Here is a 44,815-nt window from a genome sequence, read left to right as displayed (position 1 = left end):
CCGCCGCCACCCTGGTGCTGTACACCGACGGACTCGTGGAGGACCGCAGCCATCCGCTCGACCGGGGCCTGGAGGAGTTGTGCGCGGCAGTGCACAACGCGCCCCGCCTCGACCCGACCAAGATCCTGGACCACATCCTGGCCAGCGACGTCGGTCCGTCGCCACGACGCGACGACATCGCCCTGCTCTGCCTCACCCGGGACCCGGTCGAGCACTGACGGGTTATCGGCTGGGCTCAGGCTGCGACGGGCAGCCCGGCCAACCGCCATTCGAGCATGCCCTCATCGAGGCGGTGAGCGGCCCGGCCGTGCGCGGACAGGATCCGCACCGCCTCGTGGGCGAACACGCAGTATCGACCGCGGCAGTAGGCGATCACCTCGACGTCGGCGGCGATCTCGGCGACCCGGTCGGCGAGGTCGTCGATTGGGATACTGATCGCTCCGGGGATATGCCCGGCGGCGTACTCGGCGGCGGGTCGGACGTCGAGGACGACGACCTCGCCCTGCTCGGCTCGGCGGAGCAGTTCTTCGCGCCCGACCGGGACGGCGTCGTCGGGGCCGAGATAGGCGCGGCTGGCCGCGACCACGTCGGCGAGGTGCGTCGCGGCGACGTCACGCAGCATCTGGAAGAGCCCGGCGACGTCGTCGCCGGCGAGCCGGTAGTGGATCCGGGTACCGTCGCGGCGGGAGGCGACGAGACCTGCCTGGCGGAGGGTCTGCAGGTGGGCCGAGGCGGTCGTCAGCCCGAGCCCGGCGGCACGGGACAGCGCGTCGACGCTGCGCTCGCCCTGAGCGAGCAGGTCGAGTATCTCCAACCGTTTGCCGTTGCCGAGCGCCTTGCCTACCCGGGCAAGGTTGTCGAAGAGTGCCGCCTTGCGCGTCGGGTCGCCCATATCATCCTCCAGCTTTGCATGGAAGACTGTACCAGCCGTGAGCCAGCGACGACGAAGCCGATCTTGGACAGCGGATTCGGCCCTACACCGGCCCCGTCAGCCGTCTTCCGAGGCAGCGGTGCGCACGGCGCGCCGTGCAGACGATGCGGTCACGGCAGCAGCCCGCCCGGGCAGCAACCGCGCACCGGCAAGCGAGCCGGCCACGATCACCGCCAGCACCAGCAGCGCGCCCCGGGGGCTACCGGCGAAGGAGGCGACACCGTCCAGTCCGGACCGGCCGGAGCCCGGCTCGGGCATGGATTGTCGAACCGCAGCGGCCAGTTGGAGTGCCCCTCCGACCAGCGCCACGCCCACTGCCCCAGCGAGTTGGCGGCCCGTGTTGAGCACCCCGGCACCGGCGCCGAGCAGGTGCTCCGGCAGCCCTCGCATCGCCTCGGTACTGACGGGCGCCATCACCAAGCCGACCGCGAGCCCGGCGATTGCCAGCGGTCCCAGAAAGTCGAGCGCGCCGGCCGTCGCGTCACCGACGACCGCGAGCCAGCCGAGGCTGACGGCGAAGGCGACGAAGCCAGCGGTGATGATCCGTCGACCACCCCAACGGTCGGTCAAATGCCCCGCGAGGGGTGAGACCACTCCGGACACCACGGCCATCGGCAGGAACACCAGGCCGGTGCGGACCGGTCCGCTACCCAGCGTGCCCTGTAGATGCAGCGTCACCAGCAGCATCATCCCGAACATCACGGCGAACTGTGCCGCGGCCAGGGCCGCCGAGACCGTGAAGGAACGGTGCCGAAGCAGTGCGCCGGGCACCAGAGGTTCACGACGGTGCTGCTCCCATCGGACGAAGCCCGCGAAGAGCAGCAGGCCGGCGCCGAAGAGCACCGGCACGGCGGCGTCGGTGTCGTACCGACCGGCGGTCAGCAGCGCGTACGTGATCATGCCGACACTGGCCGCGATCAGTACCACGCCGCCGAGGTCGAGCCGATGGCGGCGACTGGGAGCGCGTTCCGGCACGAACCGGCGCACCAACGCGAGCGCTCCGAGACACAGCGGCACGTTGACCAGGAAGGCCGAGCGCCAGCCGAGTTCCGCCACGAGCAGCCCGCCGAGCACCGGGCCGACGATGGCAGCCAGCGCCATGGTGGCACCGACCATTCCGAACGCGGTGCCCCGGCGGTGGGCCGGAACCGCCACCGTGATCAGGCCGAGGGTCTGTGGAACGAGGAGGGCGCCGCCGACGGCCTGCACGCACCGGGACGCGACGAGCAGGGGTACCGATCCGACGACACCGCAGAGAACCGAACCGACGAGAAACACCAGCAGCCCGGCCACGAGCACCTTGCGGAAGCCGAGCATGTCGCCGATCCGGGCGCCGGGGATCAGGAGCGCCCCGTAGGCGAGGACGAAGGCGTTCACCACCCACAGCGCCTGGTCGAGACCGGCCCCCAACTCCCGCATCAGGGTCGGAAGCATGACCTGTACGACGGTGGTGTCGGTCATCACCACGAAGGTGGCGAGACAGAGCGCCAGTACCGTCGGAACGAAGCGGGTGGAGACTTCGGTAGCGGCGCGGTCCGGCATGTCGTCACCTTCGGATCCTGGGTGGTGGTCGGGGCTCAGACGGTGTCGAGCAGTCCGTGCATGACGTGCGGTGCCGCCTCGAGCTGGAAGTTCATCGACGGGTGGTGGCGCTTCACGGTGCCCTCCAGCGACAGCAGGCAGAGCAGTGGGAAGACGAACTGGGGTTCGGCGAACAGCCCGCGACGCCGTTGCAGGTCGAACAGCTCGACCGAGAAGGCGACGAGGCTGAACTCCTCGGCCGTCAGGCCGGCGCTGCCGATCACCAACCGGATCACGTCCCGGCGGAAACCGTCGATGTCGGCGCCGGACAGGTCACCCCGGGTGGTGGAGAGCAGTATGTCGGCGCAGGTCTCGCCGTCTCCTCTGATCATCCCGGCGAAGAACTCGGTGAACGTTCGACGGGCCGGTTCGGCCATTCGGAAGGCGAAGCCGGCGTCGACCACGGCGACGGTGCCGTCGGTACGGAAGTAGGTGTTGCCCTGGTGCAGGTCGACGTGGATGAAGCCGTTGATGAACAGCATCCGGTAGACGGCCTGCACCAGCGCACGTACCTCCTGCTCCCGCTGCCGAGGGGCAAGCTGATGAACGGTGGAGGTGTCGAGGCCGTCGAGGAACTCCATCGTGATCACACCCGGTCGGCAGTGTTCGGCGACCACCTGCGGCACGACCACGCCCGGTACGCGGCCGAGGTCCTCGCGTAGCTGGCGCAGGTTCTGCGCCTCGGCGACGAAGTCGAGCTGTGTCAGCAGTGAATCGGCGAGCTGGTCCACGATCTCCGCCAGCGGGATCCGGCGCAGCTTCGGCAGCCGTTGCAGCGACGCGGCCAGGGCCCGGATCGCCGCCAGGTCGCTGCGCATGGCCCGGCCGACGTCAGGCCGGAGCACCTTGACCGCGAGAATGCGGCCCTCGGTCTCGGCTCGGTAGACACACGCGACGGAGCCGCTGGCCACGGGGGGCCGGCGAACGGCTTCCTCGAGGAAGGCGGGCACCTGGCCGAAGCCGCTTCGGACAGTGCTCAGGGCCGCTCCGGCGCTCATCGGTCTGGCCCGGTCGTGCAGCCGGCCGAGAGCGGCGGCGAGATCGGGGCCGATCACGTCCACCCGGGTGGCGAGCAGCTGTCCGAGCTTCAGGTACGCGCCACCGAGTCGGTCGAGTAATCGGCTCAGTTCGACGCCGAGGGCATCCGGTCGGCGGGCGACTCGGGCGGCGGCCAGGCGCAGCGCTGCCGCACCTACCTCCGCGCCGACCCGGGCTGTCCGGACCGCCACGTGCGTAAGGGATCGTGGCAAGGTTGGTCACCTCCTGTCGAGCCGCTCCTCCGCCGCGTGCCGCAGCTGCATGGGCGGCTGGGTGAACACACCGTCCGGCAAAGCCACGGCGGGGCTGGTTCGGATGAACTCGGTCCGGTGGCCGGTGCGCGACCGGCACACCTCGATACGCCGAGGGGGTTCCTCTCCCCCGGCACCACCGTGCTCGGTGATCTCCCAGGTACGCAGCGGCTGCCCGTCGCGCCGCAACAGGCGCCGGGACACCAGTCCCCGGTCCAGGTCCACGAACTCGGTGACCTCGAGCGTCGGCAGGCTGGGCGGACCGAGATAGTGACGGGTGTCCGGTGCCACCGCGGCGGAGCCGTCGAGGTTCCGGTCCTCGGCGTGGGTGGTCTCGACCGGCCGCAGCGCCGGGTGTGACCATGCCATCAGGTCGAGGTAGCTGACGTCGGTCAAGGGTAGGCAGTCGAAGGTCAGCGGTTCGGCCACCGGCAGCGGCGCGGCCATGGTCGGCAGGAACGTGTGGACCTGACAACGACCCGCCAGCTTGTCCTCCTCGATCCGGACGTACGTGCCGGACAGCACGGCCGGCTGTAGGACGAAGAGCACGGTGGTGGCGCGCGTGGGACGCTCGCCGTCGAAGCCACGGGCGAGCAGGTACCGCATCGGGTTGCGGCCGATCGCCGTCTCCACGCTGAAGGTGTAGGCCGTGAGCCGGCCCGCCCGAAGGTTCGGACGGACCGGCCCCGCAACACGCACGTCGTCCATGTTCTCAGTGCTTAGGCGAGCACGCCGGCGAGGTACTCCGGGATCACCGCGCTGTCGATCGGGACGTGGTGCAGGAGCGCACCGATCTCGATGTCCGCCGCGATGAGCTCGCCGACCTGACGGTTCTCACCGTCGTACAGCGGGTACCTCATGGAGGTACGGGATACGTCGCCGATCGGCGGGACCATGGCGACCCGGGACTCGAGCCGCACGATCTGCTCGCCCGTGGTCACGGTCTGGCCGAGCTGCTCCACCTCGAACTGCGGGTAGATCGCGGTGACGCAGTCCTTGATCGGCATGGGGGTGGTGAAGTGGGACGGGCTGGGCTTGACCCGCGCACCCTCCGGCTTGGCCGGGGTGTTCATGACCTTGACCTGGCCGAAGATGTCGCTGTGGCCGGTCACCTGAAGGGACAGGAACTGGGCCGTGATGGTGCTGCTGGCCCAGTCCAGCTCCCGCCCCTGCGCGGCGTGCGGGTCGTGGCGACGGTAGATCGCCATGCCGTACAGGTCGACGACGTCCTCACCCAGGCCGTCGATGCGGACGTGGATCCGCTCACGGACGGTGAACGCCTCGAGGGCCGACGGGGTCAGCGTGTACGGGCGGATCGGGTACAGGTTGCCCGGTCCTCCCCACGCCGCCTCGTGCCCTTCGACGACCTTCGCCGGGGCGAGGCTCTCGCCGTCGATGCCGACGGCGACGCCCCTTTCCTGCAGCATCCTGATGATGTTCAGTGGTCGAGTCATGACCTTGTCCTTTCGCTCCTGCGATGTCTGGACGGGTTCGGCGGTACCGGCTAGTCGGCCAGTGACGCCATCAAGGCATCAAGCCTGTCGACGACGTGCGCGAAGTCGACCTTGCGCGCGGGGATCGCGGTCTTGGCCACCGTCTGGTCACCCAGCTCGGCCACGAGCACCTCGATCAGGCGGTCAAGGTTGTTGTGAGCGATGCTCACCGGAAAGTGCATGAGGGGTACGGCGTGCGCCGGGTCCGCCTTGGGCTCCCCGGACTCGAGTCGACCCTCCGAGCCGGACGACTGCCGCCAGGCCTGCTCGACGGAAAGGTCGTAGCGGTGGAAGGTCTGGTCGTAGTAGGGACGCCACCGCTCCCGCAACTCGTTGGCGGAGATCTTCTCCTCGAGGTAGTCGATGGCCGCGGGCACGAAGACCTCGCGGTACTGGCTGATCAGCGCGGTGATGTCCGGCGAGGCTGTCCCGATGGTGCTGCCGCTTGTCGTCATGGCGTTCTCCGATCCTGAGCTGAAGCGGTGACGGACGGGTCCTGGGGAAGGGCGTTCGGTCCGCCGCCGGTACCGGGGGCGCGCGCCGTCGCGTCGGGTCTCGGGGTGCGAGGACGAGACGACGGGAACCGGCAGTGGTCTCCGGCGGCCGCGTCGGTGGGGTGTCGGCGGCTGACGCGTCTTCCGCTATGAACAGCGAACCACTTTAGAAAGATATAGTCAATGGCCATGGATGGATTTTCTGGCCGGCTCGGCCAGCCACCCACACCCCACCGCTGAACAGCACAAAGGACGGCCAGCACCCGGACCACGGGCGCTGGCCGTCAGCAACGCGTCGACGGGTTGGCTACCGATGAGCTTGCCTTCAGCCGCTCGGTAACTGATCCGATCGGTACCTCAGTGGCCGCGGGCGCACATGCTGTAGCCGTCGCGGACGATGGCCGTGGCCATCGGCACGTAGGTCGCCGGATCCTCCGGAACGACCACGGCCAGCCCGTCGCAGTAGCGGTTGTACATGCAGAAGGCCGCGGAGATCAGGACCGTGTCATGGATCTCGATGTCGGTCGCCCCCTCGCCGCGGGCCGCCTCGACCATCCGCTCGGTGACCGCGTGCCCGCTCTCCTGCACGGCTCCGGCAATGGTCAGCAACGCCTTCAGTTTGGGGCTGATCGGGGCGCTGACGTGGTCCGCCAGCACCTTGTCCACCAGGGAGCGGCCCTCGGGATGCTGCTGGGCACTCATCTCGCTGTGGGTGTTGGTACAGAACCGGCACTCGTTGAGCACCGAGACGTACGCGGCGATCAACTCCCGCTCGGCCCGGCTGAGCGTGTGCTCGTCGCGGAGCAGGACTTCGGCCAGTTCGCTCAGCGGACGGCCGGTCTCCTGGCGGTACTGCATGAGGCCGGGGGTGCCGGGCATCAGGCCGGCGGGCAGGGTGACGTGGGGCATGGCGAACTCCCTCGCTGGACGCGTGAGTGGGCACCGGTGGGATCGGGCCATTCCCGCAACATGCGAATTCTTGCGGGGTTTCCCCTCCGGGTTCTACACAGGCCAGTCTCTTGCTTTAGAACAATATAGTCAAGAGATAGGCTCCGACCCAGCAACCGCCCGCCACAAGGCGATGGGCGGCGACGAGGAGGCACCATGCCCGAATCGACAGGGATGAACCAGAGCCAGTTGTCGCGGTCCGGCGGACCAGTTGGACGACGGGCTCTGCTGCGCGGCGCGACGCTCGCCGCGCCGGCGATGGCGCTGCTCCCGCCGGCGACCGCGACGGCGGCGACGGCCACCCCGCCGCGCTTCAATCCGCACGACTGGCGCTCGGTCCGAAACCAGTTCCTCCTCACCCGACAGCACGCCCACTTCGCCGCGTTCATGCTGGCGTCCCATCCGGCCTCCGTGCGGACCGCCATCACGGCCGTCCGCAACCAGCTCGACACCTACCCCGAGCGGTATCAGATGGGCCTGGCCGACATCGAGCTCGGTGCCCGCGCCCGCGCCGCCCTCGCCGACTACATCGGGGCCGCTCCGGCCGAGATCGCACTCACCGACAGCACCACGATGGGCATCGGTCTGGTCTACGCCGGCCTGCGGCTTCGCCCCGGTGACGAGGTGGTGACCACCACGCACGAGTTCTACTCGACGTACGAGGCGCTGCGGCTGCGCCGGGAATCCGACGGCGTGGTCGTCCGGGAAGTCGCACCCTACGACGACCCCGCCGCCGCGCGGGCGGAGGTGATGGTGGCGCGGCTGCTCGGTGCGGTCACTCCACGCACCCGGGTACTGGCCATGACCTGGGTGCACTCGAGCACCGGGGTCAAGCTTCCGGTGCGCCGCATCGCGGAGGCGATCGCCGAGTTGAACTCCCGCCGCAACGTCGAGGAACGAATCCTGGTCTGCCTCGACGCGGTGCACGGCTTCGCGGTGGAGGACATCGACGTGCCGGCGCTGGGGGTCGACTTCTTCATGACGGCGACGCACAAGTGGCTGTTCGGCCCGCGCGGGACCGGCTTCGTCTGGGGCCGTCCGGAGGCCTGGGCACGGCTGCGGACGACCATCCCGAGCTTCTCGATCCCGGCGTTCGTCGGCTGGCTGACCGGACAGCCACCGCTCGGTGCTCCCGGCGACCTGCACAGCCCTGGCGGCTACCACTCCTTCGAGCAGCGGTGGGCCCTGCCCGAGGCGGTGGCCTTCCACCGGGCGGTGGGGCGGGACCGGATCGCGGCGTACACGCACGCGCAGGCCCGCCAGCTCAAGGAGGGTCTGGCCCAGCTGTCCCACGTCCGGCTGGTCACCCCGCGCTCGCCGGAACTGTCCTCCGGGATCGTCTGCTGTGCCATCGACGGATTGAGCGCCGAGGAGGTGGTCACCCGGCTTCGGGACAGACATCGCATCCTCGCCGGTGCGACCCCCTACCGGCAGTCCTACGTCAGGTTCGGACCGAGCCTGGTGACCAGCCCGCAGGAGGTGACCCGGGTCGTCCGGGCGGTGGCCGCACTACGCTGAACCCCGCGGCGTGGACGCCGTCCTGACTGTCGGCAGGGCGGCGTCGCCGTTGCCGCACTCACCAGACGGGGTCGCTCGCACCGCCTCGTCGTACGCGTGCAGCTGTCCGAGCAGGGAGACCACCGCAGCACCGACCCCCTCGGTCTGGCCCACCCTGACCAGGATCTCGGTCAACGCCTCGATCCACCTGCTGTTGGACAGCGGGCCGGTGTCGGCCACGTCGAAACCTGCCTCGGTCAGGACGGCCACCGCCCGCCGCTTGGGCAGGCCCTCGTCGCCGGCCACCGGCACCAGCACCCGGCATCTCCGGTCCAACCCGGCGATCTGGCGCGGGGACAGGCAGTTGAGGGCCTTCACCACCGTCCGCGCCGGGAAGGCCGACGCCACGGACTCGGCTCCGGAGCAGCCGCCCACGAGCGTCGCCCGACGGCCCAGACCCGGATTGGACATGTCGATGACCGGCGTACCGGGCAGCACCGGCCCGAGATCGCGGGCGAGCTGCCGGTAGTCGGCGAAGACGGGAGTGGCGAGCAGGATCACGTCGGCGCCGGCGGCGACCCAGCGGGGGTCGCCGGCACGCGCGCCCGGCAGCGCGTCGGCGAGCCGGCGGGCACTGCTCTGCCGCCGGCTGGTGAGGCTGACCGGGAAGCCGCGGGCCGCGAAGAGACGGGCCAGGGCTGATCCCATCGCGCCGCAACCCACGATGCCGATCGTCGGCCTCGCGGCCGGTGCCGGCCGACGAACCAGCCGGTCCTGGTGCGTCCCGGATCCTCGCCTGGTCGACCCCGCCGCACCCTTGGCATGCGGGGCGGGAAGCCGCCGCGACTGGTCATCGGGAAACACTTTTCAACCCCCGCCGTCGACGCGTCGCTTCAGTTATCGATCGTATTCACTGACGATCTGACACTGTCAAGCAACGGCGCAGGCTGCGAGATGCCGCGCGTAGGCGAACCGATGGCCGTCAGTCGCAGGGCGGCATCTCCGGCAGCTCCGCGCCACCGGAGACGCCGCCTTCGGCGAGCATCGCGAACCGGCGCAGGATCCCTGGCCAGCCATTGGCGAACTTGTGGTACCGGTCGAACAGGGCCGGATCGAGCCTCTCCCAGCCGTGATGGGTCACCATGACCCGGGTCAGGGCCGGCCCGAGCCGCTGAAAACGGATCTCCACCTCGGTGAAGTCCGGCCCGGGTGTCACCTCCCAGGTGAAAGAGAGTGACTCCGGTGGCCGCCACGACGTGATCCGGCCCCAGTCGGACTGGCTGCCGTCGTCGCGTACCTCGTAGATGCGTCCGTCGAGGTGAGCCTCGACGATCACGTCGCGCACCGCACCCGGCGCGAGAACCCTGGTCTGGATCGGCCACCATTCGGCGAGCCGTCCGATGAAGGTGTCGAAGGTCCGCTCCTGCGCCGCCTCGACCAGCACGGCCTGACGTATCGGCTCAACAATGTTGACGGAGGACGACCTCACGGCATCGGCGGCAGCCATGCCGGCCAGTCTGCCAGAAATCCCTAGCTGGCAGCCGCCACGCCGCCGTCTTCGCGGCCGGTGTCCTCCACGATGTCGCGAGCCACCTCCATCCGCTGCCGCCACAGCGCCTCGAGAAACGCCCGCAGTTCTGCCAGGCCCGTCTCACTGGCCCGGTAGAGACGCCGTGTCCCCTCCCGCCGCTCGGTCACCAGCCGCGCCTCCTTCAACACCTGGAGGTGCTGCGAGACCGCCGCCCTGGTCACGTCGAACTGCTGAGCGATCTCACCGGCCGACATCTCCGTGGGCGAGACCAGGGTCAGGATGGCTCGGCGGCGTGGCTCCGCGATGGCGCGGAGCACCACGTCGACGTCCTGAGCGGGTCCTTGACTGGGCATCACGGGCACCCTAGCCGGCGAGTCACGCGCGCTGCCAGAGACCCATCCGGTTGCCCTCCACGTCGCTGAAGACAGCGAGGTGCCCCGTGCCGGGAATCTCGTAGGGCGACACCTCGGTCTTGCCGCCGAGGGACTCCGCCTTGGTCAGGGCGGCGTTGATGTCGTCGACGACCACGTAGACGAGCACCCCCGAGGTGCGGCCGTCACCGGCCTTCCCGATGCCACCGGGAATACCCTCGCCGCCAGTGTCGATCATCGCGTAGTTCATCTGCTCGACGTAGTTGAGTTTCCAGTCGAAGAGATCGGCGTAGAACTGGCGCGACTTGGCGCCGTCCTTGACGGCGATCTCGAACCAGGCGACTGGCTGTCCCATGACCACTCCTCACGGTTGCGGTTCGGCTACCCGGCAAAGTCTAGGTGCCGGCTTTCATTAGCGCCAGCTTTCGCAAGTAACAGCTATCAGAGGACACCTCACGCCCGCCGATGCCCACCCGTCGCTCGAATCTTGCTGGCCCACGCCATGGCACTTGACGCCCCGATCGAGGCGCTCCTATGGTCGAGTCCTAGTTCACTATATGTTTATCAATTGAAGTCGGTGGCGAGCCGCAACCGACACCCCAGGAGGTCATGCCCTGATGAGCGCCTTCCCACCGGACTGGTTCGACGCCGTCTACCGGGGCGAGGGTCCACTGGGCCTGCCACCCTGGGACGTCGGCACGCCCCAACCGGCCTTCGTCCGACTCTACGAACGCGGAGAGCTGCGGTCCGGTCGCGTCCTGGACGCCGGTTGCGGAACCGGCGACCTCGCCCTCTACCTTGCCGGCCACGTGGTCGAAGTGGTGGGTTGCGACCTGTCCCCGACCGCCGTCGAGCAGGCTCGCCGCAAGGCCGCCAGCCGCGCGCTGCCGGTACGGTTCGAAGTCGCCGACCTCACCGCGCTCACCCGGTTCGCCGGCTGGTTCGACGCCGTGGTGGACTGTGGCGCGCTGCACGTGCTCGACGCCCCTGCCCGGCACCGGTACCTGCGCTCGCTGCACGAGGTCAGCCTCCGGGACGCGACCCTGCACGTCCTCGCGCTCTCGGCCGACGCGCCGCGCTTCGGACCCGAGGGCCTCAGCCGGGAGGCGCTGGCCACCGAACTCACCGCGGCCGGGTGGCGGGTACGGCACACCGACAAGGAGACCCTGCTCGAACGCGTGCCCAACGAGGCCGTCGGGCGGGTCCTGGGGGCGACGCCGGGCGACCTCGTCGAGGTGCCGGCATGGCTGGTCACGGCGACCCGAGAGCCGGCGGCCGGAGGCTGACGGCGACCTTGCCCCGTTCACCGGCCAATCAGTCCCTCACCGACAGGAGTCGAAGGCGATGACCACTGCGCAGACACCGGCGAGCGACCGGTTCGACGTCTCTCCGCGTACCCCCGACGAGTGGCTCGCCCGCGCCCGTGAGGTGGCCCGGACGCTGGCCTTGGACGCGGCTGAGCGTGACCGGCACGGGCGGGCACCGCACGGAGAGGTCCAACTGCTGAAGGATTCCGGGCTGGTCACGCTGCTGGGGCCCCGGGAACACGGCGGTGGCGGCCAGTCCTGGACCACGGCGCTACGCGCCTGCCGGGAGGTGTCCCGGGCAGACGGCTCGATCGGCCAGTTGCTCGGCTACCACTACCTCTGGTCGTGGGCCGTCCGGTTCTTCGGCACCGAGACACAGATAGCCGAGGAGGAGCAGCTCTACACCCGCAACCGCCACTTCTACAGCGGGGCGATCAATCCACGGGACAAGGACCTGACGGTTACCGACGAGGGTGACACCATCCGGCTCGACGGGCGCAAGAGCTTCGCCTCCGGCAGCGGGGTCTCCGACCGGACCTGCCTTGCCGGAAGCCTGCCCGACGGCCGTCCCGTCTTCACCATCGTCGACTCCAAGTCGCCCGATCTGGTCTATCACCACGACTGGGACAACATGGGCCAGCGGCTGACCGAGTCCGGAAGCGTGACGATCAGCGGACTGCGACTGCCGTGGCACGCGGCGATCGGTTACGTCGACAAGACCGCGCACCCGATGCCGTACAACAGCCTCTCCCTGCTCACCCTTCAGCTGATCATGACGAACCTCTACCAGGGCATCGCCGAGGGCGCCGTGTCGGCTGCCGTCGAGTACACCCGTACCACCACCCGCCCCTGGCCGTACGGCGGGGACGACAAGGAGTCGGCGACCGACGAGTGGTACATCCTCGAGGCGTACGGCGATTTCCGGTCCCGGCTGTGGGCCACCGAGTCGTTGATCGACGCGGTGAACGCGCAGCTCGCCGCCCACCTGCACGGCCCTCGTGCGGCGGTCACCTGGCAGCAGCGCGGTGAGACGGCCGTGCGGATCTCCGCGGCCAAGCAACGCATCATCCAGGATGGCCTCGACGTCTGCTCCCGCATCTTCGACGTGATGGGCGCCCGGGCCACCGCCTCGCGGTACGGCTTCGACCGGTTCTGGCGCAACCTGCGCACCCACAGCCTGCACGATCCGGTGGCCTACAAACGGCGCGAGGTCGGCCGCTACGCGCTGCTCGGCGAGCTGCCCCAGCCGTCGTACTACACCTGATCCGCGCCGACCGGGGGTGCCGGCGCGGACCGCCGGCACCCCGTCCCACCGCCGCTCATGGCAGCAGCGGCAGGGTGATCCGCGCCACCGGCCGGTACGGCCCGCACCGGGCACCGTCGGCCACGTCGGACAGCAGTTCGGGCACCCAGCTCAACAACTCGCTGCGATGCAGGTCGTCTATCGCCTCGCGGGCGGTGTCCCGGTCCAGCTCCGCCTCGGCGTCGCCGGCCGCGGCCGTGTGCAGGGTGTCGAGCAACGCGCACACCACCGCGACGTGGTCGACCGCGACGATCGGCGCGGCCACCGGCGGCACCGGCCGCAACCGGTACGCGGCCAGGAAATCCTCCAGCGCCCGCCGGGGACCGGCACCCAGGGCGCGGCCCGACCGCGCGGAGGCGTACGGCGGCACCAGCGGCCGGGGGCCGACGAAGAGCCGGGCGTACTCGACGGCGAGTTCCTCCAGCGCCTGCTCGACCGGCAGCGAGCGCAGCCGGTCCTCCATCAGGTCCAGCCCGGTGGCACGCAGGCCGGCCTCGGCGGACAACCGCACCAGGGCGGCGTAGAACGGCGGGTCGACCTCGACGGCGAAGGTACGGGAGGCCAGCCGCCACGTCGCCGCGACGGCCCGCTGAACGGCGGTGTCCACGGGGGTGCTCATACCCGCCGCACCCGGACGACGGTGTCGTGGTAGGCCTGTTGACCGGAGACCGGGTCCGGGTAGATCGGCATGATGGTGTTCTGGGCCACCGACAGGGCACCGGCCCACCAGATCCTCCCCTGGTCGCCGTCGGTGCTGCGCCCGTAGCCGGGCTGGTGGGTCCGGTCGGCGCCGTTTGTGGCGAACGGCCCTCCCTGCCCGCGACCCGCGTTGTGCGCGATCGCGATGACCTGCGGGTGGACCCCGTGTGTGAGGTGGACTCGGGTGCGCAGGCTGCCGATCACTCCTCCGTCGCCCCCGGGCACCTGCCGGTCGTGCGGTCGATGCCCGGTGACCTCGATCCAGTCGCCCTGACGGAGTCCCAGCCGCTGCGCGGTGGTGGGATTGAGCCAGGCGGGATTGGTGTGCGCGATCTCCTGGAGCCACTTGGACTGGCTGGTCCGGTGCGCGTTGTGCACGTTCCACTTGAAGCTGATCATGATGAGTTCGTCTGCGGCGAAGTCCCGTTGATGCGCGGGGATGGGCTCATACACCGGCAGCGGCTGAATCGGCACACCCGCCTCGTCGCCGCGGTCGGCGATGAAGGCGCTGTGCACCTCGACCTTCCGCGACGGGGTCGGAAATCCGCGGCGGGGCACTCCGTCGATCATGATGCCGACGGCGAGCGGTTCGCCGGTCTGCGGGTCGCTGCCCTGGTGGATGATGCCGGTCTGCGGGTCGGTACGGGATCCGGCCAGTTCATCGGCGCTGAGCTGCCGCTCGTATGGACGGTAGGCGGGTTTCTTGGTCGGGTCCTGCCAGACGCCGTGTCGGCGCATGTGGTCCAGTCCACCGGGAACCGGGGCGAAGTACTCGGCCAGGTACTCCTCGACGGAACTCCACGGGTAGTACGTCTCCATTCCACCGCCGATACGGCGGGCCAGTTCGGGGAAGATCTCGCGGATGTCCTTGGACTCGCCCAGCGGGGGCACCACCGGCTGGCGCAGCCCGACGTAGTCCACCAGGCTCTGGGGTGGTCGGGAGTCGATGTCCCACCGTTCCAGGTAGGTGGTCCAGGGCAGCACGATATCGGCCAGGTCGGCGGTGTCTGAGTACATCACGTCGATGCACACGTGAAACGGGATCAGTTCGGTGTCGGTGAGCACCTCGCGGATCAGCCGGGTGTCCGGGAACGACCAGGCCTGGTCGCAGTTGTAGGTCATCAACGCCGAGGCCTTCTGCCGCCCCTCCTTGATCCACAGATAGACGATCTCGGCGACCTTCATCTGGTTCCGCTGCCAGGCGTTCGCCAGCGGCCAGCCCTTCGCCTCGGCGATCAGGCTGCGCCGGACCGGCTTGGGCGGGACCGGCTCCGGTTCCGGCAGCGCATCGGTGTCCCAGGTCGATCTCGGGTGCCAACACCAGCCACCGACCTGGCCCATGTTGCCGACCAGGGCATTGAGCACGGTGATCGCGCGGTCGTTGTAGAAGCCGTTGCGGTGCGCGGCGGAACCCCGGTTGCAGATGGTGGTGCAGCGGGGCGCGGCGGCCGCGAACTCCCGGGCGATGCGGCGAATGGCCGCCGCCGGTACCCCGCTCTCGGCCTGCGCGTACTCCGGAGTGTACCGGGCAAGGTGCCGAGCGTACTCGGCCGCGGGTAAGTTGGACCAGCGGTCGAACCAGTCCCGGTCCCACAACTCCTCAGCGCAGATGACGTTGCTCATGGCCAGGGCGATCAGCCCGTCGGTGCCCGGCTTGACACAGAACCACTCGTCGGAGAGGGCCGCGGTGTTGGACAGCCGGGCATCGAAGGTTACGATCTTGGCTCCGTTCGTCGACCGGGCCCGCATCATCCGGGTGGCGACCGGGATGTGGCCCTGGTGGGCCTCCGCCCAGTTGCTGCCGAAGTTCAGCACGTAGCGGCTGTTCTCGTAGTCACCGAGATCCCAGTCGGACTCGCCGATCGTGGCCAGGATGGCGGCCCGGCGGTTGAGCGAACAGAGCGCCCGGTGGTTGAAGAACGACGGGGTGCCGTAGGCGTTGAGAAACCGCCGCACCGCGTCGGCCGAGCGGTTGCGGCCCTGTTGAAAGAAGAACTCCTCGGGGCGGCCCTGCTCGCGCAGCGGGCGCAGACGATCGGCGATCTCGGTGTACGCCTCCTCCCAGCTGATCCGTCGCCAGCGTCCCTCGCCCCGCGCGCCGACGCGCCGCATCGGGTAGAGCAGCCGGTACGGGTCGTAGAGCACCGACGGTCCGGCCACCCCCTTGGCGCAGACCCCGCCTCGACTGTTCGGGTCCTCGGGATTGCCCTCCACGCCGACCAGCCGTCCATCGCGGACATGGCCGATGATGCCGCAGGCGGTGGTGCACATCTGGCACATCGAGGGGACCCGGCGTACCGGCTCCGGAGTGCCGGCGGCCGTACCCCCGTCGTGCGGTGCGGTGGCCGCGACGACCTCGACGCCGGCCAGGCCGGCAGTCGCACCGGCCGCCAGTCCACCCAGCACCAGCAGGTCCCGGCGGGTGAGGGCCCACCCGTGCGGGGAGTCCGGCGCCGTCTCGCCGTTCGGGTCCGCGACGTCCTTCAGCATGATGGTCAGCCTCCGACTGAGAACAGGAGAAAGCGGGCGGCGCAGGCGCCGACGACGACCGCGACGGCGGCCCCGGCGACGAAGGCCCGGCGGCGTTCGATCGCCAGCACGGCGGCGGGGACGACGAGACCCACCGCCACCACGGCCAGCCACCAGAGCAGGGCCTGGGCACCGGTGGACAACTCGGCGACCGTTCGACTGTGGCGCGGGTCGCCGATCAGGCTGAGCGCTTCGAAGACCAGGGTGATGGCGTACGCCCCGAGCAGCCCGAGCAGTAGCCGGCGGACCGGCCTCAGCAGCCCGGAGAGCCCGAGACGGGCCGGGGCGGTGGCCGCCAGCAGGCCGATCGCGGCGGCGCCGAGCAGCAGGGAGGTCAGCAGGAACAGCAGGCCCGCCCCGCTGGTGGCGGCCAACGGTGAGGACCAGGTACGGGAGAGCACCGCAGCGGGATACAGGGCGAGGGCGAAGCTGGTGGCGAGCAGTCCCCACCCGACGATCGGCATCAGCGCGGCACCGGCGGCGGTGCCGACCTCCGGGCCGGGCGGCCCGGAGGTACCGGTGGCCGCGGCGTCCCGGGCAGAGCGGCGGCTTGCGGGCGACTCGATGGTGAGTGTGCCGGTCCGGACCGCTCCGGTTCCGCCCCGCTCGTACCCGCGGGCCGCGGCGGTGTTCAGGCGCCGGTACCGCTCCACCGCCCAGATCGCGACGACCAGCAGCGCGAGCTTCAACGCGATGAGCTTCGCGCCCACCGCGATCGGCGAGCCGAGGTTGTCGAACCGGGTCAGCATCAGGAAGAACCGCTCTGGCCTGCCCAGATCGGTCACCAGCAGCACGGAGATCGCGACCAGGGTGGCGGCGGACAGCGGGTCGGTGTATCGGCGCAGCCGGGTGCCTGGCCCGCCAAGACGGCCCAGGCCCCAGGTGACCAGGCCCAGGCCGCTGGGCAGACCGATGATGACGAAATAGACCGCAACCAGGGCACCCCACGGCCGGCCGGCGGTGAACGGAGCGGTCATCGATTCCGCTCCTAGCCGCCGGTCAGGTCCGCGCGGGTGTCGACCTGCACCCCGTTGACGGCGATCAGCGGCAGGGCGTTGCGGGGATCGACGTAGCGCACCCGCGGCGAGGTGCCGGCGGACTCCTTCCAGACGGTGGTCGGGCTGGCGGCCACCCGGCGGGAGATCTCGCTGTCCGGGTCGTCCAGGTCCCCGAACACGCGGCAACCGGTGGGACAGGCGGAGACGCAGGCTGGTTCCCGCCCCTGGGCAGTGCGGTGTTCACAGAAGGTGCACTTCTGAGCCGCGCCCTTGTCCTCGTCGATATAGATCGCGTCGTACGGGCACGCCGACATGCAGTACCGGTTGACATTGCAATCGCCCTCGGAGATGACGACCTGGCCGTCCGGCAGCCGGCTGATGGCGTCGGTCGGGCAGGCGTTCAGGCAGGGCGCGTCCTCGCAGTGGTTGCACAGCACCGGGATGAAGTGCCGGGTCACCGTGGGGTAGCTGCCCTGCTCGACGTAGTGGACGGTGTCGCGGAACGCGCCCAGCGGGACGTCGAACTCCGCCTTGCACGCCACCGAGCACGCGTGGCAGCCGATGCAGGTGCTCAGGTCGATGAGCATGCCCAGCCGGGTCATGGTCAGCCTCCGTGGTGGTGGGTGGGCGCCGGCCGGCACGGCACGGCAGCTCAGGGGTCAGGCGTTCCAACGCGCCAGCCAGTCCCGCTCCTGTTGCCGCTTCTCCTCATGGAACTCGGGCGAGGGCTCGTGCAGGACGACCGCCGGGGCCGGCGGGTCGAGGAACATGCCCGCCCCCTTGGCGGCGCGACCCCCGCCGACCTCCACGTAACAGGAGCCCGCGCCGCTGAACCAGGGCTCCGGCCCGTCGTAGCCGAAATGCCGGGCGACGCCGGCGGCGGCGACCTCGGCCTCGGCCTCGGCGAAGACGGCGGCCTTGGGTAGGGGCTTGCCGTTGGGCAGGGTGACCGCGGCGTTGTCCCCGATGGCCCACACGGCCGGTACGGCGGTGGCCAGCGTGCGTGCGTCCACTGGAATCCACCCGTTCGGACCCAGGCCGGTGGAGACGACGGCGGCGGCCGGCCGGTGTGGCGGTACGGCCACGAGGAAGTCGAACGGTTCGTCGGTCTCGTCAGAGAACAGCATCCGTCGCCCGGCCAGGTCGATCCGGTCGATCGTCCGACCGGGATGGAAGCCGATCCCGTGCTCCTCCATCATCGCGACCAGAGCCTTGCCGACGTCCGGTCCCGCCACCGCCATGGGCAGCGGGTCAGGGGTGAACGTGTCGATGGTGACCGCGTCACGGACACCGCGCTCACGCAGCAGATCGGCGATGAGCAGGGCGCCCTCGAACGGGGCCGCCGGACACTTGAACGGCACGCCGGCAACGAGCACGGCCACCCGGCCGGTGTCGACGTCCAGGAACCGGTTCCTCAGGTGGGCGGCTCCGGAAAGGGTGTAGAACTCACCGGCCACGCCCGCGTCGGCGGCGGTTGTCAGGTTCGGGATCCGGCTCGGGGCGAGTTGCGCACCGAGCGCGATGACCAGCGCGTCGTAGGTGAGCACGCCGCGATCGGTGAGCACGGCCCGGGCCTTGAGATCGATCGATTCGACGTGCCCGAGTCGCATATCGATGCCGGGCAGCTCACGCGGTTTGACCCGGACCTCCTCCGCGTCGCGCCAGCCGCGCATGACCCACAGCAGGGACAGGCCGAGCACCCCGTCGAAGGAGCGGTCGACGAGCACCACCCGGTCCCGCTCGGGGAGCAGCTCGCGCAGCCGGGTGGCAGCGGTGAGGCCGCCGACCCCGGCACCAAGGACGACAACGGTATTCGCCATGGTCAGGCACCTCCCTCAGACGTTGATTACCTTGTCGGCCCAGGCGGTCCACTCGGCCAGTTGCACCATCGAGGAGCGGTGCGCGCCGGCCACGATGCGATCCGCGGCCATGCCGCGGGCATCCATGCAGGCACCGCAGTTACCGACCACACCGCCCTTGTCGGTGAAGGCGGTGATCATCTTGTCGAGGTTGTAGTAGCCGTTGGGCACCTTCTGCCCGGCGGCGGTGGCCGCCACGGCGTCGCCGAACATGAACACTCGGACCTCGTTGGCGCCGTCGGCGTCGACCATCTGGCGCGCCCAGCGAATGCCGTTGTAGGTGCGCTCGGTGCCGTAGGGCGGATCGTGCAGGACGAACAGGATCTTCATCGTTACCTCCTCAAGGACTGGGGAAACCACATGCTGCAACGCCCGTCACGCCTCGGGGCCGCCGCACCGAGGCGGCCACGGACGGCCCGGGACAGTCGATCCACGCCGACGACGAGGACCACCACGGCGACAAGCAGCGTCGCCATCTGCTGGTAGCGGAAGAGATTCATGGCGATGCCGAGGGCCTGCCCGATGCCGCCGGCGCCGACGAAACCGATCACCACCGAGCTACGGATGTTGCACTCCCACTGGTAGAGCAGTTGGGAGGCGACGTTCGCCCGCGCCTGGGGGAAGATGCCGAAGACGGCGGTGGCGGTGCGGGTGGCGCCGGTCAGTCGCATCGCCTCGACAGGGGCGGGATCGACCGCCTCCAGCTGTTCGGAACAGAGCTTCGCCAGCAGGCCGGCGGCGTGCAGACTGATCGCGTACACCCCGGCGGCCGGGCCGAGACCGACGGTGGCCACGAACAGCAGAGCCCAGAGCAGCTCCGGTACGGCCCGCAGCACGGTGGCCACCGCCCGTGCCCCGCCGGAGAGCCACCGTGGCATCTGCACGTTGGCGGCCATCAGCACGGCGAGCGGCAGCCCGAGCACCGCGCCGAGGAAGAGTGCGGCGACGGAGATCTGCAGTGTCTCGATCACCGCGGCGGCCACCCGGGCCAGCAGCTCGTTGTCGAGGTCGGGTGGGAACATGCCGGACAGCAGCCGGGCGGCCCCGGCCCGGCCGAGCACCAGGGACGACACGCCGACGTCGGTCTGGAGCAGCGACCAGACGACGACCGCGGCGACCGCCACCGCCAGCAACCAGCGGCTCGGACGCGGGCGTCTGCGGCGGGGCGGTGGATCAGACCGTTGCCGTCGCTGCTGGGTGGCGACGCCGGTGGTGGCGGTCATGACCGGACTCCCACGGGCTGGCGGCCGTAGATGTCGTGGACCGTGCCATCGGCCAGGGTGGTGCCGTCGAAGACCACATGCCCGTCCCGCAGCGCGATGATCCTGGGGAACTGGCGGGCCACGGCGAGGTCGTGGGTGGTGACCACCAGGGTCGCGCCGTCCGCGCGCCGGAGGTCGGCCAGCGCCTCCGCCGCCCGGCGCGGGTCCAGTCCGCTGGTGCTCTCGTCGGCGAGCAGCAGTCGGGGGTTGGACAGCAGCGCCCGGACCAGCGCCACCCGCTGGCGTTGCCCCCCGGAGAGCTGCTCGATCGGCACGTCGAGGAAGTCCTCGACCTCGTGCTTGCGGGCCAGTGCGCCCAGCTGTGCGGCGTGGCGGTGCGGGGTCCGCCCCCGCAGCACCACGAGCCAGTCGGTCAACCGCCAGTGGTGGCTCTGACCCATGAGGATGTTGGTTCGAGCGCTGAGTCCGCGGACCAGATCGTCGCGCTGGCGGACGATGCCGGTGGCGCGGCGGATCCGGGTGGCGTCGGTGCTGCGGCCGTACGGGTCGAGACCCCCCACCCGGACCTGACCGGCGATCGGGGGGACCGCCCCGAGGACGACCCGGAGCAACGTGCTCTTCCCGGCTCCGGACGGGCCGAGCAGCGCCACCTGCTCGCCCTCGCCGACACCCAGGTCGACTCCGACGAGCACAGGTGGGCGGTGCGGGTCCAGGGCAACGGTCACCTCGGTCAGTCGGATGTCCATTGTGCGCACCGTCCACCTTCCGGAGGAGTGTCTTCACATAGCTTGTCTATTCCAACAACTATTGGATGTGTACCCGCCCGATCACGCTCCGCACAAGTCCCCGCCGTGGATGTACCACCGTCCGGTACGCCCGATGCCACCCCGCCGGACGGTCGCTCACCGTGGCGCGGCGACGGCGTACCAGGCCAGCGCCGGTTCGCCGGTGACCCTGGGGGCGCTGTCGAAATAGTGGTTGAACACTTGGCCCGTGCGGGCCACATCGTCCGGATAGGCACGTGGATCGATGCCGGACATCAGCGTGCGCCCGCAGACCGCCCGGTGCACCCGCTGCCAGCGCGCCGGCCCGGGGTGGCGCAGCGCGTCCAGGGCGACGGCCTCCGCGACCGGGTCGGTGGTGCCCACCGCCAGGTGGTCGGCGGTGTTCGCGGGACAGCGGTCCTGCAGTCGCACGTTGGCGATTCGACCCGGCCCGGTCAGGTCCGCCGTCTCCGGCGGGACCAACGGATCCGCGTCGGAACGGATCACCGTGTACGAGATCCCCGGGTACGTCTCCCGCCCGGAGTTGAGCGCGGCGAAGAACCGCGAACCCACCCGCTGCTGCCAGCCGGCGGGTGCGCAGTGATCCATGCACAGGACGGTGCCCAACGCGGTGCCCCGGTTCGTCGGCGCCAGTCCGATCACGTCGTCGACCCGCTGCCGGGTGTCCGGCCAGAACCGCAGCGCCCACCGGGTGACCATGCCGCCCTGGCTGTGCCCGATCACGCTCACCTTGCGTCCGGACAGCCGATTCATCGTTCGGATCGCGTGGACCACGTACTCGGCCCGGACCTGGATGTCTTCCATGTTGTGGTTGGCCCACTCGCTGCCGACCACGTCGCTGGCGCACCACGGGATGCCCCTGCGGGTCAACGTGCGTTGCCAGTTCCAGCCGTAGTTCTCGCCGCTGTTGAGCGCCGTGGACGCAAGCAGCAGGACCGGGGCGCGGCGGGCGTGCACCACGCCGGGACCGCAGGTGAGGCTCGCGGCCAAGCGGTCGGCGGGCACACTCAGCGGCGGGCCCTGGTGATGGAACGTGGGGTGCCCGCGGGCGGCGTGGGCCGCCACGGACATGGACAGCACCGCGGCGGCGCAGGCCGCCATCGCCACGGCCCGGGTTACCAGACGCATCGGAGGGCTCCTTTCTCGGAGCTGGACGAATCGGCCCGGTCGCCCGCCGGAGGGACCGGCGGGCGACCGGCGGTTACGGTCACCGGGAGCGGCGTGCCTCGTGGTACGCCTTCATGGCACTGGCGAAGAACCGACCCTGCTCGCTCCGGCTCAACTGCCGGGCGGCGACCAGCTCACGCAGCGACCGCTGGACGCAGCCGGTGTACTTCTGCACCGAGCTGGAGCGGTCGGCGAAGCTGCACGGAATCTCCGGGAAGGTCAGCTGCTCACCGGCTCGCACCCCGTAGAGCTTGTTGCGGACTCCACCCGGCCAGAGCACCTCGACGGTGCCGGTACGCGCCCGGCCCATGCCGAAGACACCGTCCAGGGCATCCTGAGACGACATGCTGGACCCGGCCAGCACCGGACGGATGGCGGTGAGCCCCCTGTTCGGGGTGAATCTGACGACCGCGCCGACCCCGTCACGGTTGACGCTGCCGCGGGTGGTGATCCCCACGCTGCCCCGCGTCCGCACGGTCGCCGAGCGGTTGCCGTTGCCGCTGTTCAGCTTCACCGACAGGCTGCCCGGCTCGGTGTGGTTTCCGGTCGGCCGGAAGGTGCCGGGCTGGTCGGGGATCGGCGCGTACACCTGCAGGTAGCTGGCATCCTGGTCGAACGGCGAGCCGTAGTCGAAGGGCTTGACGTCGCCGTAGCGGGTCAGCTCGCCGACCTTGCGGGACTGGGCCACACTCACCACATCGGTGAAGCCGTCCCGGTTCAGATCGCCGACGGCCACGCCGACCACGAGTCGACTCCGCTCATCGGGACCGGCGTTGGTAAGCGCCGGGTCGTACTCAAAGGAGGGGTAGAAACCCTTGCGCAACGCCCGGGGCCCCTTGTTCCGCAGCAACGCAGCCGGGTTGTCGGCAGTGGCACCGAAGAAGACCGCGTCCAGGCCACCCTGGTACAGGATGTCCGTGGCTCCGTCGTTGTCGTAGTCGAAGGCGGACGTGCCCCAGCCCCACGGGGTGGCGCGCAGGCCCCCCAGATCCGGGTCGGCCCCGTTCTTCGACGGCTCCTGGATCGAGGAGCGCCGCGGGTCGGCGAAGGTGCCGTCCCGGCGTTGCAGCAACCACCGGCTGCTCAGGTCACCGAGCTGGTGCGGCACCCCGGCCAGCGGCAGCATCATGTAGTCACCACCGTTGGTGCCGAAGACGTCGAGCGTGCCGTCGAAGTTGAAGTCCCCGTACGACATGCCCATCCAGGCGCCGGGCTCCATTCCGACGTCGTGGGTGACGTCGGTGAACCGGCCGCGGCCATCGTTGTTGTAGACCCGGATGTAGCCGCGGTCGATGCCGCCGTACTTCTTCATCGGGATCGCACCCTGGTCGTTGCCGACCATGATGTCCGCGTCGCCGTCCTGGTCGTAGTCGACCGCGGCGATGGCCCAGGAGGGATCGGAGAAGGGCGGCCCGTCCTCCGCCGGCGGGTCCTTCACCACCGTGTTGGTGAAGCCGGATCGTTCGCTGACGTCCACGAACCGCCGGCCGTTGACGTTGCGCAACAGTTGGTTGGGCTGGTTGAGCGCGTACGGGACCGCGACGATGGCCTGCGCCTTGTGCATGTCGAAGGAGTTGGCGATGGCGATGTCGAGCAGACCGTCACCGTCGAAGTCGGCCATGGTGCAACTCGGGTGGCTCAGGTTACCGGCGCCGGCGCCGCTGCCGGCCGTGATGTCGGAGAAGGTGCCGTTGCCGTTGTTACGTAGCAGGTGGTTGGGGGCGTGCCGGCCGAGCACGTAGAGGTCGGTGTCGCCGTCGTTGTCGATGTCGCCGGCGCAGGCTCCGTTGCTGTCCACATCGGTCAGTGCCGCGCCCGCCGACCTCGCCACATCGACGAAGTTGACCTGACGGTTGCGACCCAACCGGTTCTGGTACAGGCTGTTCGCCCGGCCCGGGCCGTTGGTGACGTACATGTCCAGATCGCCGTCGCCGTCGTAGTCGAAGAGCACCACGCCGGCGATGCCACGGCTGTGGATCGGCTCCTGGGCGAACTCCGCCAGGGTGACCAAGGGACGCTGGAGGTTGGTGTCGCGGATCGCCTGCTCCGGCGAGGAGACCCGCACGTACCGGCCGAGACTGCTGCCCGGTAGCGCGATCTCCCGGAAGGTCACCCCCCGCTCTCGGCTGCCCGCTGCGGCTGCGGTCGGCGCCACCGCGGCGCCGGACACGGCCAGAACCGACACCACCGCCACCGCGACGGCGCTCCGCCGCGTGCGTCTTGTCGACTTCATCATGCCTCCATTCACTGTTGTCGTCCGATCGGAGTGCTGTCCGGCAGCGGAGCTCATGGCGCCACCGGGCCACCGGCTTGAACCGCCGGGTCGGCGACGCCGGCGAAGTAGAGGCTGGCCTCACGCCAGGCCGAGACGCCCGCCGCGTGCCCGACGCTGCGGCCGTACGTGACGCCGTGCCGGAAGTGCACACCCCCGATCAGGCGCGACATGCTGTTCTGCTTGTCGGCTTCGGTGAAGGTGGCCCAGGTCAGCACGACGTCTCTGCGCGGTGCCGTGCCGGGCTCGACCCGGGACGATCCGGCGCGCACCACAGTCGATCCCCCGTACCGGTCGCTGCCGGTGAAGGAACGCAGCACCTCGGTGGCGGCCGCGCCGAAGGTGCTGTGGCCGGAGGGGAACTCGGCGAACGGTGGGGTGCCGAACGCGGCGGGCTGGTACGGCATCCAGGTGCCACCGTCGATCATCCGGGAACCCCGGCCGTTGGGTGCCCAGGTCGGAACCCGGGTGCCGCGGAACACGTAGCGGACCGCGCTGATCGGGCGCACGTAGTCGTACTGCCGCTTCAGGCTCCAGGCGTCGATGCTCGCCTCGAACACGGCGTTTGTCACCGCGAAGAAGAGCTTGGCGTCCTGGTCGATGGTGTGGCGGTCACGGTGGGAGATGAACTGGGCCACTCGCGCCCAGGTGCCGGGGGGCATCGCGTAGCCCTTGCCCTCGTCGGCCCAGTACTCGGCGATGGCCTTCTCCCGGTCGGTCAGGTGGGCCGAGACGGAGACCAGTTCACCTGCCTGCCTGGCGTAATCCCTGCTACCGGAGCGCGCTGGCGGTTTGGTGGCGGGAACGGGGAGTTTGGTGCGCTGCGCGAAGCGTGCGACCCGGTTCCACTGTGGGGCAATGAAGGTCTGCGGCTCCGGGACGCCGTTCACCTGCCACATGAGCGGTTGCCAGTGGTTGGGGTCGTGCATGGTGTCGTCGTCCATCGCCTCGTCCATCACCATCGGCTCGTTGGCGGGCTGGTAGCCGGTGTAGTCGGTGTACGCCCCGGGTGCGAGGTCGCCAAGTTGGTTCGCGCCGTCGTGATGGCGGAAGGTGAGTACCGCCCGGCAGGCCCGGACGCCGACCCGGCTGGCGGTGGAACGGCCGACAAGCGGGTACCCGAGCCGCCTCATCACCGCCTCGGCCCGCGCCCGTGAGTCCGGCCAGAGGTCGGTGGCCGCGGTGAAGGCGGCGTAGCTGATCGCCTCCTCCTTGTTCCGCGACGTCCGCTCGGCCGCCGGACGGCGCAGCCGGGTGCCGAAGCGGGTGCCGGCGGCGCGGGTGTCGTAGGCGGCCCACGCGTCGTAGATGCAGGTGTGGATGATCGCGAGGGCTCGGGCGGCCACCGGTGGCCCCATCACGGCATCGGTCACCGAGTCCAGCGCGAGGTTGTTCCACCGCACCACGACGGTTTCTGCCGGGGCGGGGCGCGGCCGGTCGGGCCGGCCGGACGCGAGGGCCGGGGTGCCCGAGAGCACCAGTGTCACCGCGGCGAGTGCGGCGGCGGCGCCGATGCCGCTGTTACGGAGTTTCACGGTGGCCTCCAGTTGGCTATCGCCGTCGGTGCGCGCACCACGACCACCCACCAGGCGCGGGGGCAAGAGGTTTCGGGATGCGCGCACTCGACGGGGTGTCCGCCGCGGGGAGCCGGCGGATCGGGGTGGCTCTCGGTGCCGAACCGGAGGGGTGGATGACGTCGACGCCGATCACGGTCACCGTGACCTGCGCCAACGACACATTCACCTTGGCCGGCTATACGTACGTGAAGCAGACTAGCTCCGACCCCCTGGCAGGTCCATATACCGCTATCTGTTTTCTTAGTAATTGCGGACCTTGCGCCCGACGGCAGGGCCCCACCAGGTGAAACACCGACCAATCGGCGTTGTTGGTTGACGCTTTCGAAAGCGTCTACTAACGTTCGATTCGTCCCGGAAGCAGCGGGTGGACGGCGTTCCACCGACGCCCCGACACAGACCTCCCGCCGCCGCTTCGACCACCTGAGCCCTCCTAGGCGGAGTCAACATGGCGCTCGACGACGCGAACCACTCACCGGCCCGGCAACGATGGACGCTGATTCTCGCGTCGGTCGCCTCGTTCATGGTCGGTCTGGACGTGCTGGTCATCACCACCGCGTTGCCCACGCTGCACCAGGAGCTGAACGCCGGTACCGCCGCCCTCGGCTGGACCATCAACGCATACGAAATCGGCTTCGCCGCGCTGATCCTCACCGGTGCCGCTCTCGGCGACCGGTACGGGCGACGCTTGTGGTTCCTGATCGGCGTCGCCATCTTCACGGTCGGCTCGGTGTGGTGCGCGCTGAGTTCCAGCATCGGCATGCTGGTCGCCGCCCGCGCACTGCAGGGCATCGGTGGCGGGATCGCCACCGCGCTCGCCCTGGCGGTCATCGCGGCGGCCACACCGCCGGCCCGACGCGGCGCCGCCTTCGGCATCTGGGGCGCCATCACCGGCTTGGCCGTGGCGGTCGGGCCGCTCGTCGGCGGTGCCGTGATCGAGGGCTTCGACTGGCAGTGGATCTTCTGGATCAACGTGCCCGTCGGGCTGCTGCTCATCGGGCTGAGCCGGTCGAAGATCACCGAGTCGCGAGGGCAGGCCCAGCCGGTCGACCTCCTTGGCCTGGTCCTGTCCACCGCCGGTGTGGTGGTGCTCGCGCACGCCCTGATCCGCGCCGGCGACATCGGCTGGACGAGACCGTCGGTGCTGATCGGCCTGGTGGCCGGCGTGGTCCTGCTCGTCAGCTTCCTGCTGTGGCAACGACGCGCGGCGGCGCCCATGATGCCGCTGGGGATCTTCCGCAATCTCAGTCTCGCCGGCGGCTCAGGGGCCAGCTTCGCGCTGGGCGCGGCCCTCTACGGAGGCGGTTTCCTGCTCGCTCAGTACCTGCAACTCGCACTGGGCTACGATCCGCTCGAGGTGGGCATCCGACTGCTGCCGTGGGTGGCGTTGGCTCCCCTGGTCTCCCCGATCGCCGGGCGGGTCGCCGACCGGATCGGCGAGCGGCCCCTGGTCGCGCTGGGTCTTTTTCTCTTCGCCGTCGGTTTCCTGCTGATCGGCCTCCGGGCGGACGTTCAGGACGGCTACGGACGCATTCTCGTACCTCTGTTCATCGCCGGGGTCGGGGTGGCGACCGCCTTCCCGACCATCGCCTCAGCGGTGATGCGTTCGGTCGAACCGGCGCATGTCGGTATCGCGTCCGGGGTGAGCAACACCAGCCGGCACGTCGGCGCTGTCTTCGGGGTGGCCGTGGCCGCGGCGGTCTTCGCCACCTTCGGCGGCTACCGCTCGCCGCAGGATTTCGTCGACGGCTTCGGGCCGGCCCTGGTCGTGTTGGCGGTGATCACTCTGATCGGGCTGGTACCGGCACTGATCATCCGGCCACCGCGGGCCGAGACGACCGGGGTGGACCGGCAGCGGGAGGCCGATGCCATGCGCGGCTGACCGCGCTGAGCCAAGGGCCAGGGCTGGCGGTTACGCGGCGCGCGCCAGCCCTGCCACCGGCCCCGCGTCCAGACCCAAGAGCAGACAGGCCCTTAGCACCGCCGCCATGTCGCCGTCCATCGCCAGCTTGCCGGTCACCATCGCGGCCAGCGGGGTGAGCCGTCCCGCGCCGATCTGCACAAAGGTGGCGGCATCCGTCGTGGCGGTCATCGCCGGCTCCGGGGCCGGGCCCTTGACCGCCCGCGCCGCACCCTCCCGCACGTCGATGTGGAAGACCTCGTCAGCCACGCGGAACTCGTACTGCTCGTTGAGGTCGGGCACGTGCTCGTCCTGGATCATCGCCTCGATCGCCAGGAAACCCCAGTGCGGCCGCACGGTGTCGTCCGCGGAGAGGTTGCCCAGATGGTCCATACCCCACCGGGCGAGACCGAGAACGAGCGGTCGCAACTGCTCGCCGCCCTCGGTCAGCTCGTAAGCCTGCCGTGCGGCGGAACCGGGAGCGTCGACCTGTCGCACGACGCCCTGCTCGACGAGATATTTCAAGCGTTCGGCGAGGAGGTTGGTGCCCACGCCGGGCAGGTCGTTGAGCAGGTTGCCGTAGCGCCGGGGCCCCATCATCAGCTCGCGAACGATCAGCAGGGTCCAGCGTTCACCCAGCACGTCGAGGGCGGCCGCGAGACCACAGTACTGGTTGTAGGTCCGTCGCTTGGTCATGACAATGCCTCCACCGAACTATATTAACCAATAGTATCGGCGGTGGGGCAAGCCGATGTGCCAGCGGGGCGTGCCGGCACCGACGGTACGGGCATCCCCGCTGGTCACCAGCGGTCTGTGGGTGATGACTTCCGGCGCGGCCTCCGCGGGTTCCGGTCCGACGGTGCGGTCAACGACTACTTCCGGTACGTGCTGCTGGTCGCCGCGACCCGCGGCGGATCGCGGCGACCAGCAGCAGAACAGCGATCAGCGCCACGTCGACGGCGATCAGTACGGCACTGACCGCATCCACCGTGCCGTGACGGTGCAGACCACCGGAGGTTGTCTCGGCCGGGGACGACGGTGCGGCGACAGATTCCCCCGGTGCGGCGGTGGTGACCGAGAAAACGTGCTGGCCATTGAGTTCCCGACCGTCGCGGAAGGTGACGTGATAGGCGCTCCGGTAGTGCCCGACCGGCGCGGCGATCGGCAGTCGCAGGGTGGATCCGTCGATTCGGAGGCCGTCGTCCACCCGCTGACCGGTGGCCAGGTCCACCACCGACGCGTGGCTGTCCCGCACGTCGAGCGGTGCGGAGAAGGTGAACGTCACCGCCTCGGGCGCTCGGGACAGGCGGGAACCGTCGGCCGGGGCGACCGCGGTGAGCCGGGGCGGCGCCGAACCGGCCAGGACGGCGAGGACGACCACGGCGACCGCGAGCAGCGTGACCGCGGCGCCGACCAGGGTGGAGCCACCCGGTTTGCGGCGGCCGGTCATCGGACGGCGGCGGGCAACGCCGAGCGGCAACTGCACCACATCCGCTCCCGTTCCGCCGTGTTCGGACGCAGGTGCAGGTACATGGCGACCAGCATCGGCAGGAACACCACCGCGTTGTAGAACAAATGCAGCTCGACCCGGGGCGCGATGAGCTGCACGACGCTTGTCGGTGCGAGGCGATCGGCCAGGTACCAGCCGGTGAGCGCCTGAATCAGCAGTAGCAGGTGTTCGAAGTGGTGCCACACCTGGATCGCCAGGGCGGCCAGCCACCAGTGTCGGGCCCGGCCGACGAAGCCGTGTCGGAGCACCCAGAACCCGACCAGCATGATCAGGGCGTAACCGTAGTGCAGCCATTCCTGCTCCACCAGCCAGGGAAAAGGCATGCCGAGGACGCCGCGGGCCTGCGGCCTGGGCATGTCCAGGATCCAGATCTGTACGGCTTGAACGACGTGCTCGGCCCAGTGGGCGAGGACGATCAGCAGGAACAGGTTGAGCGCGGCCCGATGGTGCGAACCGTTCCAGCTGCCGATCCACCCGGCGGGCCGGGCGGTGGTGCTCTCGTACCTCTTCACAGACGACCTCCAGGCGGTTGGGTTCAGGCGACGGCGCGGGCGTCGGCGTACGCGCCGTAGGGACGTAGGGCACGAACCAGGGCGGGTGGCACCCGGTCGGGCCGGGTGTGCCCGTTGGGACCACGCATGCAGGCGACGCGCTGGCGTCCCCGGGCGATGAGCTGCTCGCCGGCTGCGTCGACGCGCAGGTAGTCGAAGGCGAGTTCGAGTTGGGTCTGGGTCAGCTCTGCCAGCCGCATCCGGACCACCAGTTCGTCGAACGCGGTCACCTCCGCGACGAACTCGCAGTCGACCCGCAGGGTGAACAGCTTCAGGTCGGCGCGAAGGTCCGCCAGGACGTCCGGGGCCCGCTCCCGCAGGAACATCTCCCGACACCGCCCCTGCCAGCGCAGGTAGTTGACGTAGTAGACGTTGCCGACCAGGTTGGTCTCCTCGAAGCCGACCACGTGCCGGTACTCGTAGTACGGGGGCATGTCATCTCTCCCGGTCCTGTAGAACGGCAAGGACAACCGGTTCACCGGCGTCACGGAGGGTCGTGGCCAGCGTCGCGATCCGCAGGTTGCCGGCGTCGAACGTCACCCAGCACGGATCTACGACGGCTCGCAGGGTGAGCGGGCCGGCCGTCGGCCGGCCCACCTTCTGTAGGCACTCGACGGCGGTCCAGACCCGGGTGGCGGCCACGTCGGTGGACTCACCGGCCTCGGTCGCCACCAGCCGGGCCAGGGTCGTGTGGCCGCCCAGCAGGTCGGCCCAGGCCGTCTCGGATCGCGGTGCCACATCCTCCAGGTCGCAGCTGACCTCGGTGTCGGCGGCGACCGCGAGGCTGACCGAGCGACCGTGCGCGACGGAGACCACCGGCGCCACGGCGGCCTCGCCGACCAGTTCGGGCCGGCCGTCGGGGCGATGCCGGAGCTGGACCGGCCGGCCCAGCAGGCGGGAGAGCAGCCCGGCCGAGGACGGTCGATCGCCGCGGTGCGGTTCCACCCCGACGGCGATGCCCGTCCCGAACAGCTCCGCGAGGTGTCGTTCGGCGTACGGTCCGAGCAGGGCCGGCGTCCACGGGCCGTGACCGCCGCGACGACGCACCGCCCGCAACCGCAGCCCTTGCCACACCTCCACGACTCGCCCGCAGCGGTCGCGGACGGCGATGTCGTAGACGTACGTGTCGCCGGACTGCTCGCGTTCACTGGCGGTGAGGGTCAGCGCGCCGGCCGCGGCCAGCGGTGGCCCGGCGCAACGCAGCCGGTCGACACCGACGGGCAGCAGCGTGGCGTCCGGCACGCACACCTGCAGCCCGTGCATGAAGGCGTCCCGGGCTCCGGGATCACCGAGCAGCAGGTCCCCGGGCAGGTAAGCGCTGAACCAGGTGGCACTCTGGTCCGTCGTCACCTCCGCCTCGGTCTCGCGGGCAGCGACGCGCCGGTACCGCCGTAGCCGGCGGAACCGTCCGGACTGGAACAGCGTGTCGCCGTAGAGGTCGCTGGCCGGGTCGAGGGGAACCCGGGCGAGATCCCCGGTCAGGCGCTCGGGACCGTCGGAGGCTGCTCCGTCGGCACCGCCGCGGACGGTGGCCGAGAAGTGGACAACCGCGAAGGCGGTCTCGGCACTGCGGATCTCCACCTCCACCGCGTCGGCCGAGGTGACCAGGGCGGCGACGCGAATCGTGGTACGGCCGCCGGCGGGTACCACGATCGGCCGGCGGAACTCCACCCGCTCGATCAGGCTGATCTCCTTATCCCCGGTCACCGCGCCGGCGACCTGGGCCATCGCCTCCAGCCCGAGAACCGCGGGGAAGAGCAGATCCCCGTCCAGCCGATGGTCTGGCAGGTAGCGGTCGGTGTCGGCACTCAGGTCGACCTCGGTGACCAGTTCCACGCCGGGGTAGTGCACCAAGGGCCGTTCGAGGAAGCGCAGGACGGGCAGCTCCGGCCGGTCGTAGCGGATCGTCTCAAGGCCCCCGGTACGGCCGGTGACGACGAGCACCGGCGGCAGTTGCGCGTCGGTGAGGACCTGGCGCAGCATGCGCACGCCGGCGTCCGGACCGATCGGGGTCACCCCGGCGCGCAGCAGGGACTCGACCACCGACAGCCGCTCCCCCATGCCGACGCCGGACCAGACCGACCATTCGAGGCAGACCGCCCGGCAGTTCGGCCGCTCGCGACCGATTTCGCGGGTCAGCTCGGCGAGCCACTCGTTGGCCAGGGCGTAGTGCGCCTCGCCGCGCAGGCCGGTACGGCCGATGACGCTGCCGAAGGTGACCAGTAACCGGAGCCGGTCGAGGTCGACGGCGTCGAGCAGGGCCCGCAAACCGTCGATCTTCGGAGCGAGGGTACGCCGCAACGTCGCCACGTCCAGCTCGGCCAGCGCGGTCGGCTCGTTGCGGCCGGCACCGTGCAGGATCGCGGTGACCGGCCCCAGTTCCGCCTGGATCCGTGCCACCGCGGCGCGGACGGCGGTCGGGTCGGTGACGTCCGCGCGCACGTAGGTGACGGTCGGGCAGACGTCGCGCAGCCGGTCGAGGTTGGCGGCGAGCGTGGCGTCGGTCGCCGGGTCGGAACGACCGAGGATCGCCAGGCGGGATCCGGTGTCGGCGGTCAGGGCACGGGCGCACTCGGTCGTGATCCCCTTGCCGCCGCCGGCGACCAGCAGGACGTCGTCGGCGCCGAGCGGTGGTCGTCCGCCGGCCGGTGGAGGCGGCGCGGGACGCAGCAGCGGGATCCGGCGGTTGCCGGTGTCGTCGTAGTCCACCTCCGTGAAGCCCGTGGTGGCGCGCACCTCGGCGAGCACCCGGGTCACGGTCTCCGGTGTCAGTGGCGCCCGGATCACCGTGGTACGTAGGTTCCGGGCCTCCAGCCTGGCGGTCTTGGCCAGCCCTGCCGCGCCCCGTCCGCTGTGCAGCAGCACGAGGCGGGCGCCGTCCGGCTGGCGGATGGCCTGCTGCACTCCGGCCAGGGCCAGTTCCAGGACCTCGTCGGGGCGGTTGTCGGGCAGGCAGACCAGCACGCCGGGGCCGACTCCGCCGCATTGCAACGCCTGCCTGAGCGGACCGGCGAGGGGATGCCGGTCCGGGGCGTGGAGCTGCCAGGTTCCGTTCGCCTCGGCGGTGGCGGGCGCGGGCAGCGGCATCGGTTCGAGGTCGACCACGAAGGGACGTACCCAGGTGTCGACGCCCTGCACGGTGGGCACGGTGGGCGCGGTGTCACCGCGACCGAGCTCGTCGAGGGCGTCGGCGAGTTCCCGTACGGTCGCGGTCGCGAAGTTCGTCGGCGCCTCGACGGCGGGTAAACCGAGTTCGCGGGCCGCCTGGTTGACGATCTGCGCGACCGTGATCGAGCTCAGGTGCAGGTCGTCGAGGAGTTGACTGTCGGCGCGTACCAGGTCGGCCGGGAGTTCGGCCCGCTCGGCGGCGAGCCGGCGCAGCATGCTGAGGGCGTCGTCTTCGGCGTCGACGGTGGGCTGCGTGGTGGCGTCCGCCGACGTACCGGCCGTCGCGTCTGGGTCCGGTCCCACGTGCTGCGGAGCCCTCTCACACGGGTTGGCGAGGAACGTCCGTTCGGCGTCGAGCGCGAACGGTCGGGTCAAGCGGCCGTCGAACAACGGACCGAGGCTCATCGGCACACCGGTGACGTGCGCGGCGGCGACCACGCTGAGCAGCGGCTTCAGCGAGTCATGATCGGTGTCGACAGCGACCACGGGTACGTCGGTGAGGTCGCGCACCATCCGGGTCAACACCTGGCCGGGGCCAACTTCGATGAACAGGTCCACACCGGCGGCGGCCGTGGTGACCGCCGAGGCGAATCGAACCGGCTCCAGAATCTGTCTGCGCAGCAGCTCGCCAAGGTCGGTGTCCGGGTCCAGCGGGCCACCGGTGACCGTGGAGACGACCCGGCGTTGCAGTGGTTGCCACGGCACGTCCGTCAACCACTCGCCGAACGCCTCGGCGGCTGGTGCCATCAACGGCGAGTGGAAGGCGTGGGACACGGCGAGCGTGGTGCAGGTGGCTCCCGCGTCCGTGGCTGCCCGGCAGACGTCCCGTACGGCGTCGGCGGGACCGGCGACGACGGTCCGGCGGGGGCCGTTGTACCCGGCGATCACGACAGGAGTGCCGGTGAGCAGTCGACCGACCACGTCGGCGCCGGCGTCGATGCCGGCCATCACCCCTGCCTCGGCGGTCTTCGCCATCGTCGCGCCCCGAGCGGCGGCCATCCGCCAGAGGGTCTCGTCATCCATCGCGCCCGCCCAGTGCAGGGCGGTCAGTTCGCCGAGGCTGTGGCCGACGGCAATGGTCGCGTCCAGGTCCAGGCTGGCCAGTACGCGCAGGGCCGCCATCGAAGCGGTGACGATACGCGGCTGCGCGACGGCGGTGTCGACGATGTCGTCGCCGGGCGACAGTGGCAACCGGCCGTATATCTCCTCGACGGCGGGGAACCGCCGTCGGAAGGCACCCCCGGTGCCACGGCCGGAGCCCTGTCCCGGGAAGAGGAATCCGGTCCTTCCGGGCTGGGTGGGGTGACCGAGGAAGACGCCGGTGGCCGGGTCGACGAGACCGGTTCGGCCGGCGTCGAGGGCGGCCCGGGCGGCGGTGATCGCGCGGGCGGCGCCGGCGGGGTCACCGACCACGAGGGCGGCGCGGTGGGGTCGATCCCGCAGGTCGCGCTGGAGGGCGGCGGCGAGGTCGGTCAGCTCCGCGTACGCCAACCGCGGCGCGAGATCGAGAAGGGTGTCCAGTCGCTGGCGGAGTTCCGTGGCATCGGCGGCGTCCAGGAGCAGCAGTTCGGCGTCCTGTGCGGACGACGACAGCGTCCAGGTGCGGGCGGGTGGACGACGACGGGTGGGTGCACCTTGTTCCAGGACGACGTGCGTGTTGATGCCGCCGAAGCCCATGGCCGTGACTCCGGCCCGGACCTCGCTGCCGGCCGGCCATTCCTCGGCGGTGCGGATGACCCGCAGGGCCCGGCCGTCGCCGTCGAGTTCGGGGTGTGGATCGCGGCAACCGGCCGTGGGGGGCACCACCCCGTGGTGCACGGCCAGTGTGGCCTTGATCAGGCCGGCCACGCCGGCGGCCGCCTTGGTGTGTCCGATCATTGCCTTGATGCTGCCGATGGCGGCGGGTGCCGCGGTGGGATCGGCCGCCCGGCGTGCGGCGGACAGTGCCCGCAGTTCGGTGGTGTCCCCGACGGCGGTGCCGGTGCCGTGACCTTCGAACAGCGCCACGGTCTCGATACCGAACCCGGCCCGCCGGTAGGCACGGCGCAGGGCACGTTGGTAGCCGAGGGCGTCGGGACGGGTGATGCCGCCGCGACCGTCGGAGGAGATTCCCCAGCCGCTGAGCAGGGCGTAGATGCGGCGTCCGGTGCGCCGGGCGTGGGCGGCGCGCATCAGCACGACCATGCCGCAGCCCTCGCCGGGCCAGAAACCGTTGGAGCCGCGGTCGTACACCCGCATCTCGTGGCGGGCCAGGGCGCCGGTCTTGGCGAACCCGACCAGCTCGAAGGGGTCGAGGGAGAGGTCGACACCGCCGGCGAGGACCACGTCGGCGTCCCCGTTGGTCAGGCTGTTCGCGGCGGTGATGACCGACAGCAGGGAGGAGGAGCAGGCACCGTCGACGCTGTAGCCGCCCCCGCCGAGGTCGAAGTGATTGCAGATGCGACCGGCGATGGTGTTGGACAGGCCGCCGGAGAGGGTGTCCTCGTCGATGGGCGGGAAGGGCGACTTGTAGCTGTCCTCCAGTTCGGCGAGGAACTCGGCGAGGCGGTCACCGGTCCAGCCGTGGGCCGTGAGCGCGGCGGCGACGGTGCGACGTACGTACGGCCAGCGCAGCCGCATCACGTTGGCCCGGGTGAACTCGCCGGTCAGGGTGTTGCCGACGACGACCGCGGTCCGTTCCCGGGGCAGCCCGTCGCCGTCGGGGAAGCCGGCGTCGGCGAATGCCCGGGCAGCGACGTCCAGGGCGAGCCAGTGGGTCAGATCGGCGGCCCGGTAGGTGCTGCCCGCGACCCGGAACGCAACGCGGTCGAACTCGTAGCCCTCGATGACGGCGGCCATCCGGCTGTAGAAGCGGTCCGGGGCGGTCGGGTCGGCGGACCAGTAGTCGGCCAGTCGGGTGCGCTCGTCCGGGAGCTGCCGGAACGCACGGCGTCCGGCGAGCACGTTCTCCCACAGTTCGCGGGGGGAGGCGGCGTCGGGGAACCGGCAGCCGAGGCCGACGACCGCGATCTTGTCGTTCATGCCCGTACGACCTCCGGTGTGGGTACCGCGGGTATCGCCGTGGCAGCCGGTACGGCCGGCGCCGCGGACGCCGCCTCGTGGCGTTGCCGGGCCTGCTGGACGACGTGCAGTGCCCAGAGGAATCCGCCCCGGACCAGGCAGACGATGGTGGTGGCGAAGAAGAGTCCGTACACCACGGAGACGGCGGTGAGGGCGCCGTAGACCACGGCGACTCCCGCGCCGAAGGCCAGTTGCGACACCGGTGCCGTGGGAGTGGTACCCGGATCGGTGATCATGTAGTTGGTGAACAGGATGAAGGCGACGCCGGTCATGGTCCCCAGCGCCGCGAGGATCGAGGTGTCGAGGAACAGGCCGCGCACGACGGCCTGGACGGCGAACATGCCCACCCAGCCGATGATCAGCCAGGACCTGCGGGTCATCTTGGCGTTCAGCATGGTGCCGGTGACCAGGATGACGGCCACGATGAGCCAGTCCACCACTCCGGTGACGTTCTCGGTGAAGTGGTACGGCGGTGCCACGCTGACCCAGGGAAAGAGCAGCAGCACGACCACGATGCCCAGGTTGGACGGGTTCATGAAGTGTCTGATCCGGCCCCGGACCGGCGCCTTCAGCAGCCACTTGCCGCTGATCGCGGCGACGACGCCGAGCATCATGACCAAAACCTGGTCGTTGACGTAGAGCAGCATGTTCACGGCGATGCCGCTGATGTGAGCGGGCAGCAGGAAGTCCATCAGCCCGCGGAGGCCACCGCCGCGAAACCGGGGGGCGCGGTCCTCGGCCCGGGCGGCGACGACCTCCAGCAGGAGCTCGGTGGTGTACGCGGTGACCACGGCGATGATCGGCCAGGTCCAGGGTTGTTCGAAGCCGAGGAAGGCGTACCCGACGAGGTTGAAGATGGTGATCGACAACGCGAACCGGCGGAGAGCGGCCAGCCGGAGGTCCCGGTGCGGCCGGGGCGGTGCGCTGGTGGTCATGACTGGGCCTCCTGGGCGTGCGTGCCGAGCCGGACGGTGTGCCAGCCGGGCGCGAGGGTCAGCTGTTGCTCGTGGGTGACACCGGCGCGGTCCCGCCAGGCGAGGTCGACGGTGACGTCGCTACTGACGTCGCCAAGTCCGATGTGGACCTCGAAGCTGCGCTTGCCGGAATGGCCGCTGCCTCCGTCCACCCGGGCGAGTTGCCGACGGCCGTCCGGCATGGTGACGGTGACCTGGGTGCCGACCGCAGGCGAGCCGGCCGGGTCGGCCGGTGTGTCATGGAACAGCCGCAGTCCCAGGAAGGATCCGGGCGTGGGGCTGTCGTTGCGGTAGAAGACCGGGGCGTCCCACTGGCGGGCGACGGCGAAGTCGAGCCGGCCGTCGCCGTCGGCGTCGCCGGTGGCGATGCCGCGGGTGGGGACGGGTACGTCGAGGCCGAGTTCGGCACTGAGGTCGGTGTACCGGTCGTCGGGCCCCTTGACGTGGAAGGCCAGGTGCTGACTGCCGGCAATGTCGTCGCCCGGCCCCACGTTGGGCCACCAGGCGGGATGGGCCAGCAGTTCGTCGTTGCTGGTGGCCAACTCCTGCAACTGTGCCCAGCGATTGACCTCCCCCTTGACGAAGCCGGCGGTCTGCACGATCGCGGGTTGGCCGCTGTTGTCGAAGTCGCCGAGCTTGACGTCCCAGCTCCAGCCGCTCCAGGCCAGTCCGAGTGAGGCGCTGCGGTCCTGCCACGGTGCCTCGCCGTCGCGGAGTCTGCGGCGCAGCTCGGCCTGGTCGTCGGTGGTGCTGACGAAGGCGAAGTTGCTCTCCTGGAGACCGAAGGTGGTGGTGATGTTGCCGACGTACATGTCGTAGACGCCGTCGCCGTTGAGGTCGCCGAAGTCGACGCCCATCCCCTTGAAGGAGTCGTGGCCGAGCAGCTTGGACTTGGGGACGACGGCCCGACTGCCGGTGCCGGTCACCTGCGCGAAGCGGATGTCGCCGGGAGTCGAGCGGTTGTGGAGCAGACGGTCCGGGCCGAAGTCGTTGGCGACGTAGAGTTCGGGCAGTTGATCGCCGTCGAGGTCGTTGGCGGCGGCGGCCAGGGCCCAGCCGCCCGCGACGTCGTCGGTGAAGACGTCGGGTGTCTCGGTGAAGGTGACGGTGGGGACCGCCCCGGCGGTACCGCCGCTCCAGCGCAGGACATGGTTGCGGCCGCCGTTGTAGGCGGTCGACATGGAGTGGTTCATCGACACTCCGCCTCGGACGGTGTCGTCGATGACCGGTCCGTCCGGGAAGTAGTTGCCCACGAAGATGTCGTCGTGGCCGTCACCGTCGAAGTCGGCGACGGCCACCGCGTTGGTGTTCCACCGCGGGCCGTCGTAGTGGCCGGTGGTACCGGTGCCGGGGACGAGCTCGACCGGGCGGTAGCTGTCCGCGGTGAGGCCGGCGGCACCCGCGCGGGCGAGGTAGATCACCGGGGTACGGCCCCACCAGTAGACGAGCAGATCGACGCGACCGTCGCCGTTGAAGTCGCCGGGCACGCATCCCATCGGGGCGATGTGCGGGTTCATCGGCAGCGGGGCGGGGTTTAGGGCGAAGGACCGGTAGCGGTCCTCCCGGGCGCCGGGCGTGGGCGCCACGACGACCCGGTCGATGCGTACGTCGACGAGGCAGAGGTCGTTGGCAAGGCCGTCGCCGTCGAGGTCGTTCATGGCGATGCCGGCTCCGACGGACGAGATCCAGGCGCGGATGTGCTGATAGTCCTGGTTGACCCGGCGAATCCCCTGCTGCGGGAAGCCGCCGGGAATGGAGATGGACAGCGGGGTGAAGCGGTAGGGCCGGGCCAGTTCCGCCCGCTCGGCGGCGGATGCCTCGGGGAGGCGGGCCACCGCGAACAGGCCGATGAGCAGCACGAGGGCGAGGACGCCGGATATCTGTCGGCGGCCCCAATGGACAATGGCGGTCACTGTTGCCTCCCCTGGGTCACGAACGCGTCGGCGATGCGGCTCCGCCACACCTCGAAGGCGGGGTCGGGCCCGTCCGGCGGGAGTCCGACCAGCGCGCGGTCGGTGAGCGAGGCCGCCTCCACCGGGCCGGTGCCGCACAGGACCGCCGTCGCCAGGTGGGTGTGTGGAGTCACCAGGCCCGCGCGGACCCGGGCCTGGGCGGCGAAGGCCGCAGCCTGGGCGACTGCGGCGCGGTGCCGGCCGGCCCGTTGTCCGAACCACTCCAGTTCGGCCCGGTCGGCGCCGCCGGCGTAGGTGGCGGCCAGGCCGGCGCCGCTGAACAGATCCGGGTGACGGGCGGCCGGGAAACGCTCGATGGTGTCCACCACCCGGCGCGGGTCGGTTCCCTCGACGAACCAGATCGCCCGCCCGATGCCCTGGTCGATGGCGCGGAAGGTGTACGGCTGGCGGGTCCAGGACGGCCAGTGGTGCGCCGGGTCCCGGTGCTGGGCCCGGACGTACCGGTCGGTGTGGAAGTAGGCCTGGTGGAAGCCGTATCCGTCCAGGGTCAGCCAGCGCAGCAGGGGATCGTCGGGCAGTACCCGGTGCCGGCGCCAGCGGGGCAGTCGGGCGAGGGCCCAGCCCACGCCCACATGCACCATGTAGCTGTGTCGCTCGGCGCGGCCCCGCAGGAACCGCCGTACGCGGGTCGGCCGGCCCGGGCCGATGCCGTCGAGCACGGCCAGGGCCATGGCGGCGCCCTCGTAGGCGAAGCCCCGGTACCCGGGGGTCACCTGCTCGAGGGGGTGTTCGACCTCGCGGGGTGCTCGGGCGTCCAGGGCGTGACCGAATCCGGTGAGAAAGGTCCTGCCAATCGTCTCCAGCAGTTCCTTCGACGCGACGTCCTTTGGCGGAAATCCGCGTTTCGCCAGGGTGGTCTCCGAATGGTCCGGCATGAGCACCCGACGGCGGATCCACCGTAATGCACTGGGCACAGCCCACCCCCAACGAAAAAGGTCACGGAGCGACCCCGAATGGCGGGCGGTTGATTGTGAGAGCCGGCCGGAGCGGGATCGGAAATGGTGCCGGGAACCTGATTCGGCCCCGTTGCCACTCATCCTCACCGACAGTGCGCGTCTATTTCCACTCTCACCTTGCGGCGTCGGCCGTGACGCGGTGCCGGCGGCCCGGGACGGTTGCCCGTACCCGGGCCGGCAGCCTGGCGGGCAGCGCGAAGGCGATGGTTTCCGGACGTCAGCCGAGCTGCTCCACCGGCAGCCGGGCGAGCCGCCACTCCAGCATCCCGACGTCCAGGCGCCGCGCGACGCAGCCGTGGTGGGCGAGGATGCGGACGGCCTCCGGAGCCAGGCCGCAGAAGGCGTCCCGGCCGTAGGCGACCACCTCCGGAGCGGATGGGAACTGGTTGAGGCGGCCGGCGAGCGCCTCCAGGGGCGCCGAGGTGGCACCGGCGATGTGCCCGGCGCGGTACTCGACCTCGGGTCGGACGTCCAGCAGGAGGATCTCGCGCGCTCGGGCTCGGCTGGACACGTCGGTGTGTGGCACCGCCATCGGCGCGGAGGTGAGCTGTTCGGCGACGGCGGCGGCAGCGTCGGCGAGGCGCGTCACGGCGACCGCCCGAAGTCGAAGACACAGGTCAGCTACGTCGTCGCCGGCCAGTCGGTGATGCACGCGGGTGCCGTCGCGGCGGACGGCGACCAGGCCGCCCTGCTTGAGGCTCTTCAGATGCGCCGACGCCAGAGCGGTGCCCAGGCCCGCGGCCCGGGCGACGCCCTCGACCGTACGTTCCGCCTGTCCCAGCAGGTCCAGCAGCTCCAGCCGCTTGCCGTTGGCCAGGGCTCGCGCCACCCGGGCTGTCTCGTCGTAGACATGAAACTTGCGCGGAGCGTGACCGCTCATATACTTCTCCAAAGGTTAGCGGAATAGATGATCATAGGAATGCTATAGGACCGCGCCGTCGGGGGGAACCTTGATCAACATGTGCCAGCAGGTCGACCGCCCACACGGACCGGGGACACCGACCGGGTGAGAACTCGCTACGCACCTGACGTCCAGTGCGGACAATGAGCCGCGACTGGCCGGAAGTCGTCGGAGACGTCAATCGAACGTGACCACTCACAGCTGATTCGGTCACGCCCACTAGGCAATGACGCGCAACCAAGTCCACGGACGGTGCGCGCGACCATTCATGCACTTCCACTGGGGAGGAGACGGTGACATGAACCGACGACAGGCACTGTTAGCAATGGTGCTCGCCGGCACCATCGCAACGCTTGGCACAACCGGTTGTTCGAACGGATCCGACAACAACGGACAGGGCATCCCGAAGCACTTACGGGTGGGCATCATCCCCAACATCTCACCGGAGAAACAGCAGGCCCAGTACGAACCGTTCCGCGCGTATCTGGCCGACCGTCTCCGCGTTGACGTCGAGCTGTTCGTGGCGACCGACTACGCCGGCGTCGTCGCCGCGCTGGTCTCCAACCAGGTCGACATGGCGTACCTTGGTGGCCTGACCTACGTGCAGGCGGACGAGCAGAACGAGGTCACGCCCCTGGTCACGGAGGTCGACGAGGAGACCGGCACCGCGCGGTACCTCTCCGCGGTGGTGGTGAAGGACGACTCGCCGCACCGGTCGGTCGAGGACGTCGTGAACGCCGGCGGCAGCTTCGCCTTCGGCGACGTCAGCTCCACCTCCGGCAGCCTGTACCCGCGGGTCATGCTTGTCGGTGCCGGGGCCCGGTGCCAGACCGACGACCTCACCAACTGCCCACCGCTGTCCCGGGTCGTGTTCACCGGCGGACATGACGCCGCCGCCCAGGCGGTGCTCAACGACAGCGTCGATGCCGCCGGGATCGAACTGCGTATCCTGCACCGGCTCGAACGGCAGGGCACGGTCCCTCCCGGCGCGCTGCGCGCGGTGCAGACCCAGGAGGTGATGGGCTACCCGTGGGTGGCCCGAGCCGACCTGTCGGCCCCGGCGCGCACGGCGATCACCGAGGCGTTCACCTCGATGACGGATCCGACACTGCTGTCCCTGATGCGAGCCAAGAGCTATGTGCCGGTCACCGCGGCCGACTACGCACCACTACGGGAAGAGGCGAAAAGGCTCGGTCTGCTCACGGCCGAGGGACGGTGAGCACCATGCACCACGCTGTCGACGGTGACCGGCGCGACCTTCGACTCAGCCGGCCGCAGTCCGTTCCGGAGGTGCTCGTCGCCGGTCCACATCCACTCGCCATGCGGGTACGGCCCACCCCGGAACAGCACCGCGTCGTCCGGTCGGAGGTCGGCCACGACCACACCGTGGCGGTCGTGCGGGCGATCGGACGGATGCGTCAGGATCTTTCCGGTCCGCTGTCGCTGTCCGATCTGGCGACGACGGGCTCCTTCAGTCCGTACCACTTCCACCGGATCTTTCGCAGCATCACGGCCACCACTCCGGCGCGGTTCCTCGCGGCGCTGCGGATGGCTCAGGCCCGCCGGCTGTTGCTGCACACCGACCTGTCCGTCGCCACGATCGGCAACCGAGTCGGCTACACCAGCTCGGGCACCTTCGGCACCCAGTTCAACCGACTGGTCGGCACCTCGCCGCGGCGGTTCCGGGCACTGGCCCTGCGCCTCACCGACCGGCCCATCCGTGAGCTGCCGGTGACCGGCCGGGGTGCGTCGCCGCCGGCCTGGCTGCTCTCGGTCGAGCTGCGCCGCAGCCACGACCGGGCCGATCCACCGGACGGTTGTGGCGCGAGCCTGGGCCCTACCGTGCAGTTGCGCGGCCCGACGGACCCCGGCGAGTACGAGGTACGACTGGTCCTGGTCAATCCGGCTGCCACGGCGGCCGAGGCGTTCGTGGATCACCTGCCCGGAAGCTTCCTCACCGGTACCGCCCGCCTGCGGGTCGACATCCGCGGCCGGCTGCTCGGCCAGTCGGATCTGTATCTGCGTCCGAGCCAGCCCACCGACCTGCCACTGCTGGCGGCCACCCCACTGAGCTGGATCTGCGACGTGGCGACCGGCCGACGTGATCCGATCTCGCACCGCCGCCCGGGTCGGGCCGCGCCGGGCGGGCAGCGGGCGGCCACTGTGCACCTGCCGCTCGGCGTACCCGCCTGAGTGCCACCCCCAACGGGCCGCCGTCCGCCTCAGCTCTCGCCCTCCGACGAGCCGGAGGGCGAGAGCGGGCTGCCCGCCAGACGCCATTCGATCATCCCGTTCACCAGCCGCCGGGCGCGATGGCCGTCCGCGCGCAGCAGCCGGACCGCCTCGGACGAGAGGGTCCCGTAGCGACTGCGGCAGTAGACCACCAGGTCAACGTCGCGAGGCAGCTCCCCCAGTCGCGTCGGTAACTCGTCGAGGGGCACCGAGAGCGCACCAGGGATATGACCGACGGCGTACTCCTCGACGGGCCGGACGTCGAGCACCATCGTCGAATCATCGGCCAGCCGCCCCAGCAGGTCGTCCTGGTCCGTCTCCGGGACCTCCGCCGTCGCGAGGTACCGGTCCCAAGCCACCGCCGCCTCGGCGTTGTACGTGATGGTCAGGTTACACAACAGCACGTACGCCGCGGCGACCTCCGGACCGGACAGTCGGTAGTGGATTCGGTTGCCCTCGCGCCTGGTCAGGACCAGCCCGGCCAGCCGCAGTATCTGCAGGTGCGCCGAGCAGGTGGTCACGCCCAGGGACGCCACCCGGGCGAGGGACTCGACGGTGCGTTCACCCTGGGCCAGCAGATCGATCAGCTCGAGACGCCTGCTACTGGCCAGCGCCTTGCCCACTCGCTCCACGGATGTCAGCAGCTGCGCCATCGCGGCCGAATCAGCCATGCGGGTGACCTCCCAAATTCCACAGAACAGTGTAGAAACTATCGGATCACCACGCCACCCCACATCAGCCCCTATCCACACATCCCGGGAAGACACGCGGGGACACCGGCCGCCGTCGGGGGCGATGGCAACGGCCAGCGGAACCGTCCCGTACCGACGGGTTCTCAAGTGTTGTCCGACAGGGCCGATATCGCGAGGCACCACGCCGATACCCCCCGCCCTTGCTCTGGAAGGCATTCCGCCTTGACCGGCCAGACGGGCGACCTTATGGTCGGCAACCAGAAAGCTATATGTTTTACAAGCTTCTGCTGAGCCAGGCGCCGCGCCGGCCAAGACCGACAGTGCCGCGTCGCCAGGCCGCCGGAGCCCGCAGAGAGGACCGACCATGATCCGAGACAGCAGCACGGGCCGGCTGATCTCCCGCATCTTCACCGCGGGGCTGGCGGTCGGCCTCGCGATCCTGCTCACCGGATCCGCCGGAGGCGTGACCACGACACGCCCCATCACACCCGCCTCGGCGACGGACACCACCACCGATTTGGACATTCCCGCGCCGGACGAGATCCGGCACAGCGCCAACATCCGGCACGTGGCAAACGTGCCGAAGCAGGCCCCCTTCGACTCCTCCTTTTCGGTCGGCACGGACCTGGCCTTCACCGGCCACTACGCGATCACCGGCAACTACGACGGGTTCAGCGTCTACGACATCGCCCAGCCCACCGCCCCACGCCTGGTCAGTCAGGTGCTCTGCCCGGGCGGGCAGAACGATGTCGCCGTCTCGGGCAACCTGCTCTTTCTGTCCACCGACGAGTCCCGCAGCGACGACTCGTGCGCCAGCACTCCGCTGAGCGCGACACTGCCACAGGCGTGGGAGGGCATCAAGATCTTCGACATCAGCGACAAGGCGGCGCCCCGCTACGTCGCCGCGGTGGAGACCGACTGCGGCTCGCACACCCACACACTGGTACCGGACCGGCTGCGGAAGGCGGTGCTCATCTACGTCTCCTCGTACGGACCGGACCCCAGCTTCCCGGACTGCCGGCCGCCGCACGACAGCATCAGCATCAT

The 44,815-nt window shown here is 70.3% G+C and carries 40 protein-coding genes (1 of these 40 running past the window's edge); 8 read left to right on the top strand and 32 right to left on the bottom strand.

The features are described from left to right. Window positions 1-218, top strand: a 218-nt coding sequence (locus ACFY2A_RS25475; protein ID WP_387175163.1) for a SpoIIE family protein phosphatase, incomplete at its 5' end; no start/stop codon positions are given. A gap of 17 nt (window positions 219-235) precedes the next feature. Here ACFY2A_RS25475 and ACFY2A_RS25470 read toward each other — a convergent pair. The 7 genes from ACFY2A_RS25470 to ACFY2A_RS25440 form a co-directional block, all read right to left on the bottom strand. Further along, window positions 236-892: a metalloregulator ArsR/SmtB family transcription factor gene (locus tag ACFY2A_RS25470; protein WP_363920060.1), complete on the bottom strand. Its 657-nt coding sequence runs from the start codon at window positions 890-892 to the stop codon at window positions 236-238. Between the two features lie 96 nt (window positions 893-988). Then, the gene (locus tag ACFY2A_RS25465) at window positions 989-2,473 is read right to left on the bottom strand and encodes a DHA2 family efflux MFS transporter permease subunit (RefSeq protein ID WP_387175161.1); all 1,485 of its coding nucleotides are present in this window, start codon (window positions 2,471-2,473) and stop codon (window positions 989-991) included. A 35-nt stretch (window positions 2,474-2,508) separates the two neighbouring features. Continuing rightward, window positions 2,509-3,741, bottom strand: a complete 1,233-nt coding sequence (locus ACFY2A_RS25460; protein WP_387175159.1) for an ABC1 kinase family protein — start codon at window positions 3,739-3,741, stop codon at window positions 2,509-2,511. A gap of 27 nt (window positions 3,742-3,768) precedes the next feature. After that, window positions 3,769-4,509, bottom strand: a complete 741-nt coding sequence (locus tag ACFY2A_RS25455) for a hypothetical protein (RefSeq protein ID WP_387175157.1) — start codon at window positions 4,507-4,509, stop codon at window positions 3,769-3,771. A gap of 11 nt (window positions 4,510-4,520) precedes the next feature. Beyond that, window positions 4,521-5,255: a DUF6073 family protein gene (locus ACFY2A_RS25450; protein ID WP_363920070.1), complete on the bottom strand. Its 735-nt coding sequence runs from the start codon at window positions 5,253-5,255 to the stop codon at window positions 4,521-4,523. A 50-nt stretch (window positions 5,256-5,305) separates the two neighbouring features. Continuing rightward, window positions 5,306-5,749 carry a hypothetical protein gene (locus tag ACFY2A_RS25445; RefSeq protein ID WP_363920072.1) on the bottom strand — a complete coding sequence of 148 codons (444 nt, stop codon included), beginning with the start codon at window positions 5,747-5,749 and terminating at the stop codon, window positions 5,306-5,308. A 396-nt stretch (window positions 5,750-6,145) separates the two neighbouring features. Then, window positions 6,146-6,697, bottom strand: coding sequence for a carboxymuconolactone decarboxylase family protein (locus tag ACFY2A_RS25440; protein WP_387175154.1), 552 nt, complete (start codon window positions 6,695-6,697; stop codon window positions 6,146-6,148). Between the two features lie 195 nt (window positions 6,698-6,892). Here ACFY2A_RS25440 and ACFY2A_RS25435 point away from each other — a divergent pair, with 195 nt between their 5' ends. Then, on the top strand, window positions 6,893-8,254 hold the full coding sequence (locus ACFY2A_RS25435) for an aminotransferase class V-fold PLP-dependent enzyme (RefSeq protein ID WP_387175152.1): 1,362 nt from the start codon (window positions 6,893-6,895) through the stop codon (window positions 8,252-8,254). On the opposite strand, the gene ACFY2A_RS25430 is transcribed toward ACFY2A_RS25435, so the two are convergent. From ACFY2A_RS25430 to ACFY2A_RS25415, 4 genes are all read right to left on the bottom strand, one after another. Beyond that, window positions 8,246-9,097, bottom strand: a complete 852-nt coding sequence (locus ACFY2A_RS25430; protein ID WP_387175150.1) for an NADPH-dependent F420 reductase — start codon at window positions 9,095-9,097, stop codon at window positions 8,246-8,248. The two genes, ACFY2A_RS25435 and ACFY2A_RS25430, sit on opposite strands and share 9 nt — an antisense overlap. 118 nt (window positions 9,098-9,215) lie before the next feature. Continuing rightward, window positions 9,216-9,740: an SRPBCC domain-containing protein gene (locus tag ACFY2A_RS25425; RefSeq protein WP_387175148.1), complete on the bottom strand. Its 525-nt coding sequence runs from the start codon at window positions 9,738-9,740 to the stop codon at window positions 9,216-9,218. A 23-nt stretch (window positions 9,741-9,763) separates the two neighbouring features. Further along, on the bottom strand, window positions 9,764-10,117 hold the full coding sequence (locus ACFY2A_RS25420) for an ArsR/SmtB family transcription factor (protein ID WP_387175146.1): 354 nt from the start codon (window positions 10,115-10,117) through the stop codon (window positions 9,764-9,766). Window positions 10,118-10,139: 22 nt separating this feature from the next. Then, window positions 10,140-10,490, bottom strand: a complete 351-nt coding sequence (locus ACFY2A_RS25415) for a VOC family protein (RefSeq protein ID WP_363920084.1) — start codon at window positions 10,488-10,490, stop codon at window positions 10,140-10,142. 262 nt (window positions 10,491-10,752) lie between these two features. On the opposite strand from ACFY2A_RS25415, the gene ACFY2A_RS25410 reads away from it, so the two are divergent. Continuing rightward, window positions 10,753-11,421, top strand: coding sequence for a class I SAM-dependent methyltransferase (locus tag ACFY2A_RS25410; RefSeq protein ID WP_387175143.1), 669 nt, complete (start codon window positions 10,753-10,755; stop codon window positions 11,419-11,421). A 58-nt stretch (window positions 11,422-11,479) separates the two neighbouring features. Continuing rightward, window positions 11,480-12,706: an acyl-CoA dehydrogenase family protein gene (locus ACFY2A_RS25405; protein ID WP_363920088.1), complete on the top strand. Its 1,227-nt coding sequence runs from the start codon at window positions 11,480-11,482 to the stop codon at window positions 12,704-12,706. Between the two features lie 55 nt (window positions 12,707-12,761). On the opposite strand, the gene ACFY2A_RS25400 is transcribed toward ACFY2A_RS25405, so the two are convergent. The 11 genes from ACFY2A_RS25400 to ACFY2A_RS25350 form a co-directional block, all read right to left on the bottom strand. Continuing rightward, window positions 12,762-13,364, bottom strand: a complete 603-nt coding sequence (locus ACFY2A_RS25400; protein WP_363920090.1) for a molecular chaperone TorD family protein — start codon at window positions 13,362-13,364, stop codon at window positions 12,762-12,764. Further along, window positions 13,361-15,934 (bottom strand): molybdopterin-dependent oxidoreductase, encoded by a 2,574-nt coding sequence (locus tag ACFY2A_RS25395; protein ID WP_387175141.1) that lies wholly within the window; start codon window positions 15,932-15,934, stop codon window positions 13,361-13,363. Before ACFY2A_RS25395 ends, ACFY2A_RS25400 begins: the two co-directional genes overlap by 4 nt. A 5-nt stretch (window positions 15,935-15,939) precedes the next feature. Further along, entirely contained in the window at window positions 15,940-16,950 is a 1,011-nt protein-coding gene (nrfD, locus tag ACFY2A_RS25390; RefSeq protein WP_387175140.1) for an NrfD/PsrC family molybdoenzyme membrane anchor subunit, read from the bottom strand. 11 nt (window positions 16,951-16,961) lie between these two features. After that, window positions 16,962-17,573 carry a 4Fe-4S dicluster domain-containing protein gene (locus ACFY2A_RS25385; protein WP_387175138.1) on the bottom strand — a complete coding sequence of 204 codons (612 nt, stop codon included), beginning with the start codon at window positions 17,571-17,573 and terminating at the stop codon, window positions 16,962-16,964. Between the two features lie 57 nt (window positions 17,574-17,630). Continuing rightward, complete coding sequence (locus ACFY2A_RS25380; RefSeq protein WP_387175137.1) at window positions 17,631-18,791, bottom strand: NAD(P)/FAD-dependent oxidoreductase; 1,161 nt, start codon at window positions 18,789-18,791, stop codon at window positions 17,631-17,633. A 15-nt stretch (window positions 18,792-18,806) separates the two neighbouring features. Further along, window positions 18,807-19,160: a DsrE family protein gene (locus ACFY2A_RS25375; protein ID WP_363920100.1), complete on the bottom strand. Its 354-nt coding sequence runs from the start codon at window positions 19,158-19,160 to the stop codon at window positions 18,807-18,809. 2 nt (window positions 19,161-19,162) lie between these two features. Continuing rightward, complete coding sequence (phnE, locus tag ACFY2A_RS25370) at window positions 19,163-20,053, bottom strand: phosphonate ABC transporter, permease protein PhnE (RefSeq protein ID WP_363920102.1); 891 nt, start codon at window positions 20,051-20,053, stop codon at window positions 19,163-19,165. Continuing rightward, window positions 20,050-20,799, bottom strand: a complete 750-nt coding sequence (locus tag ACFY2A_RS25365) for an ATP-binding cassette domain-containing protein (protein WP_387175135.1) — start codon at window positions 20,797-20,799, stop codon at window positions 20,050-20,052. Before ACFY2A_RS25365 ends, phnE begins: the two co-directional genes overlap by 4 nt. 156 nt (window positions 20,800-20,955) lie before the next feature. After that, window positions 20,956-21,966 carry a hypothetical protein gene (locus ACFY2A_RS25360; protein ID WP_387175133.1) on the bottom strand — a complete coding sequence of 337 codons (1,011 nt, stop codon included), beginning with the start codon at window positions 21,964-21,966 and terminating at the stop codon, window positions 20,956-20,958. A gap of 79 nt (window positions 21,967-22,045) precedes the next feature. Beyond that, window positions 22,046-24,238 (bottom strand): CRTAC1 family protein, encoded by a 2,193-nt coding sequence (locus ACFY2A_RS25355; RefSeq protein ID WP_387175131.1) that lies wholly within the window; start codon window positions 24,236-24,238, stop codon window positions 22,046-22,048. Window positions 24,239-24,291: 53 nt separating this feature from the next. Next, the gene (locus tag ACFY2A_RS25350) at window positions 24,292-25,812 is read right to left on the bottom strand and encodes a DUF6851 domain-containing protein (RefSeq protein WP_387175129.1); all 1,521 of its coding nucleotides are present in this window, start codon (window positions 25,810-25,812) and stop codon (window positions 24,292-24,294) included. A gap of 487 nt (window positions 25,813-26,299) precedes the next feature. Between ACFY2A_RS25350 and ACFY2A_RS25345 the strand changes: the two genes are divergently transcribed. Beyond that, window positions 26,300-27,733: a DHA2 family efflux MFS transporter permease subunit gene (locus ACFY2A_RS25345; protein WP_363920112.1), complete on the top strand. Its 1,434-nt coding sequence runs from the start codon at window positions 26,300-26,302 to the stop codon at window positions 27,731-27,733. A gap of 30 nt (window positions 27,734-27,763) precedes the next feature. Here ACFY2A_RS25345 and ACFY2A_RS25340 read toward each other — a convergent pair whose 3' ends face one another. The 9 genes from ACFY2A_RS25340 to ACFY2A_RS25300 all read right to left on the bottom strand — a co-directional run bounded on the left by ACFY2A_RS25340 (window position 27,764) and on the right by ACFY2A_RS25300 (window position 40,823). Next, window positions 27,764-28,447, bottom strand: a complete 684-nt coding sequence (locus ACFY2A_RS25340) for a winged helix-turn-helix transcriptional regulator (RefSeq protein ID WP_387175127.1) — start codon at window positions 28,445-28,447, stop codon at window positions 27,764-27,766. 169 nt (window positions 28,448-28,616) lie between these two features. After that, the gene (locus ACFY2A_RS25335) at window positions 28,617-29,237 is read right to left on the bottom strand and encodes a copper resistance protein CopC (protein ID WP_387175125.1); all 621 of its coding nucleotides are present in this window, start codon (window positions 29,235-29,237) and stop codon (window positions 28,617-28,619) included. Then, a complete protein-coding gene (locus tag ACFY2A_RS25330) occupies window positions 29,198-29,773 on the bottom strand; it encodes a hypothetical protein (protein ID WP_363920118.1) in 576 nt (191 codons plus the stop codon). The genes ACFY2A_RS25335 and ACFY2A_RS25330 overlap by 40 nt, the downstream gene beginning before the upstream one ends. A 23-nt stretch (window positions 29,774-29,796) precedes the next feature. Then, window positions 29,797-30,246, bottom strand: coding sequence for an acyl-CoA thioesterase (locus ACFY2A_RS25325; protein WP_363920120.1), 450 nt, complete (start codon window positions 30,244-30,246; stop codon window positions 29,797-29,799). Between the two features lies 1 nt (window position 30,247). Next, on the bottom strand, window positions 30,248-36,001 hold the full coding sequence (locus ACFY2A_RS25320; RefSeq protein WP_387175123.1) for an SDR family NAD(P)-dependent oxidoreductase: 5,754 nt from the start codon (window positions 35,999-36,001) through the stop codon (window positions 30,248-30,250). Further along, a complete protein-coding gene (locus ACFY2A_RS25315) occupies window positions 35,998-36,975 on the bottom strand; it encodes an enediyne biosynthesis protein (protein WP_387175121.1) in 978 nt (325 codons plus the stop codon). The genes ACFY2A_RS25320 and ACFY2A_RS25315 overlap by 4 nt, the downstream gene beginning before the upstream one ends. Next, window positions 36,972-38,927 carry a CRTAC1 family protein gene (locus ACFY2A_RS25310; protein ID WP_387175119.1) on the bottom strand — a complete coding sequence of 652 codons (1,956 nt, stop codon included), beginning with the start codon at window positions 38,925-38,927 and terminating at the stop codon, window positions 36,972-36,974. Before ACFY2A_RS25310 ends, ACFY2A_RS25315 begins: the two co-directional genes overlap by 4 nt. After that, window positions 38,924-39,901 (bottom strand): DUF1702 family protein, encoded by a 978-nt coding sequence (locus ACFY2A_RS25305; protein WP_387175117.1) that lies wholly within the window; start codon window positions 39,899-39,901, stop codon window positions 38,924-38,926. Before ACFY2A_RS25305 ends, ACFY2A_RS25310 begins: the two co-directional genes overlap by 4 nt. A 259-nt stretch (window positions 39,902-40,160) precedes the next feature. Beyond that, window positions 40,161-40,823, bottom strand: a complete 663-nt coding sequence (locus tag ACFY2A_RS25300) for a metalloregulator ArsR/SmtB family transcription factor (RefSeq protein WP_363920130.1) — start codon at window positions 40,821-40,823, stop codon at window positions 40,161-40,163. A 319-nt stretch (window positions 40,824-41,142) separates the two neighbouring features. Between ACFY2A_RS25300 and ACFY2A_RS25295 the strand changes: the two genes are divergently transcribed. Both ACFY2A_RS25295 and ACFY2A_RS25290 read left to right on the top strand, forming a co-directional pair. Then, on the top strand, window positions 41,143-42,063 hold the full coding sequence (locus ACFY2A_RS25295) for a phosphate/phosphite/phosphonate ABC transporter substrate-binding protein (protein ID WP_363920132.1): 921 nt from the start codon (window positions 41,143-41,145) through the stop codon (window positions 42,061-42,063). 5 nt (window positions 42,064-42,068) lie between these two features. Continuing rightward, entirely contained in the window at window positions 42,069-43,037 is a 969-nt protein-coding gene (locus tag ACFY2A_RS25290; RefSeq protein ID WP_387175173.1) for a helix-turn-helix transcriptional regulator, read from the top strand. Between the two features lie 29 nt (window positions 43,038-43,066). Here ACFY2A_RS25290 and ACFY2A_RS25285 read toward each other — a convergent pair whose 3' ends face one another. Further along, a complete protein-coding gene (locus ACFY2A_RS25285; protein WP_363920134.1) occupies window positions 43,067-43,747 on the bottom strand; it encodes a metalloregulator ArsR/SmtB family transcription factor in 681 nt (226 codons plus the stop codon). A gap of 385 nt (window positions 43,748-44,132) precedes the next feature. Here ACFY2A_RS25285 and ACFY2A_RS25280 point away from each other — a divergent pair, with 385 nt between their 5' ends. After that, a protein-coding gene (locus ACFY2A_RS25280; RefSeq protein WP_387175114.1) for an LVIVD repeat-containing protein crosses the window boundary here: on the top strand, window positions 44,133-44,815 show its 5' portion. It continues 787 nt past the right edge of the window; only the first 683 of its 1,470 coding nucleotides appear in the window; its start codon is at window positions 44,133-44,135; its stop codon lies off the right edge, out of view.

Origin of the sequence: Micromonospora sp. NPDC000442 (assembly GCF_042898635.1) — a bacterium.
Classification (GTDB): domain Bacteria; phylum Actinomycetota; class Actinomycetes; order Mycobacteriales; family Micromonosporaceae; genus Micromonospora.
This window is presented reverse-complemented; position numbering and strand designations above follow the sequence as displayed.

Excerpts from the sequence above, each read along its gene's own strand:
- ACFY2A_RS25470 (WP_363920060.1), bottom strand. The coding sequence starts at position 892 with ATGGGCGACCCGACGCGCAAGGCGGCACTCTTCGACAACCTTGCCCGG.
- ACFY2A_RS25465 (WP_387175161.1), bottom strand. The coding sequence starts at position 2,473 with ATGCCGGACCGCGCCGCTACCGAAGTCTCCACCCGCTTCGTTCCGACG.
- ACFY2A_RS25455 (WP_387175157.1), bottom strand. The coding sequence starts at position 4,509 with ATGGACGACGTGCGTGTTGCGGGGCCGGTCCGTCCGAACCTTCGGGCG.
- ACFY2A_RS25450 (WP_363920070.1), bottom strand. The coding sequence starts at position 5,255 with ATGACTCGACCACTGAACATCATCAGGATGCTGCAGGAAAGGGGCGTC.
- ACFY2A_RS25445 (WP_363920072.1), bottom strand. The coding sequence starts at position 5,749 with ATGACGACAAGCGGCAGCACCATCGGGACAGCCTCGCCGGACATCACC.
- ACFY2A_RS25440 (WP_387175154.1), bottom strand. The coding sequence starts at position 6,697 with ATGCCCCACGTCACCCTGCCCGCCGGCCTGATGCCCGGCACCCCCGGC.
- ACFY2A_RS25435 (WP_387175152.1), top strand. The coding sequence starts at position 6,893 with ATGCCCGAATCGACAGGGATGAACCAGAGCCAGTTGTCGCGGTCCGGC.
- ACFY2A_RS25425 (WP_387175148.1), bottom strand. The coding sequence starts at position 9,740 with ATGGCTGCCGCCGATGCCGTGAGGTCGTCCTCCGTCAACATTGTTGAG.
- ACFY2A_RS25420 (WP_387175146.1), bottom strand. The coding sequence starts at position 10,117 with ATGCCCAGTCAAGGACCCGCTCAGGACGTCGACGTGGTGCTCCGCGCC.
- ACFY2A_RS25415 (WP_363920084.1), bottom strand. The coding sequence starts at position 10,490 with ATGGGACAGCCAGTCGCCTGGTTCGAGATCGCCGTCAAGGACGGCGCC.
- ACFY2A_RS25410 (WP_387175143.1), top strand. The coding sequence starts at position 10,753 with ATGAGCGCCTTCCCACCGGACTGGTTCGACGCCGTCTACCGGGGCGAG.
- ACFY2A_RS25405 (WP_363920088.1), top strand. The coding sequence starts at position 11,480 with ATGACCACTGCGCAGACACCGGCGAGCGACCGGTTCGACGTCTCTCCG.
- ACFY2A_RS25400 (WP_363920090.1), bottom strand. The coding sequence starts at position 13,364 with ATGAGCACCCCCGTGGACACCGCCGTTCAGCGGGCCGTCGCGGCGACG.
- ACFY2A_RS25395 (WP_387175141.1), bottom strand. The coding sequence starts at position 15,934 with ATGCTGAAGGACGTCGCGGACCCGAACGGCGAGACGGCGCCGGACTCC.
- nrfD (WP_387175140.1), bottom strand. The coding sequence starts at position 16,950 with ATGACCGCTCCGTTCACCGCCGGCCGGCCGTGGGGTGCCCTGGTTGCG.
- ACFY2A_RS25385 (WP_387175138.1), bottom strand. The coding sequence starts at position 17,573 with ATGACCCGGCTGGGCATGCTCATCGACCTGAGCACCTGCATCGGCTGC.
- ACFY2A_RS25380 (WP_387175137.1), bottom strand. The coding sequence starts at position 18,791 with ATGGCGAATACCGTTGTCGTCCTTGGTGCCGGGGTCGGCGGCCTCACC.
- ACFY2A_RS25375 (WP_363920100.1), bottom strand. The coding sequence starts at position 19,160 with ATGAAGATCCTGTTCGTCCTGCACGATCCGCCCTACGGCACCGAGCGC.
- phnE (WP_363920102.1), bottom strand. The coding sequence starts at position 20,053 with ATGACCGCCACCACCGGCGTCGCCACCCAGCAGCGACGGCAACGGTCT.
- ACFY2A_RS25365 (WP_387175135.1), bottom strand. The coding sequence starts at position 20,799 with ATGGACATCCGACTGACCGAGGTGACCGTTGCCCTGGACCCGCACCGC.
- ACFY2A_RS25360 (WP_387175133.1), bottom strand. The coding sequence starts at position 21,966 with ATGCGTCTGGTAACCCGGGCCGTGGCGATGGCGGCCTGCGCCGCCGCG.
- ACFY2A_RS25355 (WP_387175131.1), bottom strand. The coding sequence starts at position 24,238 with ATGAAGTCGACAAGACGCACGCGGCGGAGCGCCGTCGCGGTGGCGGTG.
- ACFY2A_RS25345 (WP_363920112.1), top strand. The coding sequence starts at position 26,300 with ATGGCGCTCGACGACGCGAACCACTCACCGGCCCGGCAACGATGGACG.
- ACFY2A_RS25340 (WP_387175127.1), bottom strand. The coding sequence starts at position 28,447 with ATGACCAAGCGACGGACCTACAACCAGTACTGTGGTCTCGCGGCCGCC.
- ACFY2A_RS25325 (WP_363920120.1), bottom strand. The coding sequence starts at position 30,246 with ATGCCCCCGTACTACGAGTACCGGCACGTGGTCGGCTTCGAGGAGACC.
- ACFY2A_RS25320 (WP_387175123.1), bottom strand. The coding sequence starts at position 36,001 with ATGAACGACAAGATCGCGGTCGTCGGCCTCGGCTGCCGGTTCCCCGAC.
- ACFY2A_RS25315 (WP_387175121.1), bottom strand. The coding sequence starts at position 36,975 with ATGACCACCAGCGCACCGCCCCGGCCGCACCGGGACCTCCGGCTGGCC.
- ACFY2A_RS25300 (WP_363920130.1), bottom strand. The coding sequence starts at position 40,823 with ATGAGCGGTCACGCTCCGCGCAAGTTTCATGTCTACGACGAGACAGCC.
- ACFY2A_RS25295 (WP_363920132.1), top strand. The coding sequence starts at position 41,143 with ATGAACCGACGACAGGCACTGTTAGCAATGGTGCTCGCCGGCACCATC.
- ACFY2A_RS25290 (WP_387175173.1), top strand. The coding sequence starts at position 42,069 with ATGCACCACGCTGTCGACGGTGACCGGCGCGACCTTCGACTCAGCCGG.
- ACFY2A_RS25285 (WP_363920134.1), bottom strand. The coding sequence starts at position 43,747 with ATGGCTGATTCGGCCGCGATGGCGCAGCTGCTGACATCCGTGGAGCGA.